Raw genomic sequence first — 56,900 nt, 5'->3', positions numbered from 1 at the left:
CGGCGTCAACAAATGGGACGGTCTCGACGACCACGCGCGCGACCGCGCGAAAGCGGATTTGACCCGCAAGCTGAAATTCCTCGACTTCGCGAAATCGCACTTCATTTCGGCCGCGAAGAAGACGGGCATCGGCGCGCTGATGCGCTCGGTCGACGACGCGTACGCGGCCGCGATGGCGAAGCTGCCGACGCCGAAGCTCACGCGCGCGCTGATCGAGGCCGTCGAGTTCCAGCAGCCGCGCCGTCGCGGCCCGGTGCGTCCGAAGCTGCGCTATGCGCACCAGGGCGGCCAGAATCCGCCGATCATCGTGATCCACGGCAACGCGCTCGACGCGGTGACGGAAACGTACAAGCGTTACCTCGAAAACCGATTCCGCGAAACTTTCTCGCTGACCGGGACTCCATTGCGCATAGAGTTCCGTTCGTCGAACAACCCGTACGCGGACAAGGGCTGACGCACGCCCCGCAAGGCATCGGCCCCATGGCCAGTGGCCGGGCGGGGCAGGCAAAATCAGCTATAGTGTAGCGATTGGCGCCGGATCTCTTTTTCTTCGTCGCCAATCCAGATCAACCTGCAAAAAAAGATGGAGTACGCCATGAGCAACAAAGGGCAATTGTTACAAGACCCGTTTTTGAACGCACTGCGCAAAGAGCACGTTCCCGTTTCGATCTACCTCGTCAACGGCATCAAGCTTCAAGGGAACATTGAATCGTTCGACCAGTACGTCGTGTTGCTCCGTAATACGGTGACCCAGATGGTTTACAAGCACGCCATCTCGACGGTCGTGCCGGCGCGCCCGGTGAATTTCCACCCGGACGCGGAAGCCTCGTCCTAACTTATCGCAGCGGCCGGCATCCGGTCGCCGCGAGCGACCGATGCCAGCCGCCTTATCTTGACACCCGATAATTTGATCAACGCAGCGCTCGTCGGCATCGATTTCGGCAAGACCGATTTCGAGGCCAGTCTCGAAGAACTCAGTCTTCTCGCCTCCAGCGCGGGGGCCCGTCCCGCCGTCACCCTCAGCGGTCGTCGCGCCAGTCCCGATGCCAAGATGTTCATCGGCAGCGGCAAAGCCGAAGAATTGCGGCTTGCCTGCGACGCGCACAACGTCGAAATCGTCATCTTCAACCACGCGTTGGCGCCCGCCCAGCAACGCAATCTGGAGCAGGCACTTAACAGGCGCGTGGTCGATCGCACGAGCCTCATCCTTGACATTTTCGCGCAGCGTGCCCGCAGCCACGAAGGCAAGCTGCAGGTGGAGCTCGCGCAGCTTCAATACCTGTCGACCCGGCTCATTCGCGCGTGGACCCACCTCGAGCGGCAAAAGGGCGGTATCGGCCTGCGCGGCCCCGGCGAAACCCAGCTCGAAACCGACCGCCGGCTGATCGGCGAACGCATCAAGATGCTGAAGTCGCGGCTCGATCGGCTGCGCCGCCAGCACAGCACGCAGCGCCGGCAGCGCGCGCGCAGCGGCACGATGTCGGTGTCGCTCGTCGGCTATACGAACGCGGGCAAGTCGACGTTGTTCAATGCGCTGACGAAAGCGCAGGCATACGCGGCCGACCAGCTGTTCGCCACGCTCGATACGACGTCGCGGCGCGTGTATCTCGGCGACGAGGTCGGTCAGATCGTGGTGTCCGACACGGTCGGGTTCATCCGCGAGCTGCCTCACCAGCTCGTCGCGGCGTTCCGCGCGACCCTCGAGGAAACGATCCATGCGGATCTGTTGCTGCATGTAGTTGATGCGTCGAGCGCGGTCAGGCTCGAGCAGATCGAGCAGGTCAACGGCGTGCTGCACGAGATCGGCGCGGACACGATCCGACAGGTGCTGGTGTTCAACAAGATCGACGCCGTGCCCGAGCTGGCGGCCCGCGGCGACGCGGTCGAGCGGGACGAGTATGGTAATATTTCGCGCGTCTTTTTGAGCGCACGCACCGGTCAGGGTCTTGATACGTTGCGTGCCGCCATCGCCGAAATCGCCTCCGCGGAACACCTTTCCAGCGCGACGTTACCCGACGCGCTCGATGGCACGTCCGCTGAACCACACGAAGACCACACGATTTCCGAACACGGGCGCTAACCGGTCCCGGCCGGTTCGCCGGCGTCCAATCTGGTGAACAAACTCTGGTGAACGAATACAACGAGCGGAGTACCTGGCGGCGGATGCGCGCCTTGCTGTCGATCAACGATCCCCGCTGGGGACGCGGCGAAGGCAATGGCAAGGACGGGTCCCGCCCGCGCGCGAACGAATCGAAGCGTCCGCAAGGCGGCGACGGCGATGGTCCGCCCGATCTCGACGAGATGTGGCGCAACTTCAACCGGCGCCTGAGCGGCCTGTTCGGCGGCAAGGGCGGCAACGGCTTCCGTCCCGACAACGGCCGGGCCGCACGGGTCGGCGTCGGCATCGTGATCGGCGTACTGGTCGCGGTGTATGCGGGCAGCGGGCTGTTCGTCGTGCAGGAAGGCCAGACGGGCGTCGAGCTGCAGCTCGGCAAGCTGTCGGGCACGGTCGGCCAGGGCGTGCATTGGCGCGCGCCGTATCCGTTCGCGTCGCACGAGATCGTCGACACGTCGCAGGTGCGCTCGATCGAGATCGGCCGCAACAACGTCGTGCGCCTTGCAAACGTGAAGGAAGCCGCGATGCTGACGCGCGATGCCGACATCGTCGACGTGCGCTTCATCGTCCAGTACCGGATTCGTTCCGCCACCGATTACCTGTTCCGCAGCGTCGATCCCGAGCGCAGCGTGTCGCAGGCCGCGCAGGCCGCGGTGCGCGCGATCGTCGGCACGCGTAGCGCGGCCGACATGCTGAACCAGGATCGCGATGCGCTGCGCGAGCAGCTTTCCACCGCGATCCAGCGCGACCTCGACCGCTACCAGTCGGGGCTCGAGGTGACGGCCGTCACGATGCAGAGCGTCGCGGCGCCCGAGCAGACCCAGGCCGCGTACGCCGAAGTCGCGAAGGCGCGGGACGAGCGCGAGGCCGCGAAGCGCGCCGCGCAGGCGTATGCAAGCGACCTGCTGCCGAAGGCGCAGGGCGATGCGGCGAAGCTCATCGACGAAGCGAAGGCGTATGCCGATCGCGTGGTCACCGAAGCCGAAGGCGACGCGGACCGTTTCAAGCAGGTCTACGCGCAGTACTCGAAGGCGCCGGCGGTTATCCGCGAGCGGATGTACCTCGAGACGATGCAGGAAATCTATTCGAACGCGACGAAGGTGTTCGTCGGCAACAAGGGCGGCAACAGCGTCGTGTATCTGCCGCTCGACAAGCTCGTCGAGCAGGGGCGGCAAAACGCCGCGGCGTCGACCGGCGCATCCGTGCCCGATGCGGCGTCCGCACCGGCCGCAACGGCGCCCTCGGCAGCCGCTGCCGCGCCGGCGAGCGCCGCACCGGCCGCCACCGCGTCGGGTGTCGACGTGCTGCGATCGCGCGACGCGTTTCGCAGCCGGTCGCGTGAAGACGATACGAAGTAACAGGGAGCGCAGAACATGAACCGAATCATTGCGCTCGTCGTCGCAATCGTGATCGTTGCCTTCGCGGCATCGTCGACGGTCCTGACCGTCGATCCGCGCCATGCGGCCGTGCTGTCGGGGCGCGACGGTACGCAGCCGGAACTCGCGGGCCCCGGCGTCCACTTCAAGCTGCCGCCGCCGCTGCAGACGGCCACGCTGATCGACACGCGCCTGCAGTCGCTCGAGTCGGCCGATCCGCTGCAGCTGGCAACCGAAGACAAGCATGACCTGCTCGTCGCGTATGCGGTGAAGTACCGGATCAGCGATCCGATGAAATATTTCACGGCGACGGGCGGCGATCCGGCCGCGGCGGTCGAACGACTGTCGGGCGCGCTGAAGAGCGCGCTCGGCGACGCATTCGGCAAGCGCGCGCTCGACGATGCCCTCGGCGGTCAGCGTGCGATCGCCGATGCGGCGCGCGATGCGGCGAAGGCGCAAGCGTCCGGTTTCGGCGTCGACGTCGTCGACGTCCAGCTGACGCGTGTCGACCTGCCGGCCGCGCAGACGGACGCCGTCTATCAACGGATGATCGGCGCGTTGCGCGACCAGGCGGCCCAGGTGCGTGCGCAAGGTGCGGCCGACGTCGAGCAGATCAAGGCCGACGCCGAACGCGAGCAGCAGGCCGTGCTCGCGAACGCATACAAGTCCGCGCAGACGATCAAGGGCGAGGGCGATGCGAAGGCCGCGACGATCGCCGCCGATGCGTTCGGCCGCGATCCGCAGTTCTATCAGTTCTACGCGAGCCTGCAGGCCTACCGGAATACGTTCAAGCGCAACGACATCATCGTCGTCGATCCCGACAGCGAGTTCTTCCGCTTCATGCGCAGCCCGACGGGCGGTGCCGCACCGGCGGCGCCTGCTCCCCGCAAACATTGACCTTGGGGCGCCGCGTCGAGCGGCGCCGTCGCTCGCATGGACCTGGCTGGCTCGTTGTTGCTCGCAGTAGCGCTGATGCTGATCATCGAGGGGGCGTTCCCCTTCGTGTTTCCCGTCGCCTGGCGCGACACGTTTCGTAGAATAGCCGAGCGGCCGCCGCATCATATCCGGATCGGCGGGCTGATCGTGATGGTGCTCGGGCTTGTGCTGCTGCTGCTCGCGACCTGACGGAGCCCCGATCCGGACGGCGCATCCGCCGTTCGTTCCGCCCGATTTCGAAGTTCCGATTCAACTCGCGGCGCGCGTGTCGCGCGCCGTTTCCCGTCGTAGGACCGTACCGATGTCGACCTGGTTACTTCCCGAGAATATCGCCGACGTGCTGCCGTCGGAAGCGCGCAAGATCGAGGAGCTGCGCCGCAGGCTGCTCGACCGCTTCCGTTCGTATGGCTACGAAATGGTGATGCCGCCGCTGCTCGAGTATCTCGAATCGCTGCTGACGAGCGGCGGCGCCGATCTGCGCCTGCGCACCTTCAAGCTGGTCGACCAGTTGTCGGGTCGCACGCTCGGCCTGCGCGCGGACATCACGCCGCAGGTCGCGCGGATCGACGCGCACCTGTTGAACCGTCAGGGCGTGACGCGCCTCTGCTACGCGGGCCATGTGATGCATACGCGTCCGCGCGGCCTGCACGCGACCCGCGAGCAGATCCAGATCGGCGCCGAAATCTACGGGCACGCGGGGCTGGAAGCCGATCTCGAGATCCAGCAACTGATGCTCGACGCGCTGCACCTCGCGGGCCTGTCGCGCATCCGCCTCGACCTCGGTCACGCGGGCGTGCTCGCGGCGCTGCTGGCGCGCGACGCGCAGGCCGCCGAGCGCGGCGAGTCGCTGTACGACGCGCTGTCGGGCAAGGACGTGCCGCTGCTGAACGAACTCACCGACGATCTCGGCGCCGATACGCGTGCCGCGCTGCGCGCGCTGCCGAACCTCTACGGCGACGCGAGCGTGCTCGCCGAAGCGCGCACGCGCCTGCCGGTGCTGCCGGAAATCACGCGGGCGCTCGACGATCTCGCGCAGCTTGCGTCGCAGGCGAAGGGCGTCGAAGTCGCGATCGATCTCGCCGACCTGCGCGGCTACGCGTATCACAGCGGCGCGATGTTCAGCGCCTACATCGACGGCGTGCCGAACGCGATCGCGCGCGGCGGTCGTTACGACCACGTGGGGCAGGCCTATGGCCGCTCCCGTCCGGCCACCGGCTTCTCGCTGGATCTGCGCGAGCTCGCACGGATTTCGCCGGTCGAGGCGCGCGGCACCGCGATTCTCGCGCCGTGGGCGCAGGACGACGCGCTGGGCGCGGCGGTCGCGGCGCTGCGCGATGCGGGCGAGGTCGTGATCCAGGCGCTGCCGGGCCACGACCACGTGCTCGACGAATTCGCATGCGATCGTTCGCTCGTCGAGCGCAACGGCGCATGGGTGGTCGAACCCCGATAAAGAGGCGTTCGCGGGCCGTGCTTCGGGGTGCATATCGTTGAAGCGAAACGGAAAAATTCGGAATCGCCCGCGAACATAGGTAGAATACGTTTTTAACCAGCTAACGAATCAACATGTCTGCCAGCGCAGTGAACGTGACTCCCGGGCGCAATGTCGTCGTCGTGGGAACGCAATGGGGTGATGAAGGCAAGGGCAAGATCGTCGACTGGCTGACGGACCACGCTCAGGGCGTCGTGCGTTTCCAGGGCGGTCACAACGCCGGCCACACCCTCATCATCGGCGGCAAGAAGACGATCTTGCGCCTCATTCCGTCGGGCATCATGCGTGAAGGCGTCGCCTGCTACATCGGCAACGGCGTCGTTCTGTCCCCGAAGCACTGTTCAAGGAAATCGGCGAGCTCGAAGAAGCCGGCGTGAACGTACGCGACCGTCTGTTCATCTCCGAAGCCACGACGCTGATCCTGCCGTACCACATCGCGATCGACCAGGCGCGCGAGGCGCGCAAGGGCGCGGGCAAGATCGGCACGACGGGCCGCGGCATCGGCCCTGCGTACGAAGACAAGGTCGGCCGCCGCGCGCTGCGCGTGCAGGACCTGTTCGACGCGAAGACCTTCGCCGACCGCCTGCGCGAAAATCTCGACTACCACAACTTCGTGCTGACCCAGTATCTGGGCGGCGCGGCCGTCGACTTCCAGGCCACGCTCGACACGATGCTCGGCTATGCCGACCGCCTGAAGCCGATGGTGGCCGACGTGTCGCGCCGCCTGTACGACGCGAACAATGCGGGCCAGAACCTGCTGTTCGAAGGCGCGCAAGGCACGCTGCTCGACATCGACCACGGCACCTATCCGTTCGTCACGTCGAGCAACTGCGTCGCCGGTGCGGCGTCGGCCGGCGCGGGCGTCGGTCCGCAGAAGCTCAACTACATCCTCGGCATCACGAAGGCGTATTGCACGCGCGTCGGCTCGGGCCCGTTCCCGAGCGAGCTGTACGATGCGGACAACCCGCAGCGCCAGGACCAGATCGGCGTCACGCTCGCGAACGTCGGCAAGGAATTCGGCTCGGTCACCGGCCGTCCGCGCCGCACCGGCTGGCTCGATGCGGCTGCGCTGCGCCGCTCGATCCAGATCAACGGCGTGTCGGGCCTGTGCATGACGAAGCTCGACGTGCTCGATGGCCTCGACGAAGTCAAGCTGTGCGTCGGCTACAAGGTCGACGGCAAGGACGTGGACATCCTGCCGCGTGGCGCGGTCGATGTCGCGCGTTGCGAACCGGTGTACGAGACGTTCGCCGGCTGGAAGGAAAGCACGGTCGGGATCAACACGTGGGACGCACTGCCGGCGAACGCGCAGGCCTACCTCGCACGCGTCCAGGAAGTGGCTGGCGTGCCGGTCGACATGGTGTCGACGGGCCCGGACCGCGACGAAACGATCCTGCTCCGCCATCCGTTCAAGGTGTAATTCCCAGATGACGCAGCAAATCACGATGACGGCGGCAGACTTGATGACCGATCCGCGCAACGACGACAAGAACCTGTGGGTAGGCTGGGACGAGTATCACCGTCTGATCGAGCTGCTCGCGCTCCAGGTGCACGCCTCGGGCTGGAAGTTCGACCAGATCCTGTGCCTCGCGCGCGGCGGCCTGCGCGTCGGCGACCAGCTGTCGCGCATCTATGACGTGCCGCTCGCGATCCTCGCGACGAGTTCGTATCGGGAAGCGGCCGGCACCGAGCAGGGCGAGCTCGACATCGCGCAGTACATCACGATGACGCGCGGCCATCTCGCGGGCAACGTGCTGCTGGTCGACGATCTCGTCGATTCCGGCGTCACGCTCGCCCGCGTGCAGGAGCATCTGAAAGAGCGCTATCCGGCGGTCACGGCCGTGCGTTCGGCCGTGCTCTGGTACAAGGGTTGCTCGAAGGTCAAGCCCGACTATCACACGCAGTTCCTGCCGACGAATCCGTGGATTCATCAGCCGTTCGAGGAGTGGGACACGGTCCGTCCGCACAACCTCGAGGCGTGGATCAAGCGCGGTCGCGCACAGCGCGACGGTTCGGGCGCGTAAGCGGCCGGCCGATCGAAGGAAAGCCTTGTACGGCGCCGCTTGCGGCGCCGTTTTTCATTGGCGCGCGCGTGGCGCCACGCGGGGCGCCTTGCGGACCCGATAGGCAGGCGGCGCGGCCCCGGCTATGATGGCAGCCCTGCCACAGGTCGCGCCGGATTGCATGCGCAGCGTGGATCACGTGGTTCCACGGCAACACGGCAGGGCGGCGTTTCACGGGGGCGCGAGTAGAATAGCGCTCGTTTTGTCCGACCCGGACCCGATTATTACGCTTCATATGAACGACACGACTCACGCGACCGACGCCGCACACTCGCCGCATTCGACGCAACAACACTCGATGCGGGCGCTAGCGATAGCAGCCATCGGCGTCGTGTTCGGCGACATCGGCACCAGCCCGCTGTATTCGCTCAAGGAAGCGTTCAGCCCCGCGCACGGCATTCCGCTGACCGAAGGGTCGATTCTCGGCGTGATCTCGCTGCTGTTCTGGGCCATCTTGCTGGTGGTCGGCGTCAAGTACCTGCTGTTCGTGATGCGGGCGGACAACAACGGCGAAGGCGGCGTGCTCGCGCTGATGGCGCTGTCGCTGCGGCCGCTCGACTCGAAAACCCGTGTCGCGGGCGCGCTGATGGCGCTCGGGATATTCGGCGCGTGCATGTTCTACGGGGACGCGGTGATCACGCCGGCGATTTCCGTGATGTCGGCCGTCGAAGGTCTCGAGATCGCGACGCCGCACCTCTCCCATCTCGTGCTGCCGATCACCATCGTGATCCTGATCGCGCTGTTCTGGATCCAGCGGCACGGTACCGCGCTGGTCGGCAAGCTGTTCGGCCCGATCATGGTGCTGTGGTTCGTCGTGATCGCGGCGCTCGGCGTGTACCACATCGTTCGCGTGCCGGGCATCATCGCGGCAATCAACCCGTATTACGCGGCGTCGTTCATGGCCGACCACCTGTTGCAGGCCTACGTCGTGCTCGGCTCGGTCGTGCTGGTGCTGACCGGCGCGGAAGCGCTCTATGCGGACATGGGCCACTTCGGTGCCAAGCCGATCCGGTACGCCGCGTACGGGCTCGTGATGCCGTCGCTCGTGCTGAACTACTTCGGTCAGGGCGCGCTGCTGATCCAGAATCCGAAAGCGATCGAAAACCCGTTCTTCCTGCTGGCACCCGAATGGGGGCTGCTGCCGCTCGTCGTGCTGTCGACGGTCGCGACCGTGATCGCGTCGCAAGCGGTGATTTCCGGCGCGTACTCGCTGACGTCGCAGGCGATCCAGCTCGGCTACGTGCCGCGCATGAAGGTGCTGCATACGTCCGAGCTCGCGATAGGCCAGATCTACGTGCCGGTCGTGAACTGGCTGCTGCTGGCCGTGATCCTCTGTATCGTCGTCGGTTTCAAGAGCTCGGACAACCTCGCGGCTGCGTACGGCATCGCGGTGACGGCGACGATGGTGATCACGACCGTGCTCGCGTGTGTCGTGATGGTGAAGGTGTGGAACTGGAACCGGCTGCTGGTCGGCGCGATCATCGCGGTGTTCCTTGCGATCGACCTCGGCTTTTTCGGCGCAAACCTGCTGAAGGTCGCGCAGGGCGGCTGGCTGCCGCTCGGCATCGGCGCGTTGCTGTTCTTCCTGCTGATGACCTGGTACAAGGGGCGTCACATCGTCAAGGAACGCACGGCGGCCGACGGTATTCCGCTGGAGCCGTTCCTGCAGGGGCTGCTCGCGCATCCGCCGCACCGGGTGTCCGGCACCGCGATCTACCTGACCGGCAACGACAAGTTGGTGCCCGTCAGCCTGCTGCACAACCTGAAGCACAACAAGGTCCTGCACGAGCGGACCATTTTCCTGACGTTCGTCACGCGCGACATTCCGTACGTGCGCGACGACAAGCGCCAGAGCGCGCGCGACGCGGGCGGTGGCCTGTACATCGTCAAGGCCGAGTACGGCTTCAACGAGACGCCGGACGTGAAGGCCGTGCTCGAGGAATTCGGCCGGACGCACGACATGACGTTCGAGCTGATGGACACGTCGTTCTTCCTCGCGCGCGAAACGGTCGTGCCGACGCATCTGCCGGGGATGTCGATCTGGCGCGAGCGCGTATTTGCGTGGATGCACCAGAATGCCGCGAAGCCGACCGATTTCTTCGCGATTCCGGCGAACCGCGTCGTCGAGCTCGGGACGAAGATCGAGATCTGATGGAGCGCGGCGCGCGCCGCGTTTGTCCAGATAATGAAAAAGCCCGCCTTTCGGCGGGCTTTTTTATACGCCGACGGCTGTTCGCGTGCTCAGCGCTTCAGCTTCGCGAATGCCGCGGCCATCGCGCCGGCCGGCTCCGGTTCGCGCGAACGCTGCGGGCGGGCGGCGCCGCGCCCCGCATTGCCGCGATCCTGGCCGCCGCGCGACGTCATGCCGGGCGCTGCCGCGTCGTCGTCGAGGCGCATCGTCAGCGCGATGCGCTGGCGCTTCACGTCGACGTCGATCACCTTCACCTTGACGACCTGGCCGGCCTTCACGACTTCGTGCGGGTCCTTGATGAACTTCGTCGACATCGCCGACACGTGGACGAGGCCGTCCTGGTGCACGCCGATATCCACGAACGCGCCGAACGCCGCGACGTTCGTCACGACGCCTTCGAGCGTCATGCCCGGCACGAGGTCCGCGACCTTCTCGACGCCTTCGCGGAACGTGGCCGTCTTGAATTCCGGACGCGGATCGCGCCCCGGTTTCTCCAGTTCGGCCAGGATGTCGCGCACGGTCGGCAGGCCGAAACGTTCGTCAACAAATTCAGACGGCGACAGGCCCGACAGCGCTTCGCGGTTGCCGAGCACGTCGTCGATGCGCTTGTTGATCTTCGCGAGCATCCGCTCGACGACCGGATACGCTTCCGGGTGCACCGACGAGCGGTCGAGCGGGTTCTCGCCGCCGTTGATGCGCAGGAAGCCGGCGGCCTGTTCGAAAGTCTTGTCGCCGAGGCGCGGCACCTTGCGCAGGTGCTCGCGCGACGGGAACGGGCCGTTTGCATCGCGATAGTCGACGATGTTGCGCGCGAGCGTCGCGTTCAGGCCCGACACGCGGGCGAGCAGCGGGGCCGACGCGGTATTCGCGTCGACGCCGACCGCGTTCACGCAATCCTCGACGACCGCGTCGAGCGAGCGGGCGAGTTCGCGCTGGTTCACGTCGTGCTGGTACTGGCCGACGCCGATCGCCTTCGGCTCGATCTTCACGAGCTCGGCGAGCGGGTCCTGCAGGCGGCGGGCGATCGACACGGCGCCGCGCAGCGACACGTCGAGATCCGGGAATTCCTTCGCGGCGAGCTCGGACGCCGAGTAGACCGACGCGCCGGCTTCCGACACGACGATCTTCTGCAGCCGCAGCTCCGGGTGTTTCGCGATCAGTTCGCTCGCGAGCTTGTCGGTTTCGCGCGATGCGGTGCCGTTTCCGATGCTGATCAGCTCGGCCTGCGTCTGCGCGGCGATGCGCGCGAGTTTCGCGATCGAGCCGTCCCAGTCGCGGCGCGGCTCGTGCGGGTAGATCGTGTCGGTCGCGAGCACCTTGCCGGTGCGGTCGACGACCGCGACCTTCACGCCCGTGCGCAGGCCGGGGTCGAGGCCGATCACGGCCTTCGGGCCGGCCGGCGCGGCCAGCAGCAGGTCGTTCAGGTTGCGCGCGAACACGCGGATCGCTTCGGTTTCGGCCGTTTCGCGCAGCTGCGTGAGCAGTTCGTTCTCGATATGCGGCTGCACCTTCACGCGCCAGCACCAGCGGCAGACGTCGGACAGCCATTTGTCGGCCGGGCGATTCTGGTTCGCGATGCCGAAATGGCGCGCGATCATCGCCTCGCCGGGATGCGGTACCTGCGCGTCGAGCTCTTCGCCGAGGCCGAGCTTGATCGTCAGCACGCCCGCGTTGCGGCCGCGGAACAGCGCGAGCGCACGGTGCGACGGCACGGTCTTGATCGTTTCCGCGTAGTCGTAATAGTCGCGGAATTTCTCGCCTTCCTCGTTTTCCTTGCCCTCGACGACGGCCGACGACACGACGCCCTGGTTGTGCAGGTAGTCGCGCAGCTTGCCGAGCAGTTCCGCCGTCTCGCCGAACTGTTCGGACAGGATGTCGCGCGCGCCGTCGAGCGCGGCCTTCGCGTCGGCGACGCCCTTGTCGGCGTCGACATACGCGGCCGCCTCGGCCTGCGGGTCGAGCAGCGGGTTCGCGAGCAGCGCGTGCGCGAGCGGCTCGAGGCCGGCTTCGCGGGCGATCTGTGCACGCGTGCGGCGCTTCGGCTTGTACGGCAGATAAAGGTCTTCGAGCACCTGTTTGCTGTCGGCCGCGTCGATCGCGGCACGCAGTTCGTCGGTCAGCTTGCCCTGTTCGTCGATGCTCGACAGGATCGCGGCGCGGCGATCCTCGAGTTCGCGCAGATACAGGAGGCGTTCCTCGAGGTTGCGCAGCTGCGTGTCGTCCAGGTTGCCGGTCACTTCCTTGCGGTACCGGGCAATGAACGGAACGGTCGAGCCTTCGTCGAGGAGTTGCACGGCCGCCGCGACCTGGCGCGGCTGGACGGACAGTTCGGTGGCGATGCGCTGTACGATCTTGAGTGCTACGGTTTCCGTCATGTCGTGGATGGTCTGTCTGCCTGCTGAAATCGCGGCGCGGGCCGGCAGCCCCGGAGCGGCGGGCTGCCCGGCGGGCCCGACGGGCCAGAGGCCGCGGGTGAATGAAGCGGGGCATTTTGCCATAAATGGCGGAGCGTCCAGCCGGGGGTGATAGAATTTGACACATGTCCCGCAGCTTTCCTACGACGTTGCCAACTTCCCGCATTTCTCTCGTCGCGCTCGGCGCAGCGCTCGCCGCGGCTTTGTCTGCCGGGCCTTCCGGTGCATTTGCGCAGGCCACTGGCGCCAGCGCGCCGGACACCGTCGCGTCCGCACCCGTTGCAGCCTCCGCCGCCCCGGATTTCGACGCCCGTCAAAAAGTGCTCAATCAACGCTCCGCGGAAAACGATTATCGTTATGCGCTGGCGGAGCACGACTGTTACAGCAAGTTCTTCGTCAACCACTGTCTCGGCAAGGCGCGCGACCAGATGCGCGAGGAGCGGGCGAGCATTCGCCAGGAGCAGCTCGCGCTGAACGACGAGCAGCGCGCGGTGCGTGCGCAGCAGCGCGACCAGCAGCAGGCGTTGAAGCAGGCCCGGAACGAGGCGGAAGCGCCGCAGCGGGCAGCGAACGACGCGGCGAACGCGGCTGCATTCCGCGACAAGCAGGAGCAGAATGCACTGAAGCAGGCGCAGCGCGGCGCGGAAGGGCCACAACGCGCGGCGAGCAAGCAGGCATACGACCAGAAGCAGGCGGATTTCCAGCGCAAGCTCGACCAGGCGCATCAGCAGGCGGCGCAGAAGGCGCAGGAGCGGGCGGACAACGCCACGCGCTACGAGCAGAAGCAGAAGGAAGCCGCGCAGCACAAGGCCGATGTCGAGCGGCGTCAGCAGGAAGCGGCCGAGAAGGCCAAGCAGCAGCAACAGCAGGGGCAGTAACGTGTTGAATTGATCGGGATCAGTCTCGGGCGCGTCGGCACGCCAGTCGTCGCGCTGCTTCGATGAGGAGGCAACTATGCAAAACCGTCACACGGAACAGCAGCAGGAATTGCACAACCGTTTGGCTGCATTGCAGGAGCAGCACCAGCAGCTCGCTCGGGAGATCGAGCTGAAGGAAGGACACTCCGACATCGACGACATCACGCTGCACCGGCTGAAGAAGGAAAAGCTGGCGGCCAAGGACAAAATCATTTTGCTGCAATCGCAGCTCGAACCGGATAAGCGCGCCTGAGCGCGGCCTGGCAAGCGCCGGCGCCGCCCGGGCGCTGGACACAGGAACGCTTGCCTTGAATTCACCGCTTGAAGCCACCCCCGATGCCCGGCGTGACACGACGTCCGCCGGGCGCGTTCGTGCGTCCGAAGGCACCTTCGAGCTGAGCCGCAAGCGCGTCGACGAGCTCGACACGATCTTTGGCGAAGGCGGGTTGCTGGCGCGCGCGCTCGATGGGTACCGGCCGCGTACGTCACAGATCGAGATGGCGCGCGCGGTCGCGTCCGCGATGGAGGCATCCGCGCGCCGGATGCCCGAGCCCGAGATCTTCGAAACCCGCAAGCGGCCGGCACGCCGCTTGGGCGACGCCGACAAGACGGCCGGGGCGGCCGCGGACGATGCCGCGGCAACCGAATCCGACAGCGACGCAGGCGACAACACGCTGATCGTCGAGGCCGGCACGGGTACCGGCAAGACCTACGCGTATCTGGTGCCCGCGATGCTGTGGGGCGGCAAGGTGATCGTGTCGACCGGCACGAAGCACCTGCAGGACCAGCTGTTCCAGCGCGACATCCCGACCGTGCGCAATGCGCTCGCGGTGCCGGTGTCGGTCGCGATGCTCAAGGGCCGCGCCAACTACCTGTGCCACTACTACCTGCAACGCACGGCCGACAACGGCCGGCTGCCGTCGCGGCAGGACACGGCCTATCTGCAGGAAATCGTCCGCTTCGCGAAGATCACGAAGAGCGGCGACAAGGCCGAACTCGCGAGCGTGCCGGAAAATGCGCCCGTGTGGTCGATGGTCACGTCGACGCGCGACAACTGCCTCGGCCAGGAATGCCCGCACTACAAGGAATGCTTCGTGATGCAGGCGCGGCGCGAGGCGCAGCAGGCCGACATCGTCGTCGTCAACCATCACCTGTTCTTCGCGGACATCATGCTGCGCGACACGGGGATGGCCGAGCTGCTGCCGAATGCGAACACGATCATCTTCGACGAAGCGCATCAGCTGCCGGAGACGGCGACGCTGTTCTTCGGCGAGACGCTGTCGACCACGCAGATCCTCGAGCTCGCGCGCGACACGGTCGCCGAAGGCCTGAGCCATGCGCGCGACGCGGTCGAGTGGGTGAAGCTCGGCGGCGATCTCGAGCGTGCGGCGCGCGACCTGCGCCTCGCGTTCGCGGACGGCCAGATCGTGCGTATGTCGCTTGCGCAGCTCGGCGACGATCACCCGATGTTCGGTGCGCTCGACGCGCTCGACGTGGCGCTCGATGCGCTTGCGTCGGCGCTCGCGAGCCAGGCCGAGCGCGCGGAATCGCTCGGCGCGTGCCTGCGGCGCGCGCGCGAGCTGCAGGACCTGCTGGCCGGCTGGGTCGCGCCCGGCGCGGCGGAAGCGGCCGCGCAAGCCGACGCGGCAGCGGCCGGCGACAAGGCGGCAGCCGACGGCGATCCGAACGAGAAGGTGCGCTGGGTCGAGGTGTTCGCGCATACCGTCCAGCTGCACGAAACGCCGCTGTCGGTCGCGCCGATCTTCGCGAAGCAGCGTGCGGGCGTGCCGCGTGCATGGGTGTTCACGTCGGCTACGCTATCGGTGCGCGGCGATTTCACGCACTACGCGGCGCAGATGGGCCTCAGCTCGCGTCGTTCGATGACGCTCGCCAGCCCGTTCGATTACCAGTCCCAGGGGCTGCTGTACGTGCCGCGCAACCTGCCGCAGCCGTCTTCGCCGGCGTTTACCGATGCCGTGTTCGATGCCGCGCTGCCGGCGATCGAGGCATCCGGCGGCGGCGTGTTCATGCTGTGCACGACGCTGCGTGCGGTCGACCGGATCGCGTCGAAGCTGCGCGACGTGATCGAATCGCGCGGCTGGAACACGCCGCTGCTCGTGCAGGGCGACGCAAGCCGCACCGAGTTGCTCGATCGCTTCCGCGCGTACGGCAATGCGATCCTGGTAGGTAGCCAGAGCTTCTGGGAAGGCGTCGACGTGCGCGGCGATGCGTTGTCGCTGGTCGTGATCGACAAGCTGCCGTTCGCGCCGCCGGACGATCCGGTGCTGGCCGCGCGGCTCGATGCGTTGACGAAGAAGGGGCTGAGCCCGTTCGCGGTGCACCAGTTGCCGCAGGCCGTGATCACGCTGAAGCAGGGCGCGGGCCGGCTGATTCGTGCGGAGACGGATCGCGGCGTGCTGATGATCTGCGACACGCGGCTCGTCGACAAGCCGTACGGGCGCCGGATCTGGCAAAGCCTGCCGCCGTTCAAGCGCACGCGCGAGATCGCGGTCGTGCAGGATTTCTTCGACGAGCACCGGTCGGACAAGCGCGTGTGACCGCACGCGCGGCGCCTGTCGCGTGAACGCCCCGGCATCGCCCGAATGCGGCGCCAATAAAAAACCCGGCTCGATGGCCGGGTTTTTTGTGTGCGCAACGGATGTTACATCGCGCCGTGCTTCAGAACTGCCACCACGATTTCTTCGCACCGGGGCGCGAATGGCCCGTCACGTACGGGCTGTCGGGGAACGTGCCCGCGAGCACGCGCTTGGTGTCCTCGGCGAGTTCCGGCTGGTTCAGCTTGCCGTACGACAGGATCATGATGTGCAGCGCATCCTCGATCGCCGGCGCGCCCTTGTAGTCCTTGATCGCGAGCTGCGCGCGGTTGATGGCCGCGACATACGCGCCGCGACGATAGTAGTAGTCGGCCGCGTGCACTTCGTGCGACGCGAGAGCGTTGACGATGTAGCGCATCCGCGCGGCCGCGTCGGGCGCGTACTTGCTCTTCGGGAAGCGATCGACCACGACCTTGAACGCATCGTACGATTCGCGCAGCGCCTGCGGATCGCGCTCGCTCATGTCCTGGCCGGAGAAACGCCCGAACAGGCCGAGATCGTCGTTGAAGTGGATCATCCCCTTCAGGTAGTACGCGTACGGGATGTCCGGATGATCGGGGTGGAGCTGGATGAAGCGATCGACGGCCTGGTCGGCTGCTGCTGCTTCGTTATCCTTCCAGTTGCAGTATGCAACGTTGATCTGCGCCTGTTGCGCGAAATGGCCGAACGGATCGCGGCCTTGCAGCGATTCGAAATATTTCGCGCACTTGCCCCAGTCGCCGCCGGACAGTGCGTCCTGGGCCTCTGAGTATAATTTGTTGTTCGACCAGGTAGCCGTCTCGTCCTGCTTCTGCGGCAAGCCGTGGCAGCCGGCGATGAGGGCCGCGGCCGCTACCGCCGCAGCCCGGGCGGCGACGGTTCTGGCCGTGCGTTTGGTCGAATTCATCATGCTCGCATGTCCTAGCTTCAAGTCTCGGTGACCCAGTCTAAATGACCCGTTCAAGTTCGCAGAATGCCCAGCCGGGCACACCAAATCGCGGAGATTATAGCCCAAGCGATCGGCCCGCCGACGCTGCGTCGGGGGATTCCCTCGATGACGATCTGGCCGGTGACGCGATGCAGCCGCCCGTCGTGCCGTCCGCGGCGGTCGACGAGGCGCCGCGCGTCGTCGAAGTGCCGCTGTCACTCGCGGGTGAACGCCTCGACAAGGCGCTTGCCCAGCTGTTCCCCGAATTCTCGCGCAGCCGCCTGCAGAGCTGGATCGAGGCGCAGCGCGTGCTCGTCGACGGCGCGCCGGCGAAGATCCGTCAACCGGTGCCGCTCGGCGCGAAGATCGCGCTCGTGCCCGATCTGTTGCCCGAGCAGCTCGCGTTCACGCCGGAGCCCGTGCCGCTCGACGTGATCTACGAGGACGACGCACTCGTCGTCATCAACAAGCCGGCCGGCCTCGTCGTGCATCCGGCCGCCGGCAACTGGAGCGGCACGATCCTCAACGGTCTGCTGCATCGCTACGGCGACGCGGCCGCCGGCCTGCCGCGTGCGGGGATCGTCCACCGGCTCGACAAGGAAACCTCCGGCCTGATGGTGGTCGCCCGCACGCTGGCCGCGCAGACGGACCTCGTGCGCCAGCTGCAGGCCCGCACGGTGAAGCGCCGCTATTTCGCGCTCGTGTGGGGCACGATGCCCGAGGAGGGCACGATCGACGCGCCGATCGGCCGCGATCCGCGCGAGCGTACGCGCATGGCCGTCGTCACCGGCGCGTCGGGCAAGCCCGCGCGCACGCATTTCCGCACGGTTGACACATGCCTGTGGCAACGTCAGCCGGTTTCGGCGATTCAGTGCGATCTCGAAACCGGCCGCACGCACCAGATCCGCGTGCACTGCGCGCACGCCGGGCATCCGCTGCTCGGCGATCCGGTTTACGGCCGTGCGCGCGGCAAGCGCTCGGTCACGCCGCTGCCGGACGGATTCGCACGACAGGCGCTGCATGCGTGGCGGCTCGGCCTCGTGCATCCGGTCACCGGCAAGGCGATGCAGTGGCGCTGTCCGCTGCCGGACGACATGAACACGCTGGTCGCCGCGCTGGGCTTCGGGCAGGGCGACGAGGAATTCGACGACGACGACGGTGTCTACGACGATGACGACTTCGGCGGCGAGTATCACGACGACGAGCCGTACCTGGACGACGAGGAGGAGTGAGTGCCGATGACGAACCTGGCGCCGTTGACGTGGCAGGACTGCGTGCAGCCCGACTGGCAGGTGTCGCCACGCGTGCGCGCGCTGATCACGACGCGCGACGGTGGTGTGAGCGAGGGCCCGTACGGGCGCTGGCAGGACGGTGTGGCGCTGCCGGGCGGGATGAATCTCGGCCTGCATACCGGTGACGATCCCGACCATGTCGCCGTCAATCGCGCGCGCGTGCTCGCCCTCGCCGGGCAGGCGAGCGCCGCATGGCTCGAGCAGGTTCACGGTGCGCGGATCGTGCAGGCGGACGAGGTGATCGCCGCGGCGCCTGCGGCCACGGCGCCGGTGCAGGCCGACGCGAGCGTCACGAACCAGGCGGGCGCCGTCTGCGTGGTGATGGTGGCCGATTGCCTGCCCGTGCTGCTGTGCGACGCGCAGGGCCGCGCGGTCGGCGCCGCGCATGCGGGCTGGCGCGGGCTGGCGGCCGGCATCGTCGAGCAGACGGCGGCGCGCGTCGCGGCGCTCGCGGGCGGCGCGACGGACGCGCTCCATGCGTATCTCGGCCCGGCGATCGGCCCGCGGGCGTTCGAGGTCGGCGCCGAGGTGCGCGACGCGTTTCTCGACACGGCTGCGCAGTCGGAGCATGATGAAACCCGTCATGCGTTCGTTGCCATCGACGGCGCGCCCAGCAAGTTTCTTGCCGATCTCTACGCGCTCGCGCGCCTGCGGCTCGTGCGTGCGGGCGTGGCGCACGTGAGCGGCGGGACGGCTTGCACGGTCGCCGAACCCGCGCGCTTCTATTCGTACCGGCGCGACCGTGTGACGGGCCGCATGGCCGCGGCAATCTGGCTGGCCGATTGATCGCATGCGCATGCGCGGGTTTTGTTGCGTCGCGAAATCGGGTTATCTCGATATTGAGGCGGCAATGCGGCACTGCATGCGCGACTGAATGAAAAATCCCGGAGTCAAGTCAAGCAAAATGTTTTATGTTTCGCCGGAACCCTTGTCCCGTCTGTCGTGCGCGGATTATCTCCGTGAAATGTTCAGTAGTTTGATCGGGCGCTTCACATGGGGAAAACGATAATGATAAAAATACCGCACTGCGGCAGAATCTGGAAACGCCTCTCCAGAGCATGACGGCCCGGCTCGCAGCCGGCACGCCGCGCGCGAGCAGGATTTCACGATTGACGCTCACGAATCACCGGTAAGGCAGGTAATGACAGCATCGAAAAATTCGTCGACGTCCGCGCATGCGGGCACTTCCGCGGGCAGCACCGGTTTTGATCCGGCCGCCCAGCCGATGCAGCAGATGTTCGAGTCGTGGTTGAACGCGTGGCGCGGTTTTGCCGATCCGGCGCGTGCCGCGACGGCCTCGGCCACCGTCAATCCGTTCGCGACATTCCAGTTCCCGACATCGTTTCCGTTCCAGCTGCCGTCGATGCCCGACTTCGGCGCGATGGCGTCGCCGTTCGCGGGGCTGAAGCTGCCGGTCGCCGCGATTCCGCCCGAACGGCTCCAGGCATTGCAGGCCGACTACGCGCGCGATTGCATGACGCTGATGCAGCAGGCGGCCGCCGCGAAGCTCGAGTCGCCGGAGTTGAAAGACCGCCGCTTCAGCGGCGACGCATGGAAGGCGTCGCCCGCGCATGCGTTCGCGGCTGCGTGGTATCTGCTCAACGCGCGTTATCTGCAGGAGCTGGCCGACGCGCTGCAGACCGATCCGAAGACGCGCGAGCGCATTCGTTTCACGGTCCAGCAATGGACGGCCGCTGCCGCGCCGAGCAACTTCCTCGCACTCAATCCCGATGCACAGAAATCGATCATCGAGACGCAGGGCGAAAGCCTGCGGCAGGGGATGATGAACCTGCTCGGCGACCTGCGGCGCGGCAAGATTTCGCAGACCGACGAATCGCAGTTCGTGGTTGGCAAGAACCTCGGGTGTACCGCGGGCGCGGTCGTGTACGAGAACGACCTGATCCAGCTGATCCAGTACACGCCGAAGACGGACAAGGTGTTCGAGCGGCCGCTGCTGATCGTGCCGCCGTGCATCAACAAGTTCTACATCCTCGACCTGCAACCCGAGAATTCGCTCGTCGCGCACGCGCTGTCGAACGGCCATCAGGTGTTCCTCGTGTCGTGGCGCAACGCGGATGCGTCGGTCGCGCACAAGACGTGGGACGACTACATGAACGAAGGGCTGCTCGCGGCGATCGACGCGGTGCAGCAGATCAGCGGCCGCGAGCAGATCAACACGCTCGGCTTCTGCGTCGGTGGCACGATGCTCGCGACCGCGCTCGCGGTGCTCGCCGCCCGCGGCGAACATCCGGCCGCATCGATGACGCTGCTCACCGCGATGCTCGACTTCACCGACACGGGCATTCTCGACGTGTTCGTCGACGAGGCGCACGTGCAGATGCGCGAGCAGACCATCGGCGGCAAGAACGGTACGCAACCGGGGCTGATGCGCGGCATGGAGTTCGCGAACACGTTCTCGTTCCTGCGGCCGAACGATCTGGTGTGGAACTACGTCGTCGACAACTACCTGAAGGGCCGCACGCCCGCGCCGTTCGACCTGCTGTACTGGAACAGCGATTCGACGAGCCTGCCGGGCCCGATGTACGCGTGGTACCTGCGCCATACCTATCTCGAAAACAAGCTGCGCGAACCGGGTGCGTTGACCGTGTGCGGCGAATCGGTCGACCTGTCGCTGATCGACGTGCCGACCTTCATCTACGGGTCGCGCGAGGATCACATCGTGCCGTGGCAGACCGCCTACGCATCGACGTCGATCCTGTCGGGTCCGCTGAAATTCGTGCTCGGCGCGTCGGGGCACATCGCGGGCGTGATCAATCCGCCGGCGAAGAAGAAGCGCAGCTACTGGGTCAACGAGGGCGACCTGCCCGAATCCGCGGACGACTGGTTTGCCGGGGCGACCGAGCAGCCGGGAAGCTGGTGGACGACGTGGGTCGAGTGGCTCGACGCATACGGCGGCCGCAAGGTCGCGCCGCCGGCCCAGCCGGGTTCCGCGCAATTCCCGGTGATCGAGCCGGCGCCCGGGCGCTACGTGTTGCAGCGCGATTGACGAAAACCGGACAGCGGCGCACGCTGTCCGGTGCACCGTAGTTTTTTTAACAGGGCCGGTAACGATGCGCCGTGTCGTGCGGGCCTGGAGGAAAGGGAAATGACGGATGTAGTGATCGTATCGGCCGCGCGGACCGCGGTCGGCAAATTCGGCGGCTCGCTCGCGAAGATTGCGGCGCCCGAACTGGGCGCGACGGTGATCCGCGCGGTGCTGGAGCGTGCGGGCGTGAAGCCCGAGCAGGTCAGCGAAGTGATCATGGGCCAGGTGCTGACGGCCGGCTCCGGGCAGAACCCGGCGCGGCAGTCGTTGATCAAGGCGGGGCTGCCGACGGCCGTGCCGGGGATGACGATCAACAAGGTGTGCGGCTCGGGCCTGAAGGCCGTGATGCTGGCGGCGAACGCGATCATCGCGGGCGACGCGGAGATCGTGGTCGCGGGCGGCCAGGAGAACATGAGCGCGTCGCCGCACGTGCTGCCGGGCTCGCGCGACGGCTTCCGGATGGGCGACGCGAAGCTGGTCGACACGATGATCGTCGACGGCCTGTGGGACGTGTACAACCAGTACCACATGGGTATCACGGCGGAGAACGTCGCGAAGGAATACGGGATCACGCGCGAAGAGCAGGACGCGTTCGCGGCGCTGTCGCAGAACAAGGCGGAAGCCGCGCAGAAGGCCGGCCGTTTCAATGACGAGATCGTGCCGGTGTCGATCCCGCAACGCAAGGGCGAGCCGCTGCAGTTCGCGACCGACGAGTTCGTGCGTCACGGCGTGACGGCGGAGTCGCTCGCCGGGCTGAAGCCGGCGTTCTCGAAGGACGGCTCGGTGACGGCGGCGAACGCGTCGGGGCTGAACGACGGCGCGGCGGCGGTGCTGGTGATGTCGGCGCAGAAGGCGGCGGCCTTGGGCCTGACGCCGCTGGCGCGAATCAAGGCGTACGCGAACGCGGGCGTGGACCCGAGCGTGATGGGCATGGGCCCGGTGCCGGCGTCGCGCCGTGCGCTGGAGCGCGCGGGCTGGACGCCGGGCGACCTGGACCTGATGGAGATCAACGAGGCGTTCGCGGCGCAGGCGCTGGCGGTGCACAAGCAGATGGGCTGGGACACGTCGAAGGTGAACGTGAACGGCGGGGCGATCGCGATCGGCCATCCGATCGGCGCGTCGGGCTGCCGGATTCTGGTGACGCTGCTGCACGAGATGGCCAGGCGCGACGCGAAGCGCGGGCTGGCGTCGCTGTGCATCGGCGGCGGGATGGGCGTCGCGCTTGCGGTCGAGCGTCCGTAACCGGCCGTCCGTAGCCGGCCGTTCGCCATCGGCAAACCGAATCCGTGCGCCGGCCGATTGCGGCTTCGGCCGGCGTCACGTGAAGTCAGAGGGGGCTCCGGCAGCTCTCGAAACCAAAAAATGGAGTGAGATTTATGTCTCAGCGAATTGCGTACGTAACGGGCGGGATGGGCGGCATCGGCACCAGCATCTGCCAGCGCCTGTCGAAAGACGGCTTCAAGGTGGTCGCAGGTTGTGGCCCGAACTCGCCGCGCCGGGTGAAATGGCTCGAGGACCAGAAGGCGCTCGGGTACGACTTCATCGCGTCGGAAGGCAACGTCGGCGACTGGGACTCGACCAAGGAAGCGTTCGACAAGGTCAAGGCCGAAGTCGGCGAGATCGACGTGCTGGTCAACAACGCGGGCATCACGCGCGACGTCGTGTTCCGCAAGATGACGCATGAAGACTGGACCGCCGTGATCGACACCAACCTGACGAGCCTGTTCAACGTGACGAAGCAGGTGATCGACGGGATGGTCGAACGCGGCTGGGGCCGCATCATCAACATTTCGTCGGTGAACGGCCAGAAGGGGCAATTCGGCCAGACGAACTACTCGACCGCGAAGGCCGGCATTCACGGCTTCACGATGTCGCTCGCGCAGGAAGTCGCGACGAAGGGCGTGACGGTCAACACCGTGTCGCCGGGCTACATCGGTACCGACATGGTGAAGGCGATCCGCCCCGACGTGCTCGAGAAGATCGTCGCGACGATCCCGGTGCGGCGTCTCGGCGGCCCCGAGGAAATCGGCTCGATCGTCGCGTGGCTCGCGTCGAACGATTCCGGCTTCGCGACGGGCGCCGACTTCTCGCTGAACGGCGGCCTGCACATGGGCTGAGCGTCCGGGCTGCGCCGGCCGGGTGGCCGCGCAGCCGGGCGTTTTCCGAAGGCCCCCGCCTCCCGGATTCGGGCGGCGGGGATTCGTCACTTGCGCTACGCTGCACTCAAAGGCGTTACATGACTACTACAAAGAAGACGGCCGAACGGCTCATCAAGAAGTACCCGAACCGCCGGCTCTACGATACAGAGACAAGCACGTACATTACGCTGACCGACGTGAAGCAGCTCGTGCTGGAGCAGGAGGATTTCAAGGTCGTCGATGCGAAATCCAATGAAGACCTGACGCGCAGCATTCTCCTGCAGATCATCCTCGAAGAGGAAAGCGGTGGCGTGCCGATGTTCTCGTCGTCGATGCTGTCGCAGATCATCCGTTTCTACGGTCATGCGATGCAGGGCATGATGGGCACGTACCTGGAAAAGAACATCCAGGCATTCATCGACATCCAGAACAAGCTCGCGGATCAATCGAAGAACCTCTACGAAGGTAACGCGATGAATCCGGAAGTCTGGTCGCAGTTCATGAACATGCAGGCGCCGATGATGCAAGGGATGATGACGAGCTACATCGAGCAGTCGAAGAACATGTTCGTGCAGATGCAGGAGCAGATGCAGAACCAGGCGAAGTCGATGTTCAGCACGTTCCCGTTCAAGCAGCCGGGCACGCCGGAGCCCGAAAAGAAGTAACGGTTTCGCGGCAGGCCGGCCGTGGCGGCGCGAGCCGCCGGGCGTCGGCGCCGCGAAGCGGGGCGGTCGGTCGCCGGCGTGCATTCGGGCACGACGATGCGCGGTTGCCGTCTGCCGGAAGAAATCGCCGACGGTCGTCCAGGATCGTCGGCACCGAATGCCCGTGCCCGGTATGCGCGGGCATTGTCCTTCTCCAGTCGATCGAGATCCAGTCCATACGAATGAACGCCGGGACGCGTCGAGCCTGGTGGGGCGCGTTCGTGTCCGCGTGGGCGCTCGCCTGTCGTACCATAAGCGGCGCTGCACGGAAGCGGCTTTTGGCGAACGCGATAGCGGTTCCCACCTAGGGCGAGAGGTGCGATGCCGCGTCGATGCGCAGCGGCCGAGAAAAACAAACCGACTGAGAGAAAGCATGCGAGGGATTCGAACGGCATCGACCGGCAGGCTGGCCGGTCTTGCTGCGATGTTCATGACGGGTGTCGGCGTGGCCTTGCCGGGCTTTGCAATGGATTGCGCGAAAGCCGTCCAGCCGATCGAGAAGCGCATTTGCGCGAACCCCGCGCTGCGCGCGGCCGATGCGCGGTTGAATGCGGCCTATGCGGGCGCGCTGAAGGCCGCGCCGGACGCCGCCGTCCGCGGCATGCTGGTGCGTAGCCAGCGCCGCTGGCTCGACGCGCGGAACAAGCGCCTCGATACCGATTACGAAGGCCATCGGCTGGCCGTCGACGAAGTGCGCAAGGCCTTCGATCGGCGCACCGCCGTGCTGGCCGACCGATCGGGCGAAGGGCTGATCGCGCGAGCACTGGCTGAACGGCAGTGGCTCGCGAAATACAGCGGCGGCCCGCTGGCCGGCTTCGATGCAAACTGCGATTTCATCCCCGACGATGCGAGTGGCGCGCATGTCTCTTATGCGTGTTTCGGCGCGACTCACGTGCAGCATCATGCGCGGGTGTGCAGCCAGAGCGAGGACTGGGCGACGGGCGCGGTCTACCAGTATCGTCTGGTGAGCGCGGCCGATGGCGGGAAGGTGCATCCGGTGGCGTTCTGCGAAGCGCAAGGCGCGCATGCATGCGACAGCGGCAGCGCGCAGGCGGGATGGGTGCGTGCCGCGGCGCCCGGCGGCGAGAGCCGTACACCCGCGCCGGTGATGGGCCTGCCGCAGCTCGATGCCGAATTGTGGCCGCTCGGCGATGGCGGCGATGCGGCGTGGTTCGACCGGTGTCTGACGGCGCCGGTGTTTCCGGATGCGTATTGACGCGCAGCGTTCGGTGTTCGAGCAAGACCCGCCATGACGGACGGGTCTTTTCATTGCGTCGGCGGGGATTGCGCACGCGGCCTGTGGCAATCGCGACGCGTTGAGTCGCGACTCAGTGCGCTGGGCCGAAGTCCTGCTCGTCGTCCGACGGCGGCAGGTCGAGCACGAGCTTGACGGCGCTGTAGTTGGCCTTGAGCGAGAACACGCGGCCGATCACGAGAAACGTCTGCCGGGAGTTTTCGAGTTCGACGAAGTCGCCGGGCTGCGGCACGTGGGCACCCTGGTCGTAGGAAAAGCTGGTGCTGGTTTGTTCGCCGATGGCTTCTGCGGCGTGTTCGGTGAATTCGATCGTGAGATGGGTAGTCATGCGAGCCCCGTTGGGTCGATTGAAGGGAGTGGATGCCGCGATTTTCGCATAGCGGCCGATCGCCGCCGTGCCGATTCTTGGTCGGCGCGTTTGATCGACGGGGCGTTGCGTCTTTGCTGACATTCGGCCACCGGCGACAGCGCATTATTTCCCGGCGCCGCTCGCGCTTTTCCTTGAAAAGCGCCGAGTCGCCCATCCTTTTATCTCGGCCCAGTATTCCTTTCCCAGCAGCGCGACGGCAGCGACGAACACGATTTCGCCGATCACGACCAATGCCGGGATCACGAACGCCTTGTTCGGAATGGACGTGAACGGAAGGATCGGCACCGCGATCCAGTACAAGAGCGCGACGCCAAGTAGCGCCAGGCCGGTCTTCTTTCTGATGTTCAGTTGTTTTGCTCGGGGCATCGAAATGTCCTTCTGACGTGGATCGAGCAGCGTGGATTGCCCTGACGTTGCCTGGCCGGGGAAGTCGCGTCCGACGCTCAGCGGGTTTCGTGCTGATGACGCCGGTTCGCGGCAAGGAAATTAATAAACGGAGTGGTTCGTCGCGTTATTTGCGGCAGTGGTGACGGACGTCAATCCCGACCGCCGGGCGGGCGCATGGACATTTGAACGTCGAGTTCGGAATTGGGAGGAAAGGGCGCGTTCAACCAGGAATAGCCAGCCGGCATACCATTGTCCGGGGCACCCGGCACGCATCCGCGCCCATGACCGTTCGCGAGCGGGACAACGAAAAACGACACCTTGGCCCTGTTTTTCATGCAGGCGGCGGCTTCGAAAGCGGGCGGCGATATCTGTCGCCGGGTAGAGCGCGGCAGCAGGGCGGGATCGCGTCGCCCAGCACAGCGATGGGGCGGCTCGTCCGATCCGGCACGCGCTGGCCCTTCCCCGCGCTCATTTTGGCTCGCCGCCCCTAAATCGCTGTAAACTCACGCTTTTGCTGCCACGCCCCCACACTCCAGATGTCCCAATCCCCCAAAGTAGGGTTCGTATCCCTCGGCTGCCCCAAAGCGCTCGTCGATTCCGAACAGATCATCACGCAACTGCGCGCCGAAGGTTATGAAATCTCCGGCAGCTACGACGGCGCCGACCTCGTCGTCGTGAACACCTGCGGCTTCATCGACGAGGCCGTGCAGGAAAGCCTCGACGCGATCGGCGAAGCGCTGACCGAGAACGGCAAGGTCATCGTCACCGGCTGCCTCGGCGCGAAGTCGAGCGCGAGCGGCTCGAACCTGATCGAGGAAGTCCACCCGAAGGTGCTCGCGGTCACCGGCCCGCACGCGGTGGGCGAAGTGATGCAGGCCGTGCATTCGCACCTGCCGAAGCCGCACGACCCGTTCGTCGACCTCGTGCCCGCGGCCGGCATCAAGCTCACGCCGCGTCACTACGCATACCTGAAGATCTCCGAAGGCTGCAACCACCGCTGCACGTTCTGCATCATCCCGTCGATGCGCGGCGACCTCGTGTCGCGTCCGGTCGCCGAAGTGATGCTGGAAGCCGAGAACCTGTTCAAGTCGGGCGTGAAGGAACTGCTCGTGATCTCGCAGGACACGAGCGCATATGGCGTCGACGTGAAGTACCGCACGGGCTTCTGGAACGGCAAGCCGATCAAGACGCGCATGACCGACCTGGTCGCCGCGCTCGGCGAACTCGCCGCGCAGTACGGCGCGTGGGTGCGCCTGCACTACGTGTATCCGTATCCGAGCGTCGACGAAGTGATTCCGCTGATGGCCGAAGGTGCGTTCAAGGGCCACGTGCTGCCGTATCTCGACGTGCCGTTCCAGCATGCCCACCCGGAAGTGCTGAAGCGCATGAAGCGTCCGGCGAACGCCGAGAAGGTGCTCGAGCGCGTGCAGAAGTGGCGCGAGATCTGCCCGGACCTGACGATCCGCAGCACGTTCATCGCGGGCTTCCCCGGCGAGACGGAAGAACAGTTCGAAACGCTGCTCGACTTCATCCGCGAAGCGGAACTCGATCGCGTCGGCTGTTTCGCGTATTCGCCGGTCGAAGGCGCGACCGCGAACGACCTGGACGGCGCGCTGCCGGACGAGGTTCGCGAGGAGCGTCGCGCGCGCTTCATGGAAGTGGCCGAGGAAGTGTCGGCGAACCGCATGCAGCGCAAGGTCGGCAAGACGCTCAAGGTGCTGATCGACGAAGTCAGCGCGGAAGGCGGCATCGGCCGTACGGCCGCCGATGCGCCGGAGATCGACGGCGTCGTCTACGTCGAGCCGGCGGCGAAGGCATCGAAGCGCTACAAGGTCGGCGATTTCGTCTCCGTGAAGATCACGGGCGCCGACGGCCACGATCTGTGGGGCGAGGTGTAAGCGATGACCGCTGCATTCCCGGAGATCCTCGCGCTCGGCGAGGCGATGATCGAGTTCAACCAGTCGCGGCCGGGGCATCCTGAATTCCTGCAGGGGTTCGGCGGCGACACGTCGAACTTCTGCATCGCGGCGGCGCGCCAGGGCGCGTCGACGGGCTTCGTGTCGGCGATCGGCGACGATCCGTTCGGCCGTCTGCTCGCCGACATGTGGGCGTCGGAGCGCGTCGATACGACGTACGTGCGGATCGACCGCTCGGCGCCGACCGGCGTGTATTTCGTCACGCATGGCGCCGACGGCCACCAGTTCGACTATCTGCGCGCGGGGTCGGCCGCGAGCCGCTACGAGACGGGCGATTTGCCGCTCGACGCGCTGGCGGCCGCGAAAGCCGTGCACCTGTCGGGTATCAGTCTTGCGATCAGCACGGCCGCGTGCGACGCGGCATTCGCGGCGATCGACCATGCGCGTCGCCACGGCGCGAAGGTCAGCTTCGACACGAACCTGCGCCTGAAGCTGTGGCCGCTGGCGCGTGCCCGTGCGGTGATGCGCGAGGCGCTGCGCCAGACCGACATCTGCCTGCCGAGCTGGGACGACGTCACGGCGCTCACGGGCGCGAACGATCGCGATGCGATCGTCGACGCGATGCTCGAACACGGGCCGCAGGTCGTCGCGTTGAAACTCGGCAAGGAAGGCGCATATGTCGCGACGCCGAACGAGCGGCGCGTCGTGCCGGGCTTCGCGGTCGAGGCCGTCGACGCAACGGGCGCGGGCGACTGCTTCGGCGGCGCGTTCGTCGCGCGGATCGTCGCGGGCGACGATCCGTTCGCGGCCGCGCGTTATGCGAACGCGGCGGCGGCGCTGTCGACGACCGGTTACGGCGCGGTGGCGCCGATTCCGCACCGCGAGGCGGTGGAACGCCTGATGCAGGGCTGACGCGACACACGCAAGCCGGCGCCTTCGCCGCGCAGGCTTGCGCGGTCACGCAGGAACCGGGTCTCGACCCGGCACGGTCCGCGATTGCCGGGCGAATCTGAAGCAAGGAGCAACACAAGGTGGGTCGATATTCGGAATGGCAACGGGCGCTCGTCGTCGCCGGCGCGCTGGTGGCGGGCATTGCGGTGCCGGGGTTGGGCGTCGCGCAGGCGGTCGTGCCGGGCGTGCAGCAGGATGAACCGGCGCCGGCGCGGCCGCTGAAGCCGAATCCCGAGTTCGCCCGCCTGCCACGCTACGAAGGCACGCTCGGCGACCGGCCGATCGTCGTGCATCTCGGCCCGAAGACGGACGAGGAAGGCGTGCACGGCGAATACCAGTTCGCCGATACGGGCGAGGTCGTGCTGCTCGCGGGCGACCGCGACGGCGATACGCTCGAAATCGAGGAGTCGAACGACGGCACGAACATCACCGGCGTATGGATTGGCCGCTTCGACGCGACGGGCGACCTGAAGGCCGACCGGATGAACTCGGACGAATCGGACCCGCAGCCGGTCGTGCTGCATCTGGCGCCGGGCAAGCGCGCGGCGCTGCAGGTGCGCGACGGCCGCGTGCGCGAAATCGAGACGGTGGGCGGCGTCGTCAAGCTGCATCCCGACGACTGAGCGCGTGCTGGCTCGGTGTCGGCGGCGCGCATTGTACCGGGCCAGCCGCGCCGATTTTGGCTACTCTAACGACATATTCCGCAACCGAACGGCCTCGTGCCCGGCCTCCAAGTCATGACTGCATCCACTTCCAAGCGCGCGCTGCAAACCCGCATCGTTCAACCCGACGACGTCATTCCGGAGGGCTTCCGCTCGTTCGTGCCGCCGGTCGCGCGCGCGTCGACGGTCGTGTTCCCCGATCTCGCGACGATGCGCGCGCTGGTCTGGCACGACGACAACCAGTGGCGCTACGGGCTGCACGCGACGCCGACGTCGCTCGCGCTCGCGCAGCGGCTCGCGGAGATCGAGGGCGGCACGCACGCGCTGCTGCAGCCGTCGGGTCTCGCGGCGATCATGAACGTCTACTTCGGGATCGTGAAAGCGGGCGACGACGTGCTGGTTCCGCATAACGTATACGGCCCGAACGCCGATTTCGGCAACTGGCTCGCGAACGATTTCGGCATTACCGTGCGTTTTTACGATCCGTTGATCGGCGCCGGCATCGCCGAGCTGATCCAGCCGAACACGCGGCTGATCTGGCTCGAGGCGCCCGGCTCGGTGACGATGGAAGTGCCCGACGTGCAGGCGATCACGGCGGCCGCGAAGGCGCGCGGCATCGTCACCGCGATCGACAACACCTTTTCGGCGGGGCTCGCGTTCAAGCCGTTCGAGCACGGCGTGGACATTTCGGTGCAGGCGCTGACCAAGTATCAGTCGGGCGGTAGCGACGTGCTGATGGGCGCGACGATCACCGCGAACGCGGACCTGCACGCGAAGCTGAAGCTCGCGCGGATGCGCTGCGGGATCGGCGTGTCGGTCGACGATTGCTCGCTCGTGCTGCGCAGCCTGCCGAGCATGCAGGTGCGCTTCGATGCGCACAGCAAGAGCGCGCTCGCGCTCGCGCAATGGCTGAAGGCGCGGCCGGAGATTGCCGCGGTGCTGCATCCGCAGGTCGCCGACTGCCCGGGGCACGCGTCGTTCATGCGCGATTTCAAGGGGGCGGGCGGGCTGTTCTCGGTGGTGTTCGACGAACGCTACAGCGCGGAGCAGGTCGACCGTTTCGTCGAGTCGCTCGAACTGTTCGCGATCGGCTGGAGCTGGGGCGGCGCGTGCAGCCTCGCGATGCCTTACGACGTCGCGTCGATGCGTCCGGACTGGCCGCATCGCGGCACGCTGGTGCGTTTCTACGTGGGCCTGGAAGACGAAGCCGACCTGCGCGCGGACATCGAGCGCGCGATGCAGGCCGCACTCGGCTGATCGCGGGCCGGCAATGTCCGGCACAAAAACGAAACGCCGGCGCGATGTGATATCGCGCCGGCGTTTTTCATTGACGGTGCCGCGGGATCAGAACAGTCGCAGCAGCCCGTCGAGGCCGACATGGTCGAACGCGACGGTGGCCGCATCGCGCACGACGGGCTTCGCGTGGAACGCGACCGACAGCCCGGCTTCGGCCATCATCTTCAGGTCGTTCGAGCCGTCGCCCATCGCGATCGCACGGCGCGGCTCGAGGCCGAGCGACGCGCAGGTCTCGCGCAGCAGGCGCGCCTTCACGTCGGCGTTGACGATCTCGCCGAGCACCTTGCCGGTGAGCTTGCCGTCGACGATCTCGAGCGTGTTCGCATGCGCGTAGTCGAGGCCGAGGCGGGCTTTCAGCCGCTCGGTGAAGAACGTGAAGCCGCCCGACACGAGCAGCGTCTTCATGCCGGCGGCCTTCACGCCGGCCAGCATCGTCTCGGCGCCCGGCGACAGTTGCAGCCGTTCTTCGTACACGCGCTCGAGCGCGTGCGCGTCGAGCCCGGCCAGCAGCGCGACGCGGCGCGTCAGGCTTTCGTTGAAATCGCGGATCTCGCCGCGCATCGACGCTTCGGTGATCTCCGCGACCTGCGTTTTCAATCCGCAGAAATCGGCGATCTCGTCGATGCACTCGATCGTGATCAGCGTCGAATCCATGTCCATCACCGCGAGCCCGAAATCGCCGAGCGTGAGGCCGGCCTCGACGAAGCCGAAATCGAGCGCATGCGTGCCGCAGTATGCGTCGATGTCGAGGCGCTGCGCCGGGCTCGCGTTTTCGATGCGCAGCGCGTGATCGTCGGTCTGCACGACGCGGGTGCCGCGCGACAGCGCGAGCAGCGGTTTGTGATGGGCGTCCGACAGCGGCGCAAGACTCTGGATGACGAGATTGTGGGTCATGACGAGTGGTTGGGAGGCGAATGAATGACGTGCGCGGCCCGCGGGCGGCCGCCTGCGAACGCGGGCCCCGTGCGGCTGCGGGCCGTTGCGTCGCGAACGCGCCATTGTAGCCGGTTGGCCGCGCAGGGCGGCCGGCGCCGGCGCGAAACCGGGCGCGGGGCGGTAGTGGTCAGCCGTTTGCACGATCCCAGTACGGCGGATCGCCGAAGTGCTCGGCCAGGAACGCAATGAACGCGAGCGTTTTCAGCGGCACGTGCGCGCGGCTCGGATAGACGGCCCAGATCGCGACGTCGTCCGCGAACGGATAGTCGTCGAGCACGCTGACGAGCGCGCCGCTCGCGAGCAGCGGGCCGACGTCCCAGGTCGACTTGATCGCGATCCCGAAGCCGTCGACGAGCGCTTCGCGGATCGCCTCGCCGTTGCTCGCGACGAGCCGGCCGCCGACTCGCACCGTGAGCGGGCCCTGCGGCGTCGCGAACGACCAGTCGCGCTGGTCGCCGAGGATCACGCATTCGTGCTGCGTCAAGTCGGCCGGATGGCGCGGCGTGCCGCGTTCGGCGAGATAGGCGGGCGAGCAGCACAGCACGCGGCGGTTGGTGGCGAGCTTGCGGGCGACGAGCGTCGAATCCTTCAGCGCGCCGAGCCGGATCGCGACGTCGTAGCCGTCGTCGACCAGATCGACGATCTCGTCGGACAGCCGCAGATCGAGCGACACGGACGGGTAGCGGCGCAGGAACGCCGGAATCACCGGCGCGACGTGCTGGCGGCCGAACGACGACGACATCGACACCTTCAGCCGCCCGTACGGCTCGCTGCGGCCGCGGCCGACCGACGCGCGCGCGGCGTCGGCGGCCGCCAGCAGCGCGTCGGCGCGCGCCATGAAGACTTCGCCGTCCTGCGTGAGGCTGATGCGGCGCGTGGTGCGGTGCAGCAGCCGCGCGCCGAGCTGCCGTTCGAGCTGGGCGATGCGCGCGCTCGCGACCGCGGCCGACACGCCGAATTCGCGCCCGGCCGCGGTGACGTTCGCGAGCAGCGCCGCGCGCACGAACAGCGCGACGTCGAGCAGGTCGAGCGGCTTGTCGGGCGCGGGAATCGGATCGGACCCGGGATCGGACGTCATTATTCTGAAATCCCTGAAAATGTTTCAGGAAATATAGCGGTTTTCTCGAAGGATCGGGTTGCCTACGATGGCACGCATGGAGGTTGCGCCGCAGCCTGCCGGATTCCCCTGAAAGGAGTATCGAGATGAAAGCCGTTGGATTGACCCGTTATCTGCCGATCGACGACCCGCAAGCGTTGCTCGACGTCGAACTGCCGCAGCCCGTGCCGGGCCCGCGCGATCTGCTCGTGAAGGTCGAGGCGATTTCCGTGAACCCGGTCGACACCAAGGTGCGTGCGCCGAAGCCGCAGGTCGAGGAGACGCCGCGCGTGCTCGGCTGGGATGCGGCCGGCACGGTCGTCGCGGTCGGCGCCGACGTCACGCTGTTCCGGCCCGGCGACGAGGTGTTCTACGCGGGCAGCATCACGCGGCCCGGCGCGAACAGCGAATTCCATGCGGTCGACGAGCGGATCGCCGCGTTGAAGCCGCGCACGCTCGACTTCGCGGCCGCCGCCGCGCTGCCGCTCACCGCGCTGACCGCGTGGGAAGCGCTGTTCGACCGGTTGCGCGTGTCGCCGCAGGGTGCGGATGCCGGCAAGTCGGTGCTGATCATCGGCGGCGCGGGCGGCGTGGGCTCGATCGCGATCCAGCTCGCGAAGACGCTCGGCAAGCTGAAAGTGATCGCGACCGCGTCGCGGCCGGCGTCGGCCGAATGGGTGCGCGCGCTCGGCGCGGATGCGGTGGTCGACCATTTCGGCGACCTGCCTGCGCAGTTGCGCGAGGCCGGCCATCCGAGCGTCGACTACGTGCTGATCTTCAACGATACCGACCATCATTTCCCGGCCGCCGCGGAAGTTATCCGCCCGCAGGGCGGCATTTGCACGATCGTCGAGAACGCGAAGCCGGTGCCGGTCGAATTGCTGAAGGCGAAGAGCGCGGCGTTTCACTGGGAGTTCATGTTCACGCGTGCGATGTTCGAGACGCCGGACATGATCGAGCAGCACAAGATCCTCGGCGAAGTGGCGCGGCTCGTCGACGCCGGCACGCTGCGCACGACGCTCGGCGAACAGCTCGGCACGATCAACGCGGCGAACGTGCGGCGCGCGCATCAGATGCTCGAGGGCGGGCGCGCGATCGGCAAGCTGGTGCTCAGCGGTTTCTGAGCGGGAGTGCGTAAGGTTGCGGCGCCGCGAACGCAAGCGGGGTAACACCCGATGCGTTTGCGGCGCATTGCACCGCGCTTGGCGGTAGACTGGCAGCGCATCATGCATCGAAAACCGCGCGGCACGCGCGTGCCGCCGCATTACAAGGAGGTCAGCATGAGCCAACGCAGCTTGTCAGTCGCCGCATCGTGGTCGGTCGTGTTCGCGGCGGCGTGCGTCAGCGCGAGCGTATTCGCGGCGCCGCCGGTCAAGGGCAGCCTGAAGGGCGGCGGGACGGGACAGCTCGAATACACCGTCAAGGTCGACTCGAAGACCTTCGGCAATACGCAGGAGACCCGCAAGATCCGCTCGGGTGAGACGGACGATTTCAACTGGAAGTCGGTGCCGCCGAGCGGCGCGGTCGCGATGCCGGACGGCTGCCCGAACGCCGACAACCTGCCGCGCGACGCGAACGGCGCGATGGTGCGGCAGACCCAGGTGCGGCTCGCACCGTCGGTCGACGCCAAGGGTGTCGCCAACGTGCAGTTGAGCTTCCAGGCGGCCGCGCCGAAGGGCACGCGCGGCGTGACGGCCGGGGGCAGGTCGCTGCAGTGTCCGGACGTCGTGTCGGTAAGCCAGGTGAAGTGGGTGTCGATTCCGACCAACGGCGGCTCGAAATCCGTGTCGATGAGCGACGGCACCCGGGTGACGGTGTCGATCAAGCATTGAGCGGCGCGCGCGGGCCGGCGTTTCGTTCGGTGCGTGCGCAACCGGTTTGATGGCCGGAGCGAGCAGGGCGGCACGCGAGCAGCGCGTGCCGTGCCGCCGTTGCAATGCGTGCCGCTGCCTGCTTCGCGGTACGGTGCCACGACCGTGCAACGGCGCTGCGCGATGTCATGCGGATGTCACGTCATGCGCGCCCGCATTCTGTCCTCCCGATCATCACGTTCCGATGAAACGTCGCAGGCGCGTGCTGACCGCGCAGCGCGCCGCCGCGCGTCACCGCGTGCGCTCTTCGAGCCGCGAAGCGAGGAAGCGGTGATCGGCCGAGAACAGTCGGCGATAGGTCATCAGCACCGCGCCCACGGTGCCGAGCGCGGACGCCGCGGCGATCAGGAACATGATCACGATCTGGTAACGCACGGCCTGCAACGGCGACTGGCCGGCCAGCACCTGGCCCGTCATCATTCCCGGCAGGCTCACGACGCCGACCACCGCCATCTGGTTCAGCGTCGGCAGCATGCCGGCGCGCACGGCCTGCCGCGCGGCGTCCTGCGCGGCCTCCCAGCGCGTCGCGCCGAGCGCCAGCGCGGTTTCGACACGATCGCGGCGCGCCGTGAGCTCTTCCATCATCCGCTCGACGCCGAGCGATACGCCGGTCAGCGTATTGCCGAGAATCATCCCGAGGATCGGGATCGCGTATTGCGGCGCGAACCACGGATGGATGCGGATCACGACGAACAGGCCGACCGCCGCGACGAACCAGCTGCTGAACCAGATCGACGCGATGCTGTCGACGCGCTGGCCGCGATACGTGCGCTTGCCGCGCCCCGCGCCGGCGAAACCGGCGATCAGCGTCATCAGCGCGGTGAGCGGCAGCACGACGTACCAGTGCGGATGGCCGAACACCCAGCCGAGCACGTAGCCGATCGCGAGCAACTGCACGACGGTGCGCACCGCCGCGAGCGCGAGCTTGCGGCCGAGGCCGAGCGACAGCGCCGCGGAGATCGCCCCGTTGACGGCGACGAGCGCGGCGGCGATGCCGACGTCGACGAGGCTCAGGTCCTGCAGTGCCGGGCTCATTGCGCAGCCTCCGTCGGGTGGGCCGCGTGCAGGACGCCGGCCTGCATCACGAGCCGCATCGTGGCGATCCGCGCGGCCTGGGCCGGATCGTGCGAGATCCACATGTAGGCGCGCGCATCGGGCGCCGCGTCGAACCACGCACCGACGAGCGCTTCGATCGCGCGCGCCGATTCGGGATCGAGGGCGGAGGTCGGCTCGTCGAGCAGCAGCACGTCGGGATCGAGTTGCAGCACGCGCAGCAGCGCGGTGATCTGCGCTTCGCCGCCGGACAGGTCGCTCGCGCGCTTGTCGAGAAAATCGGCGCCGCGGCCGGCCTGCGCGGCGAGCGCTTCGGCGCGGGCGCGGTCGAACGCGACGTCGCGATAGATCGCGAGCGAGTACGGGTAGCGCAACTGCGCTTCGACGGTGTCGTCCATCTGTGCGGGGCGCTGGCGGACATACGCGACGCTGCGCCGGTAGCGCGGAATCGCGCTGCGCCGGACCCGCCGGCCGCGCCACAGGAGGCGGCCGCCGTCGAGCGGATCGAGCAGCGCGAGCGCGCGCAGCAGCACGCTCTTGCCCGACCCGGATGGCCCGGTGATAGCAATTCGCGATCCCGCGGCGAGACTGAAATCGGTTGGGGCGAGCAGCGTCTTGCCGCTGCTGGCGTCGCGCCGCGTGATGTGCTGCGCGTCGATGAGGCCGGTGGGGGAGGTCATGTCAAAAATGAAAAAAAGCGTTAATGGCGCCAAAAGGCCGCCATGTCGTGCGCCATAATACCGATTGAAGAGCCGCAGTTGTCGTGCGCCGTTCGTCCACGCAAGCGGCCCGGCATGGCGCGGCAACGCTTCAGAACAACAACGGAACCGCCATGACGCTAACCCGAGCCATCGGCAAATCGGCTGCATGGATCGTCGGTATCGTCGCGGTGCTCATCGCGGCGGCCGGCATCTTTATCTTCACGTTCGACTGGAACCGCGCGAAACCGTGGGTCAACGAACAGGTGAGTACTGCGCTCGGCCGCCCGTTCGCGATCAACGGGGATCTCAGGGTCGGCTGGCGTCGTCCCGATGGCGAGACCGGCTGGCGTGCATGGGTGCCCTGGCCGAGCTTCTCTGCCACGCAACTCGAGATCGGCAATCCCGACTGGGCGCAGGCGCCCAAGTTCGTCACGCTCGATGCCGCGCACTTCGATCTCGCGCTCCTGCCGCTGCTGGCGCATGAAATCGTCATCCCGTCGATCGACGTCGTGAATCCTGCCGTCGATCTCGAACGGCGCGCGGACGGCAGCAATACGTGGACCTTCCAGTTCAAGCGATCGTCGCAGCCTTCGCGGTGGAAGGTGCGGCTCGACAGCTTCGGTTTCGCGAAGGGCACCGTCACGTATCGCGATGCGATCACGAAGGCCGACCTGGCCGTCGCGATCGATACGCTCGGGCAGCCGATCCCGCTCGGCGACGTGCTGAAGGAGCAGGAGCAGACGTCGCGTGCGGCGTCGGCGCAGCGCGTCGGCAAGCATGGCGCCGCGCAACTGGGCGCGAAGGCCGATGCGCAAGCCGCGTCGGGGGCGTCGGGCGCGTCGGGGGCGAGTGCGGCCGCGGCCTCGGGTGCGTCGGCTGCGAGCGGCGTTGCTTCGGCTGCTTCAGGTTCGTCCGGTGCATCCGCTTCGTCCGCGCCTTCCGCGCCGGCGGCCGCTGCCGCGTCCGGCGCGAGCGGGGCCGCGGCGCCCGCGAAGCCGTCCGGCCCCACCTATGCATTCGGGCTGAAGGTCGACGGCCGCTACAAGAACGTGCCGATCAGCGGCACCGGCAAGGTCGGCGGCGTGCTCGCGATCCAGGATACGTCGCAGCCGTTCCCGCTGCAGGCCGACGTGAAGGCCGGCGATACGCGGCTCGCGATCGTCGGCACGCTGACCGATCCGAGGCATCTCGCGGCGCTCGACCTGCGGCTGTGGCTGCAGGGCACGTCGATGTCGCACCTTTACCAGCTCACCGGCATCACGCTGCCCGATACGCCGCCTTACGCGACCGAAGGGCGCCTGATCGGCAACTTCAAGCCGAACGCGAGCACCTTCCGCTACGAGAACTTCAACGGTCGCGTCGGCGGTAGCGATCTCGGCGGCACGCTCACCTGGGCGCAGCGCGAGCCGCGGCCGAAGCTGTCGGGTGAACTCGTGTCGAACCTGCTGCAGTTCTCCGACCTCGCGCCGGTGATCGGCGCCGACTCGGCCGCGAGCAAGAAGAAGCGCGGCGACACGACGCGCCAGCCGCCCGACCGCGTGCTGCCGGTCGCGGCGTTCCGCACCGAACGGTGGAGCGCGATCGATGCGGACGTGAAGTTCACCGGCCGCAAGCTGATCAAGAGCGCGGACCTGCCGATCACGAACCTGTACACGCACATTCTGATGCAGGACGGCGTGCTGACGCTGGAGCCGCTGCAGTTCGGCGTCGCGGGCGGCACGCTCGCGACGAATGCGCATCTCGACGGCAGCCGCACGCCGCTCAAGGGCCGTTTCACGCTGGCCGCGCGGCATCTGAAGCTCAAGCAGCTGTTCCCGACGCAGAAGGTGATGCAGACGGCGTTCGGCGAAATCAACGGCGACGCGTCGCTGTCGGCAACGGGCAATTCTCCGGCCGCGCTCGCGGCGACGTCGACCGGCGAAGTGAAGGCGCTCATCACCAACGGCCGCATCAGCCGCCTGCTGATGGAGGCCGCGGGGTTGAACGTCGCGAACGTCGTCTACGAGAAGCTGTTCGGCAACCGCGACGTCAACATCAATTGCGCGGCGATCGATTTCGTCGCGACCGACGGCATGCTCGACCCGAAGGTCTTCGCGCTCGATACCGACGATGCGCTCATCAACGTCGACGGCCCGATCAACCTGCGCGACGAATCGCTCGACCTGAAGATCCATCCGCACACGAAGGGCTTCCGGATCTTCTCGCTGCGCTCGCCGTTGTATGCGAAGGGCACGTTCAAGAACCCGAAGGTCGGCGTCGATGCGGGCGCGCTCGCGCTGCGCGCCGGCGCGATGGTCGGGCTCGGGCTGATCAACCCGTTCGCGGCGCTGATCCCGCTGATCGCGCCGAGCAACAACCGCGACGTGCCGTGCTCGGAACTGTTCGGGCAGATGAAGGCGCAGGCGGCGCAGAAAGCGGCCAAGAAGGCCGGCAAGTGATGCGCGCAGCCGTCGGAACGGCTTGCGCCGCGGTGCGGCGGCTCGGCGTCGTTGCCGCGATCGGCTGAGCGCCGGCCGTGCAGCGCCGCCGAGGCGCTCAGCGGCGAGCGCGCGCCCAGACGATCACCGGTTCGACCTCCCGGCCGGCGATCCGCACCGGTCCGGCGGTGCCGAGCTGCAGCCGGTCGCCGTCCAGGCTGACGACACGCTGCTGGACGTTGCCGATCCAGTTCGGATACAGGCTGACGTCCATTTCATGGGTCAACGTGCCGTCGTCGTCGACGTTGAAGGGGCCCGAATACGCGATGTAGCCGCGGGCCGCGGCCGCACGCTCCTCGACGCTGCCGCCCTGCAGGTCGCCGTCGGCGTACGGCGGGCGGCCGGCCGCCATCAACTGCGCGGACATGTAGCCGTCGGGCGTGTAGAGGATCCAGCCGCGCGCGTCGCGGCCGAGCGGATAGGTGACGGTTCCGCCGTCGCGCGGGCGGATTTCGTAGGACACGAGGCGCCACGCGCCGACGAGTTGTTCGCGAAGCTGGCTGGCGAGCATGCGGGATTCCGGTAGGACGGCGGTGGGGCGCGTGCCGTCGTGTTGACGGGCCGGCGGGCGCCGCGGCTGAGGGCCGGGAATACGCCGCCGGGGCGGTGCGGTCGGCAGTTTCTCCGACACCTGCTAAAATACACGGTTTTCCGTCGATTTCTCTCTTACGGGACCTGCCGTGCTTTCTACTGCCAACATCACGATGCAATTCGGGCCGAAGCCCTTGTTCGAGAATATCTCGGTCAAATTCGGCGAGGGCAACCGCTACGGTCTGATCGGCGCGAACGGCTGTGGCAAGTCGACCTTCATGAAGATCCTCGGCGGCGACCTCGAGCCGAGCGCCGGCAACGTCGCGCTGGAGCCGAACGTCCGCCTGGGCAAGCTGCGCCAGGACCAGTTCGCGTACGAAGACGTGCGCGTGCTCGACGTCGTGATGATGGGCCACACCGAGATGTGGGCCGCGATGACCGAGCGTGACGCGATCTACGCGAACCCGGACGCCACCGACGACGACTACATGCACGCGGCCGAGCTCGAAGGCAAGTTCGCCGAATACGGCGGCTACGACGCCGAGGCGCGCGCGGGCGCGCTGCTGCTCGGCATCGGCATCGAGGAGAAGTTCCACAACGGCACGATGGCCGACGTCGCGCCGGGCTGGAAGCTGCGCGTGCTGCTCGCGCAGGCGCTGTTCTCGAAGCCGGACGTGCTGCTGCTCGACGAACCGACCAACAACCTCGACATCAACTCGATCCGTTGGCTCGAGCAGACGCTCAACGAGTACAACTCGACGATGATCATCATCTCGCACGATCGTCACTTCCTGAACTCGGTGTGCACGCACATGGCCGACATGGACTTCGGCACGCTGAAGGTCTGGCCGGGCAACTACGACGACTACATGCTCGCGTCGGCGCAGGCGCGCGAGCGCCAGGCCGCGGCGAATACGCGTGCGAAGGAGCGCGTGGCCGAGCTGCAGGACTTCGTGCGCCGCTTCTCGGCGAACAAGTCGAAGGCGCGTCAGGCCACCAGCCGCGCGAAGCAGATCGACAAGATCAAGATCGAGGAATTCAAGCCGTCGTCGCGCCAGAACCCGTTCATCCGCTTCGAGTTCGAGAAGAAGCTGCACAACGTCGCGGTGGTCGCCGAAGAGATCACCAAGAAGTACGAGCGCACGATCTTCCAGAACTTCAACCTGTCGGTTCAGCCGGGCGAGCGCATCGCGATCATCGGCGAGAACGGCGCGGGCAAGACGACGCTGCTGCGCTCGCTGCTCGGCGCGCTGCCGCTCGATCACGGCACGGTGAAGTGGTCGGAGAACGCGAACGTCGGCTACATGCCGCAGGACACGTACGAGGAATTCCCGAGCGACATCACGCTGATGGACTGGATCGACCAGTACCGCAAGGACGGCGACGACGAAACGATGGTGCGCGGCACGCTGGGCCGCCTGCTGTTCTCGTCGGACGACATCAAGAAATCGGTGAAGGTGCTGTCGGGCGGCGAGAAGGGCCGCATGATCTGGGGCAAGCTGATGCTCGGCCGCCACAACGTGCTGCTGATGGACGAGCCGACCAACCACATGGACATGGAGTCGATCGAGTCGCTGCAGATCGCGCTCGAGCAGTTCGAAGGCACGCTGATTTTCGTGTCGCACGACCGCGAGTTCGTGAGCGGGCTGGCGAACCGGATCATCGAAGTGAAGACGGACGGGACGTTGTTCGACTTTGGCGGGAATTATGAGGAGTTCCTGACGAGTCAGGGGCAGGAGTAAAAACCGCCTGTTTGTCCCAAGACCACTGTTCGTGTCTCTCGGCTTATTCCATTGGGGCAACGGCGCCATTGCCTTCTAGGGCAATCTAGCTGGCGCGTATAAGGCAAGGCCACTAAAAACGCGAGAGGCCCACATCGGCAGATTGCCGATGTGGGCCTTTTCCTTGGATGGTTGGCGTATCGTGCCCGTCATTTGTTCTTGCATTTGGCGCAGAGGTAAGCGCGATTTCCGTTAGCGTCGGTACGAAACCAAACCTGTTTTCGGCCTGAGCTGTTCCAACCCCGTAGTTCAATATTGCATCTGGAGCAGACTTTGGGGCCGAACGTTGACCCAGGCTTGTTTCTAAAAAGAAATGACAACAGTAGGAATGGAGCAAGAATCGCTATAAAAACGCCAGTAAAGATATCCATGGCACTCGGAAGCCTTGTCGAGTATGGGGGCGTAAAGAGCCGCCAAGATGCCCCGTATATATGAAGGTCACGACTTCATACTCACTCGTGTGGCAGCTCCTCGTAGGAAGTGGTCAATAAGGGGGCTTCGTCCCCCACTGGCCGGTATATGGATTTTGATTTCCTTGCGTAGACCAGTTATCCAGTTTTGTATCGTTCGGATTCGTCTGGTAGTGGCCTTGGACGTAGGTGCCGTTTGAGCGTGTGTAGCCGTTGACGTAATGCTCTCCAGGAGACGATCCATAGAGATTCGAACTGGAAGAGTGGTAGCCGTGGCTGGAGGTATGGGCATGCGCTACACCTGCGCTTGCGAGAAGTGCAACGAAAATGATTTTTTTCAAGATGGTCCCCTGTAGAGTATCGAAAATAATAGTTTTTCTGCGCATAGCAGGCTCGCAGCGCAGTACTTTGATATTACACCCACCTTCCTGTCGATTCGATTAGTGCTTATGGGGCTCCGGATGCTGGTGGCGACAACATAAGGGACCGATGGTGCGCGACAGCAGATTCGTGAGTGGGCTGGCGAATCGAATCGTCCAAGCTGCGCACGGACGGCTATGTTCGACTTCGACGAGAAGTTATGAGGCATTACCGCGAGTGTCACAGACTCCCGTTGACAGCAATGTGGCGGTTTTTTTCATTTCCGCCGCGGCAGCCCCCGCGCCATGCATCCCAGTTTCCCCTGCTCAATCGACTTCAGGTAAATTACCCACCGAACACCGCCCATCATTCCCCATTTCGCCCCGGAGCCGCCTTCGATGCAGGATCATCCTCTCCCGCTCGACCTGTCCGGCCTTGCGCCCAGCCTGTACGCGCAGGGCACCGAGGAGGGCATCCTGTCGCGCCTGATGGAGCGGATCGCGCCGACCAACCGCTTCTGCGTCGATATCGGCGCGAGCGACGGCCTGCGCAACAGCAATACGGCACGGCTGCTGCGCGAACAGGATTGGGCCGGCGTACTGGTGGAAGGCAGCGCATACCGGTTCGGCAAGCTCGCCGCGCACTACGCGGGCGTGGAACGTGTCCGCCTGCACCACGATCGCGTCCAGCCCGACACGGTCGACCCACTGCTCACCGACGCGAACGTACCGACCGACTTCGACCTGCTGTCGATCGACATCGATGGCAACGATTACTGGGTGTGGCGCGGCCTGCAAGCGTTCCAGCCGCGCATCGTCGTAGTCGAATACAACCCGTACTACACGCCGCCCGAGCGCTGGGTCATGTGCTTCAATCCGGACCACGAATGGGACGGCTCGACTTATTACGGCGCGAGCCTCGAATCGCTCGTGCATCTCGGCAGGCAGAAGGGCTATGAGCTCGTTTGCTGCGACGACATGGGCAACAACGCGTTCTTCGTGCGACGCGACCTGTACCCGCTGCTCGGCATCGCGAACAACGATCCGTCGGTGTTGTTCCGGCCGGCGATGTACAAGCTGCGCTACGTCGGACACAACACGTTCCTGACCGGTCATCCGTATCGGCACGGGCCGGCCGAGCACATCTGAATGGATTCGCTCGCCGTCACTTTCGACGAGATTCGCGATGCCTACGGGCTTGCTCGTAGCGGGCCACCGATGCAGGTTAGCGAACGCGTGTGGCGTCTGCCGACCGACGGCGGCGCAGGCGTGGCAGTCAAGCTCTATGCGCTCGAACACCATGCGCGCGCAGCCAAGGAAACCGCCGTCCTCGCGCATCTGGAAACGCACGGCGATACTCGCTTCCATGTGCAGACGCTGAAGCGCACGAGGTCCGGCGAATCGCTGTGGTCGGGACAACATTCCCATGCGATGCTGACGCGCTGGGAAGCCGGGCAATTCAAAACCTACGATAGGTTCTCGCCAACCGAATGGGATGCGCTCGGCGCGAGTCTGGCCGCGTTGCACCTGAGCCTCGAACAACTGCAGTTGCCGTCGTCCGATACGATCCGCGCGCGGCTGACCGCGATCGACCCGGATGCAGTACGTCGCAGCGTGCTGGATGTGCTCGATCGAGCGGGTGTGAACGTCACCGGTACCTCGAACCTGCGCCGCTACGTCGATCTCGCGCTGCGCATGCTCGACCGCTACTATCCGGGCAGCATCGATGCGTTTCCGGTCGACGATCCGCAGCACCCGATCCACAACGACTACAACCAGTTCAACTATCTGTTCACGGGTACGCTGCCGCCGCTGATCCTCGACTGGGAAGCGGCGATCGGTGCGCCGCGCGAATACGAGCTGGTGCGCTGCCTGAATCATTTGCCGCTGGAAGCACCGCACCTCGCGCAAGCGTTCGTGCATGCGTACCAGCGGGTGCGGCCCGTGAATCCGGCGTACATCGCGTGGGCGGTCGATGCCGCCTGCTTGCAGCACGCGCTCAAGCTCTGGATCGTGCAGGGCTGGCTCGACGATCCATCGCGCTTCGCATCGCACCTGAACGGTGCGGTGACGATGGCGTCCGCGATGGTGAGCGCGCGTGACCGTCTAATAGATTTCTTTTCCCGCTGCATGGAAACAGGAAGCTGATGTGAGTGCGAATCCGAACCAGATCACGAATCCGCCGCAGCCCAGCGAGCGGCCGCACGTGTTTCCGCCGCCGCTGGATCGCGATTACCGCGTCGAGGACGGGCGCATCCAGACGCGCTCGCTGGAAGCGCATATCGTCGATCACTGCAACCTGACATGCGCGGAATGCTGCTCGCTGTCGCCGCTGTTGCCCGAGTGGCATGCGAGCCCCGAATCGATCGAAGCCGATCTGCGCAAGGCCGCGAAAGTGTTGCGCCCGCGCATGTTCAAGCTGGTCGGCGGCGAACCGTTGCTGCATCCGGCGCTCGTTGAAATGATCGAGCGCGTACGCGCGACCGGCATCGCCCCCGTGATCTCGGTCACGACGAACGGCCTGAAACTCGCCGAGATGCCCGACGCGTTCTGGCAAGCGGTGGATGCGCTGACGATCTCGCGCTATCCGAAGCCGGCGCTTTCCGCCGAACTGGTCGCGCATGTCGAGCGCCAGGCGGCGCGCTTCGACGTGCGTCTGAACTGGAAGGTACAGGACGTGTTCACGACGATGAACCGCGCCCAGCCCGGCACGGACCGCGACGAAGCCCAGCGCCTGTATCACGATTGCTGGATTCGCGAGCGCTGCCATATGATTCGCGACGGCATGTTCTACACGTGCACGCGTCCCGCGCATTTCCATACGCTGTACAAGGGCGACAAGGATTTTCAGGCCGACGGCCTGCCGCTGCGCGACGACGCGGGCATGCTCGACGCGATGCTCGCCTATCTGCAACGCGAGACGCCGCTCGAAGCATGCCTGCATTGCCAGGGCGGCAGCGCGCCGGTGGCGCCGCATCGCATCCTCAAACGCATTGAAGTGGACACCTTGAAGGCTCGTTATCCATGATCGTCGGTACGCGCGACCCGTTCGGTTTCGATCGTCTGCACTACCATCCGCGCAGCGGCATGTCGGCGTCCGGTATCCGCGCGGTATTGCGGGCGTCGGGGCAACCGGCCGGCGCGCCGGACACGGCCGCCATCGCGGGCTACCTGAGCGGCGAGCGTCTGGTCGGCCGCACCGTGTTGCGCGACGTACTCGCGGTGCCGCCCGGTCATGCACTGATCCGGTCGCCGCAAGCGCTGACGGTGCAGCCGGCGCCCGAGCGGCCGCAGCATGCCGATCTCGACACAGTGCTGCGCGCGTCGCTGCAACGTGCGCTCGACAGCGGCAAGCGCGTGGCGCTGGCGCTGAGCGGCGGGCTCGATTCGGCGCTGCTGCTTGCGTTGTTGCGCGAGCTCGGCGCATTGCGGCACGTGACGGCCTACATCCTCGCGACCGACATGCCCGATTACTGCGAACTCGACGCAGCGCTCGAACTCGCCACGCAGATGCAGGCGAACGTGAAGATCGTGCGCGCGAACGAGGCCGATTTCATCGCGGCGCTGCCGAGAACGACCCACGCGGTCGAGGAGCCGATGTTCAACCTGCATCCGGTCGCGAAGCTGCTGCTGGCCGAGGCGATGGCGGCGGACGGTGTCGAAGTGGCGATTACCGGCGACGGCGCGGATCAGGTATTGCGCCGCGACGTATCGGCCAACTATCTGCCGCTGTGCCACGCGTTGTTCGACGAGGCATCGGTCGAGTTGCATCCGCCGTTCGTGGATGCGGCCGTCGTCGCGCATCTGACCAGCATCGCGCCTGACCCGAACAAGCAGTGCCTGCGCGAGCTCGGTGCGTGCCTGAACCTGCCGGAGCGTCTCGTGCACGGCCCCAAGCGCGGCCGGCTCGCGCCGGCGATGGATCTCGCGACGCTGCTCGATCGCGACCGCACGCATGCACTGGCCGACACGCTCGGCCTTGCTGCGCCGACGCTGCAGGCGGATACCGAACGCGTGCTGTGGACGACGCTGACACTGCTTCTCGACCATCTCGATCGCCTTCATTCCGATGCCGCGCATCGCCCAACCTGAGCCGTTCATGAAACGCATCCTGTTCTGCGTGGTGCCCGAGAAGGGCCACGTCAATCCGTGCATCGGCCCGGCCCAGCATCTGCGCGCCTCCGGCTGCGACGTCGCGTTCTATGCGCCGGCCGACATCAGCGAACAGCTCGACGGCGCCGGCGACTTCGCGTTCGTCGGGCCGCGCGAGACGCCCGAGCGCCACGACCTGTCGCGCGGCGCGAGCTTCGCCGCGAACATTCGCGACGCCGACTGGCTGCGGCACTGGATCCGCACGTTGCTGATCGACCTCGCCCCCGCGCAGGTGGACGGCATCCGCGCGGTGCTGCGCGACTGGCGGCCCGACGTGGTCGTGATCGACCCGCTGTTGTATGCCGCGGCGATTGCGGCCGAGCTGGAAGGGCTGCCGTGGGTTTCGATGTCCAATTCGCTGAATCCGGTGCTGCCGGACGATCTCGATTCGGAACTGCTGCGCACGGTGCGCTGGCTCGAACCGGAACGCACACGGCTGTTCGCGCGCTACGGTCTCGACGCGCGCTTTCGCGGTTGCGACGTGCTGTCGCCGCACCTGACGCTCGCGTTCACGACCGACGCGCTGGTGGGCGCGCCGCCGCTCGGTGTCGAACTGGTCGGCCCCGCGATGCCGTCGGGCCCGCGCGGCGACGAGACGGCGTTCCCGTGGGAACGCGTCGACGCGGATCGCCCGCTCGTCTACATGTCGCTCGGCAGCCAGCTTTACTACCACCCGGAGGTGTTCGCGAAGGTGATCGACGCGACGCGCGCGACCTCGGCGCAACTGGTGCTGTCGGTGGGCGAACTGGTCGATTCGGATCTGCTGCCGGCCGCCGACGAGCGCGTGCTCGCGGTGCGTTACGCGCCGCAACTGGCGCTGTTGCGGCGCACGCACGCGTTCGTCAGCCACGGCGGCGCGAATTCGGTGATGGAGTCGCTCGCGTGCGGCGTGCCGATGCTGCTGTCGCCGTTCTGCAACGACCAGTTCCATTCGGCGCATTTCGTCGAGCGGGCCGGCGCGGGCTGCGTGCTCGATCTGCAGCGGGCCGGCGTTACGGACATTACGGATGCGCTCGAACGCCTGTTACGCGCGGGACCGTTGCGCGAGCAGGCGGCGCGGATTCGCGACAGCTATGCCGCGTGCGACGGCTCCGCGCAAGCCGCCCGCCTGATCAGGGCACTCGCTTCAGGAAGCCGCCTGGCGACAGCGTCATGAGCACGCGATCCTCGATGTCGTGGTCGATTTCGAAGCGGTCGTCGCGGGCGAGAAATTCACGGGCGGCCGTGGCCGGATTGTTGCCGCGGCCGTACGGCTTGCCGTCGAACATCGACTCGGGCAGGTACTCCATGATGGTGTCCATCACGATCGCGTAGCTGCCGGGCGTCACGAGCGGCGCATAGCATTCGAGCTCGCGCAGCACGTGCGCGTGCGTATGCGTGAGATCGAGGATCGTCATCACGCGCGCGCCGTCGTCGATCTGTGCACGCACCGACGCGAGCGTGTCGGCCGCGCACGATTCGCCTTCGATCAGCACCATGCGGTGGGCGAGCCGGTGCGCGTGCAGGCGCTGGCGGACCTCGTCGCGCAGGCGCGGTTCGATCGCGACGACGCGGCCCGGGGCGCCGGCCAGTTCGAGCATCGACGCGGTGAACACCACGCCGCCGCCCGCCGCGATGCCGGTCTGGACGATGCAGTCGGGGCGCTCGCGCCAGATCAGTTCCTGCAGCGCGAGCATGTCGCCGGGCAGATGGAAGAAGCGCTCGCCGAGCCAGCAGGTCTGGAACAGGTGGCCGAATTCGGCGGCGCGCGTCAGCCATTCGATGTTGATGTCCCGCATGCGGGCCGAAGGACGCTCTGACATGGTCGATGCAACAAGTAGGAGTGACGTGAAAACGCTGGAACCGTGGCTTCACCGGTACTGGAACGTCGGGCCGGCGCGCCTGCAGGCGCTGGTGTCGGGCCATACTAACAAAACCTATCTCGTCGAGTGCGACGCGGGGCGCGCGGTGCTGCGCGTGTCGTGGTCCGGCAAGCCGGTCGGGCAAATGCAGCGCGAGGCGTCGATCCTCGCCCGTCTCGGCGACGCGCGCACATCGCGGCTGCTGCCCGCGCTACCGCGGTTGCGGCCGACTGTCGATGCGCAAACCGGCGTGCAGATGCCCGACGGACGCTGGCTGCATCTGTTCGAGCATATCGACGGCCGTCCCGGCTTGCCGGACGACGCGCACGCGGGAGCGACCGATGCGATGCGCACGCTCGCGCATCTGCATACGGCGCTGGCCGCGATACCGGCAAGCGAAGCAGCGCCGCTCGCGTGGCTGTCGGCCCGTCATGCGCGTGTCGCGGCGCGTGCGATGCCGTCTCTGCTGGGCGATCTGCGCGACGCCTACGACACGGTGATCCGACGGATCGGCATACATCTCGACGCGGCAGCCGCGTGGCTCACGGGGCCGGTGCATTGGCTGCACGGCGACTATCACGCGGGCAACCTGCTGTATGTCGGCAACGCGGTGAACGGCGTGCTGGATTTCGACGATGTGGGGCAGGGAGCGCAATGGCTCGAAGCGGCCTTTGCGTCGTTCGCGCTGTCGCGCGATGCGGGCCGGGATGATGGCTTCGTGTTCGATCGCGGGCGATGGATGGCCGGTCTGGAGACCTATGCGGCGACACGGCCGGATGCGGCGCCGGATTGGCTGCGCGACAACCACGACGCGCTGATGACGTTGTTCTGCGCGGACCAGACGCTGATCCATCTCGAGGCGGCGCAGCGGGGCCTATGGATGCCGGGGCCCGGTATCGGATTCCTCGGCGGCTGGCGCCAGTTGCTGGCCGGGGCGGTGCCCGCGGGCTAACGGGGCATGGCGGCAGCGCGCTGCCGGTTCAGGAACAGCCGCACCGCTTCGACCGTGTTGGGCCGCGTGTCGCCGTGCCGTGATCCGTCGTGCAGGCAGAACAGCACGTCGCGATGCTGCGCCGCGCAGGCATCGACATGCGCGCACATCGCGTCGAACAGCGCGTGCGGCGACGGCGCCGGCCGTTGCCAGTCGTCCAGTATCGCGGTCCAGCCCGTGTGTTCGCGTTGTGCGCGCGCGAGCACGGCTGCGCGATCGTCCTGCGGCATCAACCCGTATGGAAGGCGCAGCGGGATCGTGTCCGGCGCGGCAAGGCCGGCGCGACGGTAGACGTCGCGAATCAGCGCGTCGGTCGTGTCGATCTCGTCGATCAGTGCGGCGTCAGCGAGCGCGCCCGGTTTCGCGTGCGAATACGTATGGTTGCCGAGCCGGTGGCCGTCGCGCGCGATTCTCGTTGCGACGTCGAGCGCGCCCGCGAGATGCTTGCCGAGCACGAAGAAGGTCGCCGTGCAGGATGCGTCGTGCAGCACGTCGAGCAGCGCAGGCGTCGAGGGGCCGGGGCCGTCGTCGAAACTGAGGTAAATGGTTGTCATGGCTGGCCCGGGCCGCTTATTGAACCGGCTCGATGGCCAGCGGACACCGGCCGACTGGACGCAGCCGCGACCCGGTCCATTCGTAGAAGAACCGGGCCGCTTTCGCGTTGCCGGCGTCGCAATCGTCGTCGAAGCAGCCAGAGATGATCAGCAGCCTGCTGCCGGCGCGGAAGTCGACGCGCTCGTCGTCGTTGCCCATCACGCCCGAGACGGCTTTCACGCCGCTCATCGTGTACGTCGCGCCGGTGTTCTTGTCGACGATCGCGAAATTTCGGCAATCCGTTCCGCAACCCCAGATCGCGACGCGATAGTGACCGGCAAAATTGGCCGGTTGCGCGAATTCGTCGCGAATGACGGTGCGGTACAGGCGCGCCTCCTTGCTGGTGAGCCGCGGCGCGGCAGCCGGTTTGCGTGGTGTGCGGGCGGCGGCCGGTGCCGGATAGCGATCGAACGAAGGCGATGCACAGGACGCGGCCGTCGTGGTGGCGTGCGCAGCCTCGACAGCCTCCGCAGCAGCGGCGCCGCCCATCAGCGCAGTGGATGCGCCGGCGATCAGCAGAAATCGATGGGCAGGCGCCACGCGAATGTCCTTCGTGTTCGAGGTGAATGTCGAGCCGCAGCCGCCGAACGGCCGGCGACGACGATTCTATGACGCTTCGCGCGGGCTGGCGACACGGCACGGTGGTTGCGCACCTGCCGAGCCGGCGATGCCGTGCGGAATCGTCCGTCAAGCATCGTCAAATCGCCGCGATATATCACGATGCCTGACGTTTCATGCGGCTTCGAAGGCTGTCATGCCCGGGTCGATTGCGTATCCTTGAATGCGATTCGCGGTATTCACGCAGTCACAACCGGGAGGCTTTACATGAATGCACGTCTTTACCGCGCGACCGTTGCCGGCGCGCTGATCGGATTGCTCGCGCCGTTTTCGGTCGCCCATGCGCAACTGGGCGACGTCCTGAAACAGGTGGGCGGTAGCGGCGATTCGGGCGGCAGCGCGGGCGGGGTGCTCGGCAATCTCGGCGGCCTTGGTGGCGCGCTGACGGGCGGTGGCGGTGCGTCGCTGACGCCGGGCAGCACCGGCAACGTCGCGGGGCTGCTGCAGTTCTGCATCCAGAACAATTATCTCGGCGGCGCGACGGGCAGCAGCGCATCGTCGGTGAAGGACGCGCTGCTCGGCAAGCTCGGCGGCAACGCGTCCGCGTCGTCCGACAGCGGCTATACGAGCGGCGCGAGCGGGATTCTCGACGCCGGCAACGGCAGCAAGCTCGACCTGAGCGGCGGCGGCCTGAAGCAGCAGGTGACCAAGCAGATCTGCGACAAGGTGCTGACGCAGGCCAAGTCGCTGCTGTAAATCGATCGGCACGCGTCGCGCGTGCCAGCGCCGGGAGGCGGTGCGCAGGTGCCGCCTCCCCGTCAGTCATTCCGGCCGTGACGTTCGTCACGGCGAAAAGCACGTCGCGCGAGTCGATGCCGCGACCCGCGCAAGGCGCAAGGCGGCGACTGCGCGGCTCAATCCGCCAGCCGCTTGTCCGCGAGCGCCTTGCAGCAGTCTTCGTACACCCATTGCACGAGTTTGGCCCGATAGTCGAGATCGTCGGTATCGACGATTTCCTCGACCGCGTCGCGCGCCCACGACGCGTCGACGAACCCCGCATGCCGCTTCGCGATGTCCTGCGCGAGCGCCGCGAGCTTGGCGACCGACAGCCAGTCGGCCTGGCGGTGATGGCGGTCGAGCCAGCGGTGCGCGGCCTGCACCTGGAACGCGGCGTCCGGCCATGATTCGTTGAGGTAAAACGCGCCGAGGTTGCCGCAGGTGAGCCAGCAAAGCAGCTCCAGGCGGTCTTGCGAGCCGAGGGTATGGGATGCGTCGGACATGGCAGCGCTCACGAAGTGCGTCGATTCCGGGCGGCGCCGGCCGCAAAGGGCCGATGCCGATAATAAAAACATAGCACGATGCGGGCCCGGCCGCGCACCCGGGCGGATGCTGACGTGGCGGCGGCCCGACGAATGCCTTCCCGGCCATGCGCGGCGGACGGCGGAGCTGCGGCGCGCGGGCGTGCCGGCCTTTTCGAACGGCTGTCATTCGTCACACCAGTCACCGAAACGCTCGCTAGAATGGCGGCTTCCCTGGAGGCGGAACACGATGAAAATCTACGACCAGTTCTACATCGACGGCGCATGGCGACAACCGGCCGGCACCGGCACCATCGACGTGATCGATTCGGGCACCGAAGCCGTGATCGGCCGGATTCCCGAGGGCGTCGCGTCCGACGCGCAGGACGCGATCCGCGCGGCGCGCGCGGCGTTCGATGCGTGGGCGGCCACGCCGGCCGCGACGCGCGCGGGCTACCTGCGCAAGATCGTCGAGCGCCTGCAGGCGCGCAGCGAGGAACTCGCGCAGTCGATCACCGGCGAAGTCGGCATGCCGATCAAGCTGTCGCGCGCGATCCAGGTCGGCGGCCCGATCTACAACTGGAAGGCGTACGCGAAGCTGGCCGAATCGTTCGAATTCGAGGCGCAGGTCGGCAATTCGCTGGTGGTGCGCGAACCGGTCGGCGTCGTCGCGGCGATCACGCCGTGGAACTACCCGCTCAACCAGGTCACGTTGAAGGTCGCGCCGGCGCTCGCGGCCGGCTGCACGGTGGTGCTGAAGCCGTCCGAAGTCGCGCCGCTCAACGCGTTCATGCTCGCCGAAGCGATCCACGAGGCCGGGCTGCCGGCCGGCGTGTTCAACCTCGTGTGCGGGTATGGCCCGGTCGTCGGCGAGGTGCTGGCCACCGATCCGGACGTCGACATGGTGTCGTTCACCGGCTCGACGCGCGCGGGCAAGCGCGTGGCCGAGCTGGCGGCCGCGGGCGTCAAGCGCGTCGCGCTGGAGCTGGGCGGCAAGTCGGCGTCGGTGATCCTCGACGATGCCGATTTCGCGACGGCGGTGAAGGGCACGGTCAACGCGTGCTACCTGAACGCGGGGCAGACCTGCTCCGCGCATACGCGGATGCTGGTGCCGGAGGCCCGCTACGACGAAGCGCGCGAGCTCGCGAAGACGGCGGCCGAAGCGTACGTCGCGGGCGACCCGCGGCAGGACGCGACGCGCCTCGGCGCGCTGGCGTCGGCCGCGCAGCAGCAGCGCGTGCAGGCCTACATCCAGCGCGGCATCGACGAAGGCGCGGAACTCGTGACGGGCGGCACCGGCTTGCCGGAAGGGCTCGCGAAGGGCTTCTTCGTGAAGCCGACCGTGTTCGGCCGGGTCGATCCGAAAGCGACGATCGCGCAGGAAGAGATCTTCGGGCCGGTGCTGTCGATCATCACCTATCGCGATGAAGACGAGGCCGTGCGCATCGCGAACGATTCGCCGTACGGGCTCGGCGGCGCGGTGTGGGCCGGCAGCGACGAACGCGCGATGCGCGTCGCGCGCCGCATCCGCACCGGGCAGGTCGACATCAACGGCGGCACGTGGAACGGCGCCGCGCCGTTCGGCGGCTTCAAGCAGTCGGGGTACGGCCGCGAGAACGGCGTGTACGGGCTCGACGAGTATCTCGAGTACAAGTCGATGCAGTTGAAGCCGGCGAAGCCGGCCTGAACGCCGCGCGCGGCCCGAACCGGAAAAACGGCACGCTTGCGTGCCGTTTTTTATTGACGGCCGTCAAGGTGCGCGGCGGTGGATCGTCGATCATCGCGGTTCCGATGTTCCGACGAGGTTTCAGATGACCGTACGCACTTCCTTTCCGCCGCTGACGATCCGCGGCCGCACCTTGCTGCCCGTCGTGCAGGGCGGCATGGGCGTCGGCATCTCCGCGCACCGGCTGGCGGGCAGCGTCGCGCGCGAAGGCGCGGTCGGCACGATCGCGAGCATCGACCTGCGTCACCATCATGCGGATCTGCTCGCGCGGTGTCGCGCGCAACCCGATCGCGCGACGCTCGAGGCGGCGAACCTCGACGCGCTCGCGCGCGAGATCCGTCTCGCGAAAACGTACAGCGAAGGGCGCGGGATGATCGCGGTCAACGTGATGAAGGCGGTGAGCGCGCAGGCGGACTACGTGCGGGTCGCGTGCGACGAGGGCGCGGATGCGATCGTGATGGGTGCGGGCCTGCCGCTCGACCTGCCCGACCTCACGCAAGGGCACGACATCGCGCTGATCCCGATCCTGTCGGACAGCCGCGGGATCGCGCTGGTGCTGAAGAAGTGGATGAAGAAGGGACGCCTGCCCGATGCGATCGTGATCGAGCATCCGGCGCACGCGGGCGGCCACCTCGGCGTCACGCAGATCGACGACATGCACGATGCCCGCTTCGATTTCGCGCGCGTGCTGGACGAGACCGCGCAGGTGATGGCGTCGCTCGGCATCGCGCGCGACACGATCCCGCTGATCGTGGCCGGCGGGATCAACAGTCACGACACGGTGCGCGCGGCGTTCGCGGCCGGCGCGAATGGCGTGCAGGTGGGGACGCCGTTCGCGGTGACCGAAGAGGGCGACGCGCATCCGCACTTCAAGCGCGTGCTCGCCGATGCGACGCCCGATGACATCGTCGAATTCGTCAGCGTGACGGGCCTGCCCGCGCGTGCGGTGAAGACGCCGTGGCTCGATCGTTACCTGCGCAACGAGACGCGCATTCGCAACAAGCTAGGCGCGTTCAAGCAGCGTTGCCCGACCGCGCTCGAATGCCTAAGCGTATGCGGACTGCGCGACGGCATCGAGAAGTTCGGCCACTTCTGCATCGACACGCGGCTCGCGGCCGCGCTGCGCGGCGACGTCGCGAACGGGCTGTTCTTCCGCGGCCGCGAAGCATTGCCGTTCGGCCGTGCGATCCGCAGCGTGCGCGATCTGCTCGACCTGCTGCTGACGGGCAGTGCGACCGAGCCTGCGGCAAACCGTCCCACGTTTACGCTGGCTTGACCAATATCAAGATGACGAAAAGACCCTACAGGGAGAATGGAAACCATTCTTTGGGGGTCCGTACCATGCATAAAACGATTCGAACTTGTGCCACCGCCGTCGTCGTCGCGGCCGCCATTGCGATGCCGTCGCTGTCGCACGCGGCGTCGCCGGGCGACGGCATCAACCAGGGGGACGTACTGGTCCGGCTGCGCGCGATCAGCATCCAGCCGAACGAGCGCGCGAGCGACACGCTCGGCGCGATCAACACCGGCGTGAATAACGCGATCGTGCCCGAGCTCGACTTCACGTACATGATCCGCGACTACCTCGGCGTCGAGCTGATCCTCGGCACGTCGCGGCATCAGCTGACGTCGAGCCTCGGCAATCTCGGCGGCGTGGGCGTGCTGCCGCCGACACTCTTGCTGCAGTATCACTTCAACCATGCGGGCAAGGTGCGCCCGTACGTCGGCGCCGGGTTGAACTACACGTACTTCTACAACAACGGGCTCAACGTCGGCGGGGAGGGCGTGTCGATCAACAAGAGCAGCTTCGGCCCCGCGTTGCAGTTCGGCGTGGACGTGCAATTGACGAAGAAGGTGTTCATGAACGTCGACGTGAAGAAGATCTGGATGAGCACCGATGCGACGCTGGGCGACAAGGGCATCGGCACGCTGCACATCGATCCGTTGATCGTCGGCGTGGGCGTGGGGATGAAGTTCTAGACGCGACGGAACAAGAACAGAGTTGGGGTTGGCGGCATGGCGGTCTGCATGCCGCTTTTTTTATGGGCGGCCGGTTTACAGCTTGTCGTACTGGAAGCGCATCGCGGTGCCTTCGCGCGTGATGCGCTCCCACACCGCGCGCTTTTCGTCGTCGCTCAGGAATACCCAGTTCGAGACTTCGGCGGCCGTGCGGCCGCAGCCCTTGCAGACTTCGTCGAAGAGCGTCGAGCACACGCCGATGCAGGGGCTGTCGGGAAGATCGTGAAGATTGGAGGCCATCGGGAGGGTTCGCGCAGTTGAATCGTCAGCCGCCATTTTAATGCATCGCGGCGACCCGGCCGGACGCTCGCGCCGGCGTGCCGTCCCGGCGCGGGATCGGGACAGTGCGGCCGCGCGTCGAGCGCGGTCGCCGGGCGGGCGCACCCGGCACGCGAACGCAGCTTCGCCGCTGTCCGTTTTTCCCGGTGGACAGCCGCCGATTACCCGATAGAATTCCCCCGGAACGCCCCGCCGCACGGGCGGCCCGACGGGCCGGCGGCGGGAATCTGTTCCGTTTGCGCGACACCGGCATGATTTTTTTGTGACGGGGCGCGAATGATGGTAGTTTTCGGGGTTTTCGAGGGGCGGCGCGCCAGAATGCGCCGCCATGACGAGGCAGACGGCAGCCGGGCAACGTGTCCGGCCGGAGGGAGAACGGGATGAAAGCAAAGGTAGTGGGCCGGTTCGCAGCGCTCGCGCTGTGCGTGGGTGCGTCGGCGGCGGCGGCGAAGGATACGCAGCTCAATATCTATAACTGGTCGGACTACATTGCGAAGGACACGATCCCGAACTTCGAGAAGCAGGCGGGCGTCAAGGTCCGCTACGACAACTACGACAGCGACGACACGCTGCAGGCGAAGCTGCTGACGGGCAGCTCGGGCTACGACATCGTCGTGCCGACCAGCAACTACGCGGGCAAGCAGATCGCCGCCGGCATCTTCGCGCCGCTCGACAAGTCGAAGCTGCCGAACCTCAAGTATCTCGATCCGCAACTGATGGCGCTCGTCGCCGGCGCGGACCCGGGCAACAAGTACTCGGTGCCCTGGGCATACGGCACGACCGGCCTCGCGTACAACCTGACGAAGGCGCAGCAGGCGCTCGGCAAGGTGCCGCTCGACAACTGGGACATCCTGTTCAAGCCGGAAAACCTCGCGAAGCTGAAGACCTGCGGCGTGTCGGTGCTCGACGCGCCCGACCAGATGTTCGCGGCGGCGCTGCACTACATCGGCAAGGACCCGATGAGCACGAACCCGGCCGACTACAAGGCCGCGATGGACGTGCTGAAGAAGATCCGTCCATACATCACGCAATTCAACTCGTCGGGCTACATCAACGACCTGGTCGGCGGCGACATCTGCTTCGCGTTCGGCTGGTCGGGCGATGTCGTGATCGCGAAGCATCGCGCGATCGAGGCGAAGAAGCCGTACAAGATCGAGTACTACATTCCGAAGGGCGGCGCGCCGGT

53 protein-coding genes and 1 pseudogene (2 of these 54 running past the window's edge) are annotated in these 56,900 nt (G+C 66.6%); 39 read left to right on the top strand and 15 right to left on the bottom strand.

From position 1 onward, the window contains the following. The 10 genes and pseudogenes from der to SY91_RS12155 form a co-directional block, all read left to right on the top strand. Positions 1-454, top strand: partial view of a ribosome biogenesis GTPase Der gene (gene der, locus SY91_RS12200; protein ID WP_011549692.1) — the 3' portion only. The gene continues 884 nt to the left of window position 1, outside the view; the window shows 454 of its 1,338 coding nt (coding positions 885-1,338); the start codon falls outside the window, past its left edge; its stop codon occupies positions 452-454. A gap of 141 nt (positions 455-595) precedes the next feature. Next, complete coding sequence (gene hfq, locus SY91_RS12195) at positions 596-835, top strand: RNA chaperone Hfq (protein ID WP_006399927.1); 240 nt, start codon at positions 596-598, stop codon at positions 833-835. 72 nt (positions 836-907) lie between these two features. Continuing rightward, positions 908-2,080 (top strand): GTPase HflX, encoded by a 1,173-nt coding sequence (hflX, locus tag SY91_RS12190; protein ID WP_006478682.1) that lies wholly within the window; start codon positions 908-910, stop codon positions 2,078-2,080. A gap of 47 nt (positions 2,081-2,127) precedes the next feature. Further along, complete coding sequence (gene hflK, locus SY91_RS12185) at positions 2,128-3,474, top strand: FtsH protease activity modulator HflK (protein ID WP_043888320.1); 1,347 nt, start codon at positions 2,128-2,130, stop codon at positions 3,472-3,474. Positions 3,475-3,489: 15 nt separating this feature from the next. Further along, complete coding sequence (gene hflC, locus SY91_RS12180) at positions 3,490-4,389, top strand: protease modulator HflC (RefSeq protein WP_006478684.1); 900 nt, start codon at positions 3,490-3,492, stop codon at positions 4,387-4,389. Positions 4,390-4,425: 36 nt separating this feature from the next. Continuing rightward, entirely contained in the window at positions 4,426-4,617 is a 192-nt protein-coding gene (locus SY91_RS12175; RefSeq protein WP_006478685.1) for a DUF2065 domain-containing protein, read from the top strand. Between the two features lie 112 nt (positions 4,618-4,729). After that, entirely contained in the window at positions 4,730-5,878 is a 1,149-nt protein-coding gene (locus SY91_RS12170) for an ATP phosphoribosyltransferase regulatory subunit (RefSeq protein ID WP_011549695.1), read from the top strand. 113 nt (positions 5,879-5,991) lie between these two features. Next, positions 5,992-7,337 (top strand): annotated as a pseudogene (locus SY91_RS12165) (adenylosuccinate synthase). Positions 7,338-7,344: 7 nt separating this feature from the next. Further along, entirely contained in the window at positions 7,345-7,941 is a 597-nt protein-coding gene (locus SY91_RS12160) for a phosphoribosyltransferase (protein WP_006478688.1), read from the top strand. Positions 7,942-8,215: 274 nt separating this feature from the next. After that, positions 8,216-10,132: a potassium transporter Kup gene (locus SY91_RS12155; RefSeq protein ID WP_006478689.1), complete on the top strand. Its 1,917-nt coding sequence runs from the start codon at positions 8,216-8,218 to the stop codon at positions 10,130-10,132. An 89-nt stretch (positions 10,133-10,221) separates the two neighbouring features. Here SY91_RS12155 and SY91_RS12150 read toward each other — a convergent pair whose 3' ends face one another. Then, complete coding sequence (locus tag SY91_RS12150) at positions 10,222-12,546, bottom strand: Tex family protein (RefSeq protein ID WP_023477357.1); 2,325 nt, start codon at positions 12,544-12,546, stop codon at positions 10,222-10,224. 164 nt (positions 12,547-12,710) lie between these two features. Here SY91_RS12150 and SY91_RS12145 point away from each other — a divergent pair, with 164 nt between their 5' ends. The 3 genes from SY91_RS12145 (at position 12,711) to SY91_RS12135 (ending at position 16,060) form a co-directional block, all read left to right on the top strand. After that, positions 12,711-13,463, top strand: a complete 753-nt coding sequence (locus tag SY91_RS12145; RefSeq protein ID WP_006478691.1) for a hypothetical protein — start codon at positions 12,711-12,713, stop codon at positions 13,461-13,463. A gap of 76 nt (positions 13,464-13,539) precedes the next feature. Then, a complete protein-coding gene (locus tag SY91_RS12140; protein ID WP_006478692.1) occupies positions 13,540-13,755 on the top strand; it encodes a YdcH family protein in 216 nt (71 codons plus the stop codon). A 55-nt stretch (positions 13,756-13,810) separates the two neighbouring features. Continuing rightward, positions 13,811-16,060, top strand: coding sequence for an ATP-dependent DNA helicase (locus tag SY91_RS12135; RefSeq protein WP_023477359.1), 2,250 nt, complete (start codon positions 13,811-13,813; stop codon positions 16,058-16,060). Between the two features lie 121 nt (positions 16,061-16,181). Here the strand turns inward: SY91_RS12135 and SY91_RS12130 are convergent, their stop codons facing one another. Continuing rightward, positions 16,182-17,006 carry an outer membrane protein assembly factor BamD gene (locus SY91_RS12130; RefSeq protein WP_011549700.1) on the bottom strand — a complete coding sequence of 275 codons (825 nt, stop codon included), beginning with the start codon at positions 17,004-17,006 and terminating at the stop codon, positions 16,182-16,184. Between the two features lie 41 nt (positions 17,007-17,047). On the opposite strand from SY91_RS12130, the gene SY91_RS12125 reads away from it, so the two are divergent. The 7 genes from SY91_RS12125 to SY91_RS12095 all read left to right on the top strand — a co-directional run bounded on the left by SY91_RS12125 (position 17,048) and on the right by SY91_RS12095 (position 25,420). Beyond that, the gene (locus SY91_RS12125; protein ID WP_043888321.1) at positions 17,048-18,256 is read left to right on the top strand and encodes an RluA family pseudouridine synthase; all 1,209 of its coding nucleotides are present in this window, start codon (positions 17,048-17,050) and stop codon (positions 18,254-18,256) included. A gap of 6 nt (positions 18,257-18,262) precedes the next feature. Beyond that, a complete protein-coding gene (gene pgeF, locus SY91_RS12120) occupies positions 18,263-19,102 on the top strand; it encodes a peptidoglycan editing factor PgeF (RefSeq protein WP_185920941.1) in 840 nt (279 codons plus the stop codon). 355 nt (positions 19,103-19,457) lie between these two features. Then, on the top strand, positions 19,458-21,323 hold the full coding sequence (gene phaC / locus SY91_RS12115; protein WP_006478698.1) for a class I poly(R)-hydroxyalkanoic acid synthase: 1,866 nt from the start codon (positions 19,458-19,460) through the stop codon (positions 21,321-21,323). 99 nt (positions 21,324-21,422) lie between these two features. After that, complete coding sequence (locus SY91_RS12110; RefSeq protein WP_006478699.1) at positions 21,423-22,604, top strand: acetyl-CoA C-acetyltransferase; 1,182 nt, start codon at positions 21,423-21,425, stop codon at positions 22,602-22,604. A gap of 134 nt (positions 22,605-22,738) precedes the next feature. Further along, positions 22,739-23,479 (top strand): 3-ketoacyl-ACP reductase, encoded by a 741-nt coding sequence (locus SY91_RS12105; RefSeq protein WP_006491801.1) that lies wholly within the window; start codon positions 22,739-22,741, stop codon positions 23,477-23,479. 119 nt (positions 23,480-23,598) lie between these two features. Next, positions 23,599-24,165, top strand: coding sequence for a polyhydroxyalkanoate synthesis repressor PhaR (gene phaR, locus SY91_RS12100; protein WP_006478701.1), 567 nt, complete (start codon positions 23,599-23,601; stop codon positions 24,163-24,165). Between the two features lie 412 nt (positions 24,166-24,577). Then, the gene (locus tag SY91_RS12095; protein ID WP_185920940.1) at positions 24,578-25,420 is read left to right on the top strand and encodes a lysozyme inhibitor LprI family protein; all 843 of its coding nucleotides are present in this window, start codon (positions 24,578-24,580) and stop codon (positions 25,418-25,420) included. A gap of 112 nt (positions 25,421-25,532) precedes the next feature. Here the strand turns inward: SY91_RS12095 and SY91_RS12090 are convergent, their stop codons facing one another. Together SY91_RS12090 and SY91_RS12085 are read right to left on the bottom strand one after the other, a co-directional pair. Next, the gene (locus SY91_RS12090; RefSeq protein ID WP_006478703.1) at positions 25,533-25,787 is read right to left on the bottom strand and encodes a hypothetical protein; all 255 of its coding nucleotides are present in this window, start codon (positions 25,785-25,787) and stop codon (positions 25,533-25,535) included. A gap of 144 nt (positions 25,788-25,931) precedes the next feature. Beyond that, positions 25,932-26,195 (bottom strand): transporter suffix domain-containing protein, encoded by a 264-nt coding sequence (locus tag SY91_RS12085; RefSeq protein WP_185920939.1) that lies wholly within the window; start codon positions 26,193-26,195, stop codon positions 25,932-25,934. 557 nt (positions 26,196-26,752) lie between these two features. Between SY91_RS12085 and rimO the strand changes: the two genes are divergently transcribed. From rimO to SY91_RS12065, 4 genes are all read left to right on the top strand, one after another. Further along, positions 26,753-28,114: a 30S ribosomal protein S12 methylthiotransferase RimO gene (gene rimO / locus SY91_RS12080; RefSeq protein ID WP_011549710.1), complete on the top strand. Its 1,362-nt coding sequence runs from the start codon at positions 26,753-26,755 to the stop codon at positions 28,112-28,114. 3 nt (positions 28,115-28,117) lie between these two features. Then, entirely contained in the window at positions 28,118-29,044 is a 927-nt protein-coding gene (locus tag SY91_RS12075) for a sugar kinase (RefSeq protein WP_185920938.1), read from the top strand. 119 nt (positions 29,045-29,163) lie between these two features. Beyond that, positions 29,164-29,706, top strand: a complete 543-nt coding sequence (locus SY91_RS12070; RefSeq protein ID WP_006475920.1) for a hypothetical protein — start codon at positions 29,164-29,166, stop codon at positions 29,704-29,706. Positions 29,707-29,820: 114 nt separating this feature from the next. Beyond that, positions 29,821-31,002 (top strand): cystathionine beta-lyase, encoded by a 1,182-nt coding sequence (locus tag SY91_RS12065; RefSeq protein WP_105797709.1) that lies wholly within the window; start codon positions 29,821-29,823, stop codon positions 31,000-31,002. Positions 31,003-31,089: 87 nt separating this feature from the next. On the opposite strand, the gene serB is transcribed toward SY91_RS12065, so the two are convergent. Further along, positions 31,090-31,935 (bottom strand): phosphoserine phosphatase SerB, encoded by an 846-nt coding sequence (serB, locus tag SY91_RS12060; RefSeq protein ID WP_006475922.1) that lies wholly within the window; start codon positions 31,933-31,935, stop codon positions 31,090-31,092. Positions 31,936-32,104: 169 nt separating this feature from the next. Further along, positions 32,105-33,055 (bottom strand): LysR family transcriptional regulator, encoded by a 951-nt coding sequence (locus SY91_RS12055; protein WP_011549715.1) that lies wholly within the window; start codon positions 33,053-33,055, stop codon positions 32,105-32,107. A gap of 125 nt (positions 33,056-33,180) precedes the next feature. Here SY91_RS12055 and SY91_RS12050 point away from each other — a divergent pair, with 125 nt between their 5' ends. Then, the gene (locus SY91_RS12050) at positions 33,181-34,197 is read left to right on the top strand and encodes a zinc-binding alcohol dehydrogenase family protein (protein ID WP_078040922.1); all 1,017 of its coding nucleotides are present in this window, start codon (positions 33,181-33,183) and stop codon (positions 34,195-34,197) included. Between the two features lie 156 nt (positions 34,198-34,353). Next, positions 34,354-34,905, top strand: a complete 552-nt coding sequence (locus SY91_RS12045; RefSeq protein WP_034174567.1) for a DUF6013 family protein — start codon at positions 34,354-34,356, stop codon at positions 34,903-34,905. Between the two features lie 270 nt (positions 34,906-35,175). On the opposite strand, the gene SY91_RS12040 is transcribed toward SY91_RS12045, so the two are convergent. Together SY91_RS12040 and SY91_RS12035 are read right to left on the bottom strand one after the other, a co-directional pair. Further along, entirely contained in the window at positions 35,176-35,979 is an 804-nt protein-coding gene (locus tag SY91_RS12040) for an ABC transporter permease (protein ID WP_034174107.1), read from the bottom strand. Next, positions 35,976-36,677 carry an ATP-binding cassette domain-containing protein gene (locus tag SY91_RS12035; RefSeq protein ID WP_185920937.1) on the bottom strand — a complete coding sequence of 234 codons (702 nt, stop codon included), beginning with the start codon at positions 36,675-36,677 and terminating at the stop codon, positions 35,976-35,978. Before SY91_RS12035 ends, SY91_RS12040 begins: the two co-directional genes overlap by 4 nt. A gap of 152 nt (positions 36,678-36,829) precedes the next feature. Between SY91_RS12035 and SY91_RS12030 the strand changes: the two genes are divergently transcribed. Further along, a complete protein-coding gene (locus SY91_RS12030; RefSeq protein ID WP_185920936.1) occupies positions 36,830-39,136 on the top strand; it encodes an AsmA family protein in 2,307 nt (768 codons plus the stop codon). Between the two features lie 97 nt (positions 39,137-39,233). On the opposite strand, the gene SY91_RS12025 is transcribed toward SY91_RS12030, so the two are convergent. Continuing rightward, the gene (locus SY91_RS12025; RefSeq protein ID WP_006475929.1) at positions 39,234-39,686 is read right to left on the bottom strand and encodes a lipocalin-like domain-containing protein; all 453 of its coding nucleotides are present in this window, start codon (positions 39,684-39,686) and stop codon (positions 39,234-39,236) included. A gap of 169 nt (positions 39,687-39,855) precedes the next feature. Here SY91_RS12025 and SY91_RS12020 point away from each other — a divergent pair, with 169 nt between their 5' ends. After that, a complete protein-coding gene (locus SY91_RS12020; RefSeq protein ID WP_185920935.1) occupies positions 39,856-41,448 on the top strand; it encodes an ABC-F family ATPase in 1,593 nt (530 codons plus the stop codon). A 523-nt stretch (positions 41,449-41,971) separates the two neighbouring features. Here the strand turns inward: SY91_RS12020 and SY91_RS12015 are convergent. After that, a complete protein-coding gene (locus SY91_RS12015) occupies positions 41,972-42,238 on the bottom strand; it encodes a hypothetical protein (protein ID WP_124622491.1) in 267 nt (88 codons plus the stop codon). Between the two features lie 417 nt (positions 42,239-42,655). Between SY91_RS12015 and SY91_RS12010 the strand changes: the two genes are divergently transcribed. From SY91_RS12010 to SY91_RS11990, 5 genes are read left to right on the top strand one after another with little or no spacing between them, the layout of a single operon-like run. Next, on the top strand, positions 42,656-43,405 hold the full coding sequence (locus SY91_RS12010) for an FkbM family methyltransferase (RefSeq protein ID WP_185920934.1): 750 nt from the start codon (positions 42,656-42,658) through the stop codon (positions 43,403-43,405). Next, positions 43,406-44,404 (top strand): phosphotransferase enzyme family protein, encoded by a 999-nt coding sequence (locus tag SY91_RS12005; protein WP_185920933.1) that lies wholly within the window; start codon positions 43,406-43,408, stop codon positions 44,402-44,404. A 1-nt stretch (position 44,405) separates the two neighbouring features. After that, positions 44,406-45,284 carry a radical SAM protein gene (locus SY91_RS12000; protein WP_006475932.1) on the top strand — a complete coding sequence of 293 codons (879 nt, stop codon included), beginning with the start codon at positions 44,406-44,408 and terminating at the stop codon, positions 45,282-45,284. Beyond that, positions 45,281-46,348, top strand: a complete 1,068-nt coding sequence (locus tag SY91_RS11995) for an asparagine synthase-related protein (protein ID WP_034174109.1) — start codon at positions 45,281-45,283, stop codon at positions 46,346-46,348. The genes SY91_RS12000 and SY91_RS11995 overlap by 4 nt, the downstream gene beginning before the upstream one ends. A 7-nt stretch (positions 46,349-46,355) precedes the next feature. Beyond that, a complete protein-coding gene (locus SY91_RS11990) occupies positions 46,356-47,564 on the top strand; it encodes a glycosyltransferase (RefSeq protein WP_124477829.1) in 1,209 nt (402 codons plus the stop codon). Here SY91_RS11990 and SY91_RS11985 read toward each other — a convergent pair. Next, on the bottom strand, positions 47,521-48,210 hold the full coding sequence (locus SY91_RS11985) for a cephalosporin hydroxylase family protein (RefSeq protein WP_185920932.1): 690 nt from the start codon (positions 48,208-48,210) through the stop codon (positions 47,521-47,523). The genes SY91_RS11990 and SY91_RS11985 overlap by 44 nt on opposite strands. 25 nt (positions 48,211-48,235) lie before the next feature. Between SY91_RS11985 and SY91_RS11980 the strand changes: the two genes are divergently transcribed. Next, positions 48,236-49,201 (top strand): phosphotransferase, encoded by a 966-nt coding sequence (locus SY91_RS11980; protein WP_185920931.1) that lies wholly within the window; start codon positions 48,236-48,238, stop codon positions 49,199-49,201. Here SY91_RS11980 and SY91_RS11975 read toward each other — a convergent pair. Together SY91_RS11975 and SY91_RS11970 are read right to left on the bottom strand one after the other, a co-directional pair. After that, complete coding sequence (locus tag SY91_RS11975; protein WP_006475937.1) at positions 49,198-49,794, bottom strand: polysaccharide deacetylase family protein; 597 nt, start codon at positions 49,792-49,794, stop codon at positions 49,198-49,200. The genes SY91_RS11980 and SY91_RS11975 overlap by 4 nt on opposite strands. Positions 49,795-49,810: 16 nt before the next feature. Beyond that, entirely contained in the window at positions 49,811-50,374 is a 564-nt protein-coding gene (locus tag SY91_RS11970) for a hypothetical protein (RefSeq protein ID WP_260632410.1), read from the bottom strand. A 285-nt stretch (positions 50,375-50,659) separates the two neighbouring features. Here SY91_RS11970 and SY91_RS11965 point away from each other — a divergent pair, with 285 nt between their 5' ends. After that, positions 50,660-51,148 (top strand): DUF2501 domain-containing protein, encoded by a 489-nt coding sequence (locus tag SY91_RS11965; protein ID WP_034174111.1) that lies wholly within the window; start codon positions 50,660-50,662, stop codon positions 51,146-51,148. A gap of 158 nt (positions 51,149-51,306) precedes the next feature. On the opposite strand, the gene SY91_RS11960 is transcribed toward SY91_RS11965, so the two are convergent. Continuing rightward, positions 51,307-51,672, bottom strand: coding sequence for a hypothetical protein (locus SY91_RS11960; RefSeq protein WP_011549733.1), 366 nt, complete (start codon positions 51,670-51,672; stop codon positions 51,307-51,309). Between the two features lie 268 nt (positions 51,673-51,940). Between SY91_RS11960 and SY91_RS11955 the strand changes: the two genes are divergently transcribed. The 3 genes from SY91_RS11955 to SY91_RS11945 all read left to right on the top strand — a co-directional run bounded on the left by SY91_RS11955 (position 51,941) and on the right by SY91_RS11945 (position 55,396). After that, positions 51,941-53,377, top strand: a complete 1,437-nt coding sequence (locus SY91_RS11955) for an aldehyde dehydrogenase family protein (protein ID WP_034174112.1) — start codon at positions 51,941-51,943, stop codon at positions 53,375-53,377. A gap of 124 nt (positions 53,378-53,501) precedes the next feature. Beyond that, complete coding sequence (locus tag SY91_RS11950) at positions 53,502-54,692, top strand: NAD(P)H-dependent flavin oxidoreductase (protein ID WP_027806546.1); 1,191 nt, start codon at positions 53,502-53,504, stop codon at positions 54,690-54,692. Between the two features lie 65 nt (positions 54,693-54,757). Beyond that, the gene (locus tag SY91_RS11945) at positions 54,758-55,396 is read left to right on the top strand and encodes an OmpW/AlkL family protein (RefSeq protein WP_185920930.1); all 639 of its coding nucleotides are present in this window, start codon (positions 54,758-54,760) and stop codon (positions 55,394-55,396) included. Between the two features lie 75 nt (positions 55,397-55,471). Here SY91_RS11945 and SY91_RS11940 read toward each other — a convergent pair whose 3' ends face one another. Continuing rightward, entirely contained in the window at positions 55,472-55,675 is a 204-nt protein-coding gene (locus SY91_RS11940; RefSeq protein WP_006493160.1) for a DUF1289 domain-containing protein, read from the bottom strand. A gap of 419 nt (positions 55,676-56,094) precedes the next feature. Between SY91_RS11940 and SY91_RS11935 the strand changes: the two genes are divergently transcribed. Beyond that, positions 56,095-56,900 carry the 5' portion of a polyamine ABC transporter substrate-binding protein gene (locus SY91_RS11935; RefSeq protein ID WP_124477826.1) on the top strand. Its footprint extends 289 nt past the window's final position, so only the first 806 of its 1,095 coding nucleotides appear in the window; its start codon is at positions 56,095-56,097; its stop codon lies beyond the right edge, outside the window.

It is taken from the genome of Burkholderia cenocepacia, from assembly GCF_014211915.1.
Lineage (GTDB): Bacteria > Pseudomonadota > Gammaproteobacteria > Burkholderiales > Burkholderiaceae > Burkholderia > Burkholderia orbicola.
This window is presented reverse-complemented; position numbering and strand designations above follow the sequence as displayed.

Bases quoted from the DNA above. Each gene is read 5' to 3' on its own strand.
- SY91_RS12125 (WP_043888321.1), top strand. From the start codon at position 17,048: ATGACCCGTTCAAGTTCGCAGAATGCCCAGCCGGGCACACCAAATCGC.
- SY91_RS12050 (WP_078040922.1), top strand. From the start codon at position 33,181: ATGAAAGCCGTTGGATTGACCCGTTATCTGCCGATCGACGACCCGCAA.
- SY91_RS12175 (WP_006478685.1), top strand. From the start codon at position 4,426: ATGGACCTGGCTGGCTCGTTGTTGCTCGCAGTAGCGCTGATGCTGATC.
- hfq (WP_006399927.1), top strand. From the start codon at position 596: ATGAGCAACAAAGGGCAATTGTTACAAGACCCGTTTTTGAACGCACTG.
- SY91_RS11955 (WP_034174112.1), top strand. From the start codon at position 51,941: ATGAAAATCTACGACCAGTTCTACATCGACGGCGCATGGCGACAACCG.
- SY91_RS11995 (WP_034174109.1), top strand. From the start codon at position 45,281: ATGATCGTCGGTACGCGCGACCCGTTCGGTTTCGATCGTCTGCACTAC.
- SY91_RS11940 (WP_006493160.1), bottom strand. From the start codon at position 55,675: ATGGCCTCCAATCTTCACGATCTTCCCGACAGCCCCTGCATCGGCGTG.
- serB (WP_006475922.1), bottom strand. From the start codon at position 31,935: ATGACCCACAATCTCGTCATCCAGAGTCTTGCGCCGCTGTCGGACGCC.
- SY91_RS12170 (WP_011549695.1), top strand. From the start codon at position 4,730: ATGTCGACCTGGTTACTTCCCGAGAATATCGCCGACGTGCTGCCGTCG.
- SY91_RS12035 (WP_185920937.1), bottom strand. From the start codon at position 36,677: ATGACCTCCCCCACCGGCCTCATCGACGCGCAGCACATCACGCGGCGC.
- SY91_RS11950 (WP_027806546.1), top strand. From the start codon at position 53,502: ATGACCGTACGCACTTCCTTTCCGCCGCTGACGATCCGCGGCCGCACC.
- SY91_RS12055 (WP_011549715.1), bottom strand. From the start codon at position 33,055: ATGACGTCCGATCCCGGGTCCGATCCGATTCCCGCGCCCGACAAGCCG.
- SY91_RS12065 (WP_105797709.1), top strand. From the start codon at position 29,821: ATGACTGCATCCACTTCCAAGCGCGCGCTGCAAACCCGCATCGTTCAA.
- SY91_RS11960 (WP_011549733.1), bottom strand. From the start codon at position 51,672: ATGTCCGACGCATCCCATACCCTCGGCTCGCAAGACCGCCTGGAGCTG.
- SY91_RS12130 (WP_011549700.1), bottom strand. From the start codon at position 17,006: ATGATGAATTCGACCAAACGCACGGCCAGAACCGTCGCCGCCCGGGCT.
- hflC (WP_006478684.1), top strand. From the start codon at position 3,490: ATGAACCGAATCATTGCGCTCGTCGTCGCAATCGTGATCGTTGCCTTC.
- SY91_RS12140 (WP_006478692.1), top strand. From the start codon at position 13,540: ATGCAAAACCGTCACACGGAACAGCAGCAGGAATTGCACAACCGTTTG.
- SY91_RS12040 (WP_034174107.1), bottom strand. From the start codon at position 35,979: ATGAGCCCGGCACTGCAGGACCTGAGCCTCGTCGACGTCGGCATCGCC.
- SY91_RS12110 (WP_006478699.1), top strand. From the start codon at position 21,423: ATGACGGATGTAGTGATCGTATCGGCCGCGCGGACCGCGGTCGGCAAA.
- SY91_RS12085 (WP_185920939.1), bottom strand. From the start codon at position 26,195: ATGCCCCGAGCAAAACAACTGAACATCAGAAAGAAGACCGGCCTGGCG.
- SY91_RS12090 (WP_006478703.1), bottom strand. From the start codon at position 25,787: ATGACTACCCATCTCACGATCGAATTCACCGAACACGCCGCAGAAGCC.
- SY91_RS12150 (WP_023477357.1), bottom strand. From the start codon at position 12,546: ATGACGGAAACCGTAGCACTCAAGATCGTACAGCGCATCGCCACCGAA.
- SY91_RS12105 (WP_006491801.1), top strand. From the start codon at position 22,739: ATGTCTCAGCGAATTGCGTACGTAACGGGCGGGATGGGCGGCATCGGC.
- SY91_RS12010 (WP_185920934.1), top strand. From the start codon at position 42,656: ATGCAGGATCATCCTCTCCCGCTCGACCTGTCCGGCCTTGCGCCCAGC.
- pgeF (WP_185920941.1), top strand. From the start codon at position 18,263: ATGACGAACCTGGCGCCGTTGACGTGGCAGGACTGCGTGCAGCCCGAC.
- SY91_RS12095 (WP_185920940.1), top strand. From the start codon at position 24,578: ATGCGAGGGATTCGAACGGCATCGACCGGCAGGCTGGCCGGTCTTGCT.
- SY91_RS12155 (WP_006478689.1), top strand. From the start codon at position 8,216: ATGAACGACACGACTCACGCGACCGACGCCGCACACTCGCCGCATTCG.
- SY91_RS11985 (WP_185920932.1), bottom strand. From the start codon at position 48,210: ATGTCAGAGCGTCCTTCGGCCCGCATGCGGGACATCAACATCGAATGG.
- SY91_RS12145 (WP_006478691.1), top strand. From the start codon at position 12,711: ATGTCCCGCAGCTTTCCTACGACGTTGCCAACTTCCCGCATTTCTCTC.
- SY91_RS12045 (WP_034174567.1), top strand. From the start codon at position 34,354: ATGAGCCAACGCAGCTTGTCAGTCGCCGCATCGTGGTCGGTCGTGTTC.
- SY91_RS11945 (WP_185920930.1), top strand. From the start codon at position 54,758: ATGCATAAAACGATTCGAACTTGTGCCACCGCCGTCGTCGTCGCGGCC.
- phaR (WP_006478701.1), top strand. From the start codon at position 23,599: ATGACTACTACAAAGAAGACGGCCGAACGGCTCATCAAGAAGTACCCG.
- SY91_RS12075 (WP_185920938.1), top strand. From the start codon at position 28,118: ATGACCGCTGCATTCCCGGAGATCCTCGCGCTCGGCGAGGCGATGATC.
- SY91_RS11965 (WP_034174111.1), top strand. From the start codon at position 50,660: ATGAATGCACGTCTTTACCGCGCGACCGTTGCCGGCGCGCTGATCGGA.
- SY91_RS12025 (WP_006475929.1), bottom strand. From the start codon at position 39,686: ATGCTCGCCAGCCAGCTTCGCGAACAACTCGTCGGCGCGTGGCGCCTC.
- SY91_RS11975 (WP_006475937.1), bottom strand. From the start codon at position 49,794: ATGACAACCATTTACCTCAGTTTCGACGACGGCCCCGGCCCCTCGACG.
- phaC (WP_006478698.1), top strand. From the start codon at position 19,458: ATGACAGCATCGAAAAATTCGTCGACGTCCGCGCATGCGGGCACTTCC.
- SY91_RS12160 (WP_006478688.1), top strand. From the start codon at position 7,345: ATGACGCAGCAAATCACGATGACGGCGGCAGACTTGATGACCGATCCG.
- SY91_RS12030 (WP_185920936.1), top strand. From the start codon at position 36,830: ATGACGCTAACCCGAGCCATCGGCAAATCGGCTGCATGGATCGTCGGT.
- rimO (WP_011549710.1), top strand. From the start codon at position 26,753: ATGTCCCAATCCCCCAAAGTAGGGTTCGTATCCCTCGGCTGCCCCAAA.
- SY91_RS11990 (WP_124477829.1), top strand. From the start codon at position 46,356: ATGAAACGCATCCTGTTCTGCGTGGTGCCCGAGAAGGGCCACGTCAAT.
- SY91_RS12005 (WP_185920933.1), top strand. From the start codon at position 43,406: ATGGATTCGCTCGCCGTCACTTTCGACGAGATTCGCGATGCCTACGGG.